The organism is Vibrio sp. 10N.222.55.C7 (assembly GCF_041473335.1).
Classification (GTDB): Bacteria; Pseudomonadota; Gammaproteobacteria; order Enterobacterales; family Vibrionaceae; genus Vibrio; species Vibrio crassostreae_C.
The window spans coordinates 57,672-114,622 of sequence record NZ_JBFRSC010000051.1 but is presented as its reverse complement, the minus strand read 5'-3'; the positions used below and the strand labels follow the sequence as shown (position 1 = coordinate 114,622).

The window sequence follows — 56,951 nt, the reverse complement described above, 5'->3', positions numbered from 1 at the left end:
GTCATTATTCTTCCTTAAAGTTATTTACGTGTGGTGATTTTTAAATGTCTGCTTCGTTATGCGTACTTGCTAATGATCGTTAAAAGATCATCGACACTGTTAGCACTGTAATCGGGCTTGGTTTGCCAATTTTCAGGTTTCGATCGGCTATAACCTGCTGCAACGGCAATCACTTTTGCGTTTTTACCCAGCGCGGCTTCAATATTGCGAGCAAACTGTGTGTCCGCTTCATGGTCACCGATGTACATCAAACAAAGCTCGTTAGTCGGATCGGCGCCAAATATGTTCTCGACACATTTCACACCACCAAATGGATGGGGTTTTTGGTTACCGTTCGAGACATCGTCATAGCCCACGACCGATTTAAACAAATCACCAATGCCATAACTGTCGAGCACACCACGAATATTCAATTGAGAGTTTTGAGAGCAGATCCCATGTGGAAGATGAGCAAACTGATTAACCACGGTTTCCATTCCTTCAAACAAGGCAACGGCTGTTTGGTTTTTCTCTTGATGCTCTGCCCACATTCCACCAGCGATCAACATTTCATCGTGTGATAAACCGTAATAATCGACATATAAGGCTTGCCAGTTTTTAGCCCCGTGGTTGGCTTCATGATAAAGCGCTTCGCTGAGCAAATATTTAGGTAAGTTATCACCTGACAAGTGTGGCGCGACTAAAGAGATAATGTCTTTTGTGATTGCGATATTCTTTGGAACGGAATTGACTATGGTTCCATCGTAATCCCACAGGATGGCATCTAACTTCATACACTATCTCTTTGTTTCGATTAGTAATTTGAATTTATCATTCATAAGCCTATTTAGGGCAATTTTATTGTCTTGAATTTCGAAATTTGTCGAATAGAAGCAAAGCTAGAGAACAAACCGTTACTAGCAAACAAAAACCAAACAGTGTTTGCTCACATCACTGCTTTATCAATTGCAATATATGCGTATAATCCCCGCTCCATTGCGCTATCGCCGTTAAAAATAGCGCCATTCAACATTTTTAATGAGTACCCAATGTCGAAACTATTTTTCAAAGGCCGTATCGAAACAAGACAGAACCACGTTCTTGCTGGCTACAACGTAAACCGCGATGTGAAAGCGGGTACTGAAGAATCTCCAATCGCAGTAATGGTTCAAACTGAAACGCGCAAAGCAGAAGTTGAAGCACTAGCCGCTGAAAATACTATCTTCGTTACTGTTACAGTCGACGCAGACAAAGAAGAGAACACCATCGAGCTTGATACTCTACTGAACAAGCCAAAAACGATGACGTTTGAAAAGACCCCTAACCGTAACGATCCGTGTTCTTGCGGCAGCGGTAAAAAATACAAGAAGTGTTGTGCATAAGCGCTTTGACTTGAAGAATTTAAAAACGGACCGGTAGCAATATCGGTCCGTTTTTTTATACGCTAAGCAAGCTTATTCAGCGTAAGACAAATTATTAGGCGTCAGACAAACTGAAGCCACTAAATTTGGCGAAATTAGGCGTCGCCTTACTGCCACTGAACGTATAAAGCATCACACCCTGTTCACTGCCTACTAACGAATCAAACGTGATCACTTCCTGCCATTGTTGTTTTTCTAACGGGCGGAAATGAGCGCTGACTTTTCCGCCTTGTTTGACGAGCTTTACCGACACACTAGATTCACTAAACAACAGACGTTCCTTGATCTGTGGCTGACCATTTTGTTCTACAACGAACACCAATGAACGCTCGCCCATGAACATCTCTTTGCTCACTTTAATGTAGTTGTCGTTATCCCAGTAAATACCTAACCCAGCTTGTTCAAATGCGAGGTTTGGATCTAATTGAACCGTCACTTCTGTGCTGTAATCCGAGCTAGATACTGGATGAACGAAGATATTATCAACATCAGCTGAACCCGCACCAAAGATATTGCCCTCTTGCACTTGCATCGTCAGCACGCCGTTTTCCAAAGACCGATGTTCCGGATTTTCATTTCTGATTTGCCAGTTAACGAGGTTATTCATGTTATTAGTCCTTGCTGCTAGATCATGCGTTGACGGAGTTGGTAAAACACATTGTCGAGTTCATCGGGATTTTGCTTTTGAATGCGATTAAGCTCTCTTTGTACAGAATCGTACATAAGTTGGTTATCCATGTCTTTCAATGCGGCGTAGTAATGAATGCGACGTCCCAAGATAAAGTTATTCTGGTCATTCTCACTCATCATATTGAAACGGTCTATTGTCGCTAAGAACTTCGCTTTATCCTGTGGCAGCTGTCCGTTCAGTTCCATCAACAAATTAATACCGTGATAGTTACCATAGTTGCCCGTCACGCGGTTTAGTTTACTGATCAATTGATATTGTTCTTCAAGCATTTCACGTTCGCTAAGTGGCGTGAACTCTCCATTCTGCACCAGTTCATCCAATTCGGTTCCAGGCTTCACAGCAAGCGACAGAATGCGTATTTCATCTGGGTTGATTTGGTTAAGTAAGGCCGCCGTTTCTTCAACATGCTGCGCCGAATATTCTTTACCACCCAAGCCAAGGATAATGAAGGTCATCATCTTCATACCCGCTTGCTTCGCGTATTCGGTCGATTTCAAAATAGATTTCGGAGTAATGCCTTTTTTCATCAATTTGAGAACATCAATAGAACCCGATTCCATACCGCAATAAAGCATGTTGAGCCCTGCATCACAGATGGCTTTCATCTCTTCAGGCGACTTCTTAGTCATGCTTTGCGCTCGTCCATAAGAGCTGATCTGCTTTAACTCTGGGAAGGCTTGTTTGAGTGTATTCAACACATCCAGCAAGTCTTCGGTATCCATAGTGAATGAATCACCGTCTTGCAGAAAACAGGTCTCAAATTTACGGTTCTTATAGAATGCTTTCGCAGCCCAAATGTCTTTCTTAATCTCTTCAACGGGACGAATTGCAAACTCCATCCCCTCAAACAGCGTACAGAATTTACATTTGTTCCAAGGACAACCTTGGGTGGTGCGAATCAATAAGCTATCCGCTTCTGAAGGTGGACGAATATGCCCTTGTTGGAACTGATACTGTGTCATTTGAATGCCCAATAATTAACTATTCGCATAGGCTACTAGAAGTTCATTCAATGAAAAACACGGTGCAATTTGAATTATTATCAAATGAAAACGGATAATTAAAGAAGAAGAATGTTGAAGTATTAAGTAGGTTAAAGGCTAATCAAGGTTGTCCGGTGTACGTAAATTGGTTCCACACTTTGTACATTTATAGTCACCGTTTCCGCCACTTGAAGCTAGCGACGATAAAATCATTCCAAGCAACCCTGGCTTCTTTTCATGTTGTGGCGCTTTTTCGGCTTGGTTACTGAACATAGTGTACTTGTGCAGTGTCAGTTCCTTACAGTTACTACAGAACGCTCTCGTCTTCTCACTTCCATACATAATATCTATCTCCTTAACTCAAAGCACAAACTAAACATATGGCAAATATGCCACACGTAGAGTTAAATCTAAATATTTTCATGAAGTTATGAATAAGTAAGAGCGTTTTAAAGAAAAGTAAACTCTCGACTGTTAAGTGAAGTGTTGGTGAACAAAGTTATTCAATTCAGTCACGCTTCTGATGATGTAAACCTCTTTCTCTTTAGCGCGCAATTCTAACTGCGCTCTAAAGTCGTCATTCCAAAATTTAGGACAGTTGTAGTGTCTTATAGCTTTGTATCGTGCCTTTTATCACTGAGCTTCCAGCAGGCCAGCCTTCAGGTTTAACAAATAAACCTTTGAGCATTCTCTTGGTTACAAACCAGTAGCTAGTTGAATAAGGAATGTCGATATAAACCAAGGTATCAGCTGCATCTAAACGTGTGTTGAACGAGCCTAGAGGGCCAAAACCATCGATGATCCAGCTTTCTGACTTAAGTATGCTCTCATGAGCCTCCTCAAATACTTCACGTTCAACAAACTCTCCGTTGGCCTTGTAAACAATAGAGTCCAACTGGTGAAGCTCTATCCCTGTAGCTAGTGCTAACGCCTTGCTGACTGTGGACTTTCCACTCCCAGGCTTACCAAAAACCGCGATCTTTTTCATATGACTTCCTCTATTCAGATAAAACCCATAAGACAGCGACAAAAAACCCACCTTACGGGTGGGTTCGATAAACAAAGCGCATCAACAATCCCACCATTCTTATGGAATGATGATAATTCGTTGGTTAGATGGCGCTAAATTCAGTTTCATAAAACTACTTTTATATATTGTTGCTTAGTTGTCAATGCAGCCAAACGTTGATTGGGAAGCTATATCCTCGTCAAGTCGCACCCATTAATAGTCTTAATGAGTGCTAATTGGTCTTGGTTATTTCGCTTTCTTTTTCGCCACTGTCGCTTCTGATAGCTTGCTTAGTACACCCGATACTTTCTTAACGACCTCGTCACAGCCATTGATCGCGTGACGCTCTACCAAGTAATTAGGATCGTTGTAAGACAACCATACTTTCTTATTTGAATCTTCAGTGACTAACACCTTCTGCGGTAAATCTATCGCGACTTCTTGAGCACATTGCATTAATGGTGTCCCTACTTTCGGGTTACCAAAGATGATGACTTCCGTTGGTCTCAATTCAAGATCGACCTTACTCGCGTTTTTCTGATGGTCAATTCGCGCAAACAATGTCAAACCTTTGCTTATAGCGAGTTCTTCAAAGCGGTCAGCGGTCTCTTTCACTGAGTAATTACTTTGGTATTTAATCAAACCATCAGAAGCCGCAGCTAAAAATGATGCAGAGAGTAAAATGGCGCATAGTGGTAGTAATTTTTTCATCGTCACCTCAGAGATTTAACCTAATCAAACTTACATTCATAGCGCCACTTCTAAAATCAGCGACGTAACCCATGTCAGTATAGACGCGATTCGATTCTCAGTTTGCAGAGAGGATCACTTTTCTAATGCGTCTTATTATCATCAGTTTAGGTGGGGATTTTTTCAAAAGTTAAACACACGATCAGTGCCACGATTTGGTTCCACATTTCTCACATTGGTATTCGTAATCACTGTCGACATAAAAACCGGGAACATTATGGTCACCTCTAAACAATAACGTCACCAGGTACTCCATCAACACGCCTAACTTCCATTGTTTCTTTTCAGATTCAGCGTCCGCTTTAGATTCAGCATCGGAAGCGCTAACAGCAAGGTGCGGGGTAAGTGCGTCGCACTGCTCACAGTGATAAGGGTGTTTAATATACTTATTATCAAGCATTTATATAAGCCAACTGGTATTTATAAATTTGATACATACTAACAACTTATCACTCGGTTCTCGAACTTATTGTTGTCCACTAGAGTTTTATTAGAAAGAAATGAGACACAAGGTAAGTGCCATGCATCTTGAATCAGTTACCATCGAGATCTCCCTCATTGAAAAGCTAAAGCTATTCTTACGCTAAGGTATGAAATTAGCTTTTACTTTAATAACCCTTTGTCTGCAGCGCCTTCAAGTTGTACTTCTAGTTCTTTCCATAGAGCACGACTGCCTTTAGAAATACGCTCGCCATTGAAGGTCAGTACTTTGTCTTTAGATACGTTGTGCTTCTTCCAGCTGTGACCACCACCATGGATGTTATGAAGCAAAGGCGGCACTCTATCGATCGCCTTACCAAATCTGGCTTCTGGTGACTCACCTGCTTCGAACTCAAGCCATAAATCCAAATACTCGCTTCTTGAATGGCTCGGTAATGATTTCAGCAAGCGCTCAACGCAGTTTCTCTCTTTGAGCTTGTTTTCTTCGGTTTCACTGGCATAAATGATGGTGTCTCCGGCATCGATTTCCCCAAGATCATGAATCAGCAGCATCTTCATTACTCGCGTAATATCGATTTCTTCATTGGCATAGTCTTTCAACATGAGTGCGCTCAAACAGACGTGCCAACTGTGCTCAGCGGAGTTTTCATATCGATCCAATCCAACCGGTTTTGTCTGTCGATGAACATCCTTTAATTGTTCAATCTCGACCATGAATTGCAGAATGCCTTTGATTTCTTCCACGATGAGCTTCCTTAACTTAAGTTGATGATTTAGCGGTGCGGAGGGTTAACCTAACGAAAGAGAAGCGTTACTCCCAATGAACCGACATTTTGTAATACGCAACACCCGATGGTTGTGGGCTAAGCTTATCTACCTGTTAGCCATAGGGTGTTCAGGATTTAACTGAAGCAGATCCCACAAGTTACCGTAAAGATCTTCAAACACAGCAACGGTGCCGTAGCCTTGCTCTTTAGGCTCTCGGACAAAGTTAATGCCCAAAGACGTCATACGTTCGTAATCACGCCAGAAGTCATCGGTGTTTAAGAATAGGAATACGCGTCCACCAGCTTGGTTGCCGATGAAATCGAGTTGCTCTGGCTTGGAAGCTCTAGCAAGTAACAGGCTCACACCGGTTGAATTTGGTGGAGCAACAACAACCCAGCGCTTATCTTCTTCTGGCAGATACGTGTCTTCGATGAGATAAAACTTAAGCTTGTTTACATAGAAATCAAGCGCTTCATCGTAGTCTTTTACCACGAGTGCAATGTGGACAATATTCTGTTTCATAACATACCTTGTTGGGGTTTTTACTGCAGGGAATGATGCCATGAAGCAGGTAAAGACACTAGGTGTCGCATCATAAATCGTAGTATCTCGTCCTTCACAATCTAAAAGGTATACATCATTTATAACTGCCAGAATCCGAGCTCGACGCCACCTTGAATGACAATGGCACACATCCCGTGACGTGGTAACTCCATTGGCGGCACCGCAACTTCGGCGCCTAGTTTCTCGGCTGCAGTTACTGCAGACTGAATATCCTCAACCAACGTGTAATGACGAACAGTTGGTTCTTCAGTTTCACGAAGCGGTGCTCGAATGCCAATTACCCCGCCATTAGATAGCTTTGCAGTGCGCGCCCCACCAAGGTTCACATCTGCACCACTGAATTTCACGTTGTAGAGCTGAGCGTATGTTGCACAAACGACATCGACCTCTGGGGTAACCACTTCAAGATATTGAACCTTCATCAAATTTCCTTCTCGTGTTCTTTAAGACTCTCAACCTGCATACAGCTGTGCAGGTGTTTCTCATCAATAATTAATCGGTTCCATATTACTAAGCAATTCGACCGCGCATGATAAATTGCGGGCCTGCTGCGCCACCTAAATACTGTTGATTGATATCTTCGAAGCCGCCTTTCTTATAACAGTTGAATGCTGCCGGATTTTTGCAATTCACAGTTAAGTAAATCGACTCATACGCTGAGTAATTCGCTTTTAAATACGGAAACAAAGCCTTCACCGTGCCTGTTCCTAAACCTTTACCTTGCTGGTTTTTATCAAGCACAAAAGCTCTCAAGCCAATGCTTCCTTCAGGGCAGAATTCGTAGTGCTCTGCGTAAGCGATATCCAGCTTAAAGAAACCCACAACTTCGTTATCAGACTTAATCACGTGCAAGTGCTTCGTTTCACTGCCGTCTAATAAAAACTCTGCAGCTGTACCAGCGAACTTAACCTGTTCATCGGCGAGTTGGATGGCCTGAACTAACGCCACATGTGAATCTTCAAGCCTTTCGATAGTTATCATTGTTGTTCCTTCTGTATAGCACCCACGAAGAACCGACTAGAGCTCATCGCTAGTATCTCGAGAACCGTATTTTGGGAAATGCAACCTTAGTACTCAGTTAATACGTTTAGTCCATCCAATAATTTCGAGTAAAGACCAGCATTTGGTATCCAACTAAAAGGTCATGACTTAATGAATATCTTGGCAGAGCCTAAAGAGATAACCGTCAGGAGTTTGAACGATGAACTGCTTCTGAGTCGCGATCGAATCCCCACATTGATAAGACTTCGACTCTAACGCTAAGTAAATAGAATCAGCGGCGCTTTCGTTAACTCTCTGATAAAGTCGCTCGATGTCGATAACATCCCATTGGAAGTTAACACCACGCCCTAACGGAAACTCTAGGTCACCTGAAAGCCATTTTCGACTTTTGCCCGCAATCCCTTCAAGCATCACATCAACACCATCAAGCGTTAGATAAGCAAACTCCTCATCTGGGCGTTCGTATTTAACTTCAAACCCTAACACATCGACAAAGAAGGATTTGCTCACATTAATATCGAAACAATAAAGCTCTGGAACTACTCGTAATGTCATGATTTACCATTCTCATTATTTTATTGCTGATTAATCATCTTCTTTTAATGCAAGGGCGCTATTGTGATGTTTTCTTTATTGGCTGACACACTAACAATACGTAAACCAATACAAAACTAAGCACAATGGCACCTAAAGTGCTAAACCCAGCATAATTCATTGATATCGAAAACGAGAAAGGCGCGACAAAAAAGAGTGAATAGTAATAAACAGTAAAGGGCTTCAATACTTGAGCGCATTGTTTACATGGCATGTATTTGGAAGGATCCAGCTTGGATTTCTCTTTAATAGAAACCGACGCCCCACAATTTGGACACTTGAACATCGAACATCTCCTTAATTCCGTTTGATTATTCCCTTTATTCACACAGCAACAGACTCACAATTTGTATTACTGCGCTAGCTTCCCAAGGATGACTGGATCGCTCAACAGATTCGTCAGAGGAAGAAACAATGGCTCTGGTAAATCATCGAGCTTAAACCATTTCCATTGCTTACATTTATCAGGCTCTGTCACCTGTGGTTTGCCGCTAGCATCAGAAGCCACAACAAACAGCGTTATATAGTGCTTGTTCTCTTTCTCAAAAATATCATTGGTAAAAGAGAGCTTTTCAAATCCACTAACAACGAGGCCAGTCTCTTCGAGTGTTTCGCGTTTGGCACACTCTTCAATGCTCTCACCCCACTCAAGGTGTCCGCCCGGCGTTGCCCACGTATGAGCTCCGTGAGAACCAATTCGCTCTCCAAGTAACACTCGCCCTTCACGTAGAATAACCGCAGCGATACCTACTCTTACTTCCTGACTCACTTAAAACTCCTTAATTCTTACCAAAAGACAAACGAACAGCTAAGTGACTAACAATGCCGAGATTACGCTCAAACTTACCACTAGCGCCAAGCCGAGTTAAATACCAAATGTTGAGAATGATCTCGTAAAGCTCTGTCGATCACACCCAAGGAAACACTTTTACTTGCTGCCATCTAGCCTTATAACCAGCGGTCATTTTGTTGTAGTTCGCTTCTGTCATTGCTCGCTTATTCGGTTTAATCAGCATATCAAACGCGTCCTCTACACCGTATGGTGCAAACAACTTGATATCGCCTGAATCATCCAGAGTAAACCCGATAGCAAGCGCAGAAAGCCAAGACTTGATACCTTGTTCAACACGATCGTATGGTTGAATCAAGCAACCGAACTTCTTAGCGTAACGCTCATGGATGGTCGCTTGGTTCTTTACATCCACGTCGACACGATGACTTAACCGCGAACGAATGCGGTTTTTGAATTCGTCCTCAGTGAGGGCTGATGCATTATTGAAATAGACAATATCTAAGTCTTTAACTTGGTCTAGAAGCGGTTTGTTTTCGATATCATTCCAGATTATTTGAGTGATGGCGCCGCCTGCAATATAGAAGTTTGGCAAACCCACCTCACGACATACGTTGGCTGTTTCGATTAGCTCAGGAACTTGTTGAATGAGGTTCTTTAGTTTTTGTTTATTCATCATTCCCTTTTTATCTAATCACGAATCGTACATTGCCCAACTGAAATAAGGTCTTTGACCATCCATTCGCTCAACCTTTGCACCCAACCTTTTGTAGAAATCATGCGCTTTCTTATTGTGCGGACTTGCCGTCCATGAGATGTGAGAGGCGGATGATGACTTCGCTTGTTAACAGACAAGAATGCCACGCATTACAAATCAACTTGCTGCACCAATTAAGTTTTTTGTTTCGCAGACGTTATTGCTTGGGCTATTTTAGCCCTATGACTCGTTTCCCACTCAGCGAGTGTTAATGAAGCTTCGTCACTTGCTTTCTTTGAAGCCATTAGAAACACTTCATCTTTTCTTGATTTAGGAATAACGACAATACCCTCTACATCAGCAACAATGATATCTCCCGTATACACCTTTGCTCCCCCGCAAGTGATTGGAGCACCCAATTCAGAATAGACCTCTTTCTTTCCCGGTACTGGATGAACACCTTTCGCAAAAACTGGAAACTTCATATCTGAAATTTCAGTCAAATCTCGAATGACACCATCAATAATAAAGCCTTTGATACCTCGACTCTTCGCGACTGCGCATACATTACCGCCGGCTACAGCATATTCGCTATCAACGCCATCTACTACAATGATCGAACCTTCTGGTGCTTCGTATATGGCTGAATGAAGCATTAAATTATCACCAGACGTTAACTGGACAGTAAACGCTTCTCCACAAATTCGCGGCATTCCCTGCCAAAGAGGACCAATACTAAAGTCAATAAAGTGATCGTTACTTAGTATATTTCCGTACTCGGTTGTCGCTAATTTAGAAAAATCTGTCTTCATATTTACTCTCCACTTTCAAAGTGGGCAAATACTTCTGCGCCAGTCATATTGTGCGTTTCATTTTTAAATTCGTAGTAATCGGGCTTTTCATCGATGAATATCTGATGAGTTAACTTGTAGTCATCCCCAGACATCAATAAACCGACAGGAAGGTGGTACTGATTATTTGGCACCAAAAAGTAAAACAAGTGAGTACCACATTTACCGCAGAACCCTCTCTCAGCCCAATCGGATGACTTATATCTCACTACATTTGATTCACCTGATATTTTGACGGAATCAGAGCAATCAATGACTAACATCGGACCGCCAGACCAATTTCTACACATACTACAATGACAAGCCCCCAATTCATTACTGGCGTACTCTACTTCCAACTCAACTGAGCCACATAGGCACTTTCCTTTACCTTTCATGAATCCTCCAATCTTTGCAGTGTTTGTAAATGAATAGCGGATAACGCTTTTTATACCGATGACTTAATAAGAAAGGCTATTTTTAGTTCCCCTTTCCCGACAGATACGCAGCATACTTTTTAGAGATCCATTTATGAATATGAAGCCCTGTTTTACGAACAAGATACCAATCTATCGCAACTAGAATCACCAAACCGATTACAGTTCCCATTACAAAACCTCCATGCTCATTGAAATGTCACTCTAGCAAATGGGTAAGAAAAGCACCGTGAACCTAAACAAACTATTAAGACTCGATATGGATAGTTACTTTAACTCTGGAAGAATTGGATGGAGATGATGCCCGCTTAAGTGGTCAGGAACGTAATATAATCTTAAACACTTAAACCAACGCACAGTGAAAATGCCATGCATTGTGAATCTTATTAAGCTTATTAAGCTTATTGTTATGTTCGTACTCAATGAAATTGAAGAACTAAACAAGTAATAAATGCAGGTAGACCGGCTATAAAGAAAACCAAACCTGTCTGGTAGTTCATGCGATAGTGATCGTGCTGATCTTTTTCGAAATCATGCCCTTCTACCATTTTGTAGACCTTATCTGTTCTAGGATCATCTAACCGAGTTGTCTTACTATGGATGCCTCCTTCCCACATTAGTTTCGCTATAATCCATATAACGATGACAACAAAGAACAAGAAGTCGATCAACTGAGTAGTCGCGAAGAAGGGAACAAACTGGGCTAGAGCTATAACCACAAGTGCAGCTGATAGGTTAATGAGAACCACTTTTTTGAATAAATCGAGCAAAACTCCCTCCTTGAGCATATCGCCTTGCTAAGGCATGAGTAACGCAATACAAAAGCGCCCGCATCCCGCCTTGAACACTTAGCGCAACACATATTAAAAATGCCACGCATTGGGAGTCTTTGTTAAGCGATTTGTTAGTACAAAGTATAACGATGAGTTTAGCTCCAGCCATGAGGCATGCTTTCATTATCTCTGTACTCTGAACCACAAACAGTACACTTGAAGTAACTGATGTTTGATTTAGAGCTGTTTTGGTTGAGTAATACGCTAAACACAAAATGAAGAATTTTGTGCTTTGGGCTATTCTTTACGGTTTTTTGTGCCTCAATTTCCGAACTATTTAGTCTTCGATGTATTGTCTTTTGATTACATTGACTGCAGTGTAGCTCTATTCCATTATCAGACATATAAACCTTCCTTGTATGAAAATCTTAATCTATGCGCTGCCAGACAGAAAAATTCTGCACTTAAATCCAGAATAATTCGTTCTAGTGTCTTAGATGCATAAACAATATGCAACTTAGCCATTGCATAACAATGGCTTATGTCACAGCTAATTTCAGCTATGTGGAAAATGTAGAGTTTTTCTGTATAGCATAACGAGATGGGAAGCCATCACGCTACTACGGGGAATACTTACTTTAACTCATCGGGAATGCGACGATCTTTGTGGTAATACTCTCGGTCACGTTCGTTGATTTCGCGTACCACTTTGCATGGGTTGCCGACTGCGACGACATTAGCTGGGATGTCTTTGGTGACGATGCTGCCTGCGCCTATGACTGAGTTTTCACCAATGGTGACACCGGGAAGTACGACGGTGTGTGCGCCAAGCCATACGTTGTTGCCAATACGAACAGGAACATTGAACTGCGCTGCTTTTAGCCTGAGTTCCGGGCTGATGGGATGTGTGCCAGTGGCGATGGTCACGTTCGGCGCAATCATCACGTTGTCGCCGATGAATACGTCTGTGTCGTCGACCAGAGTTAAATTGAAGTTCACGTATACGTTGTTGCCTAGGTGCGTGTGACGCCCCCAGTTCGCATGTAATGGTGGTTCAATGTAGCAGCCCTCACCGACTTCGGCGAACAACTGCTTCATGATCTGCTGTCGTTTATCACCTTCGCTCGGGCGAGTGTGATTAAAATCGTATAGCACTTCTAAGCATTGAGTTTGCTCTGCAACCAAATCAACGTCGTCACAGTAGTAAACGTCTTGGCTGTGCATTTTAGCCTTTATATCCATGTTTGAACCTATTTGATCATTGCCTTATGTCGGCATAAATAAAGAAACAGATGGATAATTTGAAGTTTTCACTGGCCTTAATGCAAGTTGGATGAATTAACGCGGCCTAATGTTTTCAGCCACACGCCACAGCACACCACTTGGGTCAGTGATACAAAACTCAAGCATTCCCCATGGCTGTTCAACAACCTCGGAAACGGTAACTTCAAATTCCGACACTACATTAGAGTTTTGGATGTGTTGATACCAACTTTTTACGTCTTCAACCAGCAAGTGCATCATGTAATTGTGACAGTGCGCAGGTTCATAAAAGTTTTGCAGAAGGAACGCACAACCGCCGTGTCGTAGATAGGCGATATCGTGAAATTCAGACATCAGCTCGAAGCCGATTGACTGGTAAAAACGCTTGGATAAATCGAAGTCTTTCGCGGGTACAAAAGACTTAATTTCTGAGACTTTGAGGTTTTCCATCCTATATCCTTATAGTGTTGATATTCTGGTGCTGACACGCTTAACGCTTTGAGTGATTACAGCGTTTATTCAGAGTCTTGCTGAAATGAGTCAACTTCGGCTTTGGTTAGATAACGCCACTGGCCTGCTTCAACATCCAAACGAACGTCACCAATCTGTTCACGGTGTAGGCCAACAACTCGATTCCCTACTGCAGCAAACATTCGTTTCACTTGATGAAACTTACCTTCTGTAATGGTCAACAGCACTTCTTTACTGGTAATCACTTCGAGCTCTGCCGGACGCGTCGGTTTTTGTTCGCCCTGCAATTGAATGCCCGCTTTAAACTTATCAGCGACATCGTCTTTGATATCTCGTGACAATGTCACGCGATACACCTTCTTACACGACTTGGTTGGCAGCGTAATATTGAATGACCATCGCCCATCATCGGTAATCAAGACTAAGCCTGTGGTGTCGGCATCTAAGCGCCCTGCGATGTGCAGTTCTGATGCTTTGTCTATCTCGATGTAGTTGAACAATGAAGGATAAACTTCGTCGATGTTAGAGCAGATAGTACCCGCAGGCTTGTGCATTAAGAGGTATCGAAATTCACGCAACTTAAGCGGCGTGCCATTTAACAAGATGGTGTTGCTTTCATGAACCTGAGTCGATTCATCGGTCACAGCCTCACTGTTTACGTTCACCTCGCCATTATGGATGCGTTCAATCGCTTCAGGCTTGGTTAGGTCAGTGCTTTTACATAGGTATTTATCAAGACGCATTAATCGTCGGCACCACATTTAGCACAAGGCTTGTAAGTTCGTTCACCTTGCTCGATAACCACATAGTCACCAACGCACTTGTCACATAAAGCGAGCTTTGGGTAAGCCTCTTTTTGTTTCTTTGCGTTGATGTTGCCTTCGGTGGTGTATACGGTTCTCATTTTGATGCCTTTGTTTGAATTACGTGAGAGGCGCAAATTGTATCACTGTTTACAGCTTTGATTGGAGTGGTGGTGCATAGATAAGTTGATTTTAAGTGCCGCTATTCCATGTTCCCTCCCCGTAACGGCTTAACTATGAACAACAAAGTCAACGTGCCACGCCTATCAGTGGTAAAATGATAAAAGCTCACCAACCAATGAAGTCGATAATGAAAGATTGTAATCAATGCGGAAAATGCTGTATCAAATACGGAGATGGCGACCTTGCCGCGACTCAAGAAGAGATCGGTTTGTGGGAGCTGTTCAACCCAGACATCTTTGAATATGTTCGAGGAAGCGAGATTTGGTTTGACCCTGAATCTGGCGAACGTTTAACTCGCTGCCCTTTTCTGGAACTGGTTCCGACGAAAGACACCAAGGCTCAAGCCAAGTACACATGTAGCATTTACTTAGACCGTCCAGAAGATTGCAGACACTACCCGAGCCTGATTAATGAGATGGTACGAGATGAGTGTGAAATGATTGAGGTGGTGGATTTACAAGACACGAAGAAAGCTCAAAGGAAACTCGACCTGTTGATGAAAGACAGCCGCCCTTCAAGCTATTCGTAAGCGATGATCTTTTGAAGATCAATCTTCAGCATTAGCTAATAGCCGCTAAAACCTTAAGCCAAATACTGGTTCGCTTCTAACCAATCAAGCGCAACCAGTGCTGCCAATGAGCATACCGCTCTGTCGTTGCCATCAACAAACTTAAGTTCTTCGATTTCGGCATCTGGAGACAGTTCGCCAGTATAATCAGCAAGATAACAAGTCAATTGCACTGAGACGCCTTCCGCTTTACCATCAGCTTGGCCTGTAAACGTCTCGACGTATTTGATGGAATCAGGCACTAAATCAACTGAGATCTCTTCTTTGATTTCGCGAACCAGTGCTTGCTCATCACTTTCGTCCGCTTCACGCTTACCACCCGGTAGATAGAACAATTCTTTGCCTTTTGATCTCACCATCAACAGCTTGCCGTCTTTGATGAATATCCAAGCCAGCTTATCAATTACCTTATGCATGTCGTTAGACCTTATTTCTGTTTTAGTTCTCGTTCTTACTGAATCTGACCGCGCTACTAGTCACGACCAAACAAAGCCTGCGTATGTTACACGCTGGAATGAATATACTCTATTGAATCAAATAGGAAATATCATAACCAAAACGAAAAATGACAGCGTTCGAGACAATGCTCATCAACTGTCATTGGCGATGTTTACGAACTGCTCTCTAGCTGCCCGCGAATAGTATCAATCGACTAGCCACTTAAGCGCAGAGTCGTGGTCTTCGAATGACTTAATCTCACCAGACACAAACCAACTCCCTACTTTTGAAGCGAATTCTTGCCAGCTTTTATCACCATAAATCGCGATTTTGTCTATCTTCGAATTGAGATCTAATCCCAGTTTGAAATCATCCCAAGCAGCACGTAACTCCCAACCCGTTAAGGTAGAGATATCGACCAGCATCTTGAGTTTAGATGAATCGAGTTCTTCTAGCGTGGTATTCAGAATTGGCATCATTGCTTGATAGTCATCGTGTGTGAGTTTGCCTTTCGCTTTAAACACAACGATGGTTTCACCGCTAACACGTTCAATTCCAACCGATATTCCGTGACGTTCGATACTCATAGCCTAGCCCTCATAGTGGAAACTAGACTTAGCTTAGAGGATTAGACAGCAAAGAGATGAGACGTTGGCGTCAAAACGAACAAGCACTTTATCTGAACTTAATATCAGAGAGTTAATCGCGCTTTTCCAACAGTTCGCTTAGGGATTGAACTTGCACGATACGTGGATGCTGTGACTTAAGATCAACACCTTCCGTGTTCAACCACACCGCTTTCAAACCCGCTTCAAGTGCTGGGTAAATGTCTTTCTCTAGAGTGTCGCCTACCATGGTGATGTCTTGTGGTACAACACCGAGCTTAGAAATAATGGCAGGATAGAACCCCGACTCGAACTTAGAAAAGCCAATGCTCGCCTTACAAAAGTAACCCAAGATATATTGAGACAGGCCAACGCGCTCAAAGGCACGAATGATGTCGTCTTTACTGGAATCACCAGCATTGGTGGCAACGTAGACTTGATGATTTTTGGAGAGTTCAGCCAGTAATGCACGAGCACCACTCACTTCTTGTACGGTTTCCCAGTCACACATCTTCCCTTGTGCGTCTGGGAAATCGACCATCAGCGTATTGCCCCAGTCGAATAAGACTATTTTTGTTAATTCGATTAGCTTTGTCATCTTGCCTCCTGCATACGATGAATTATCTAATGTTCAAGCGAGCCTATAGAAACTTCTCGATAAGGATCTCATCAAAGTACTGGTCGCCAATCTTACCGTGTTTCTTAGCCGTTCCGACAATTTCAAAACCTTGCTTAAGGTATACCGCTAACGCGCGCTCGTTGTCTGCTCTTACATAGGCGAACAGCTTTTCATAACCTTTGGCTTTGGCTGATTTGAATGTGTAGCCAAACAACTGCTTGGCAACGCCCTGCCCACGGCTATTTGCATCAACATAAGTGCCAATAATACCAACGTGGTCAAAGGCCTTAGTGTAACTAGCGAATGGTTCTACATTCTGAAAACCAAGCAACTGGCTTGTCGTCTCGTTGACTGCAACGCTAAATACACCGCGCTCAGGGAACGACTCAATGAATGCCTTTTCTTCATCAACAGTAAAAGTCTGATCCAAGATCGTATAACGCGCTTCGATAATGATTGGATTCAATACATCAATAATACCTTGTGCATCTTGTACCGCGACTTCTCTGATTGTTAAGCTCATACTTCTCTACCTTTTTATTGCTTTCGGCAAATTCTATCGCTATATGCCATCCCTTTGATAGGACAGAATGTTGTCGAAGGCGATATCGAAGTAGAGTTCGTAGCTATTTTGTTCAACATAGCCCAAATGTGGAGTTGCAGTGACGTTTGGTAAGGACAGTAGCGGTTCGGAGTCTGTAGTTACTGGCTCACAATCGAACACATCAATAGCGGCTGTTTTGGTCGGTATCTCGCGTAGTTCATGATACAGGGCCATCGGTTCGACTAACTCGGCACGGCTGATGTTCACAAACAGTGAGTCCGGCTTCATCAAGCTTAGGTCGTGTGCCGTAACACATCCTCTGGTCGCATCATTCAAACGCAAATGCAAAGAAAGCACATCAACTTCTCGGAAGAAGTCTTGTTTAGTTGTTGCTGCTTCAAAACCATCTGCTTGCGCTTGATCGCGTGAAGCTTTGCTACCCCACACTACGACAGGCATCCCAAATACTTGGGCATATTGTGCAATGCATTTGCCGATCTTGCCGTAGCCCCAAATACCTAGCTTTAAGCCCTTCAAAGTTCGACCTAGCCCTAACGAGCCAGAATACTGCCACTGGTTCTGTTTAAGGTTTGAAGCGTAAGTGGGAATGTGGCGCGATGCAGCCATAATCAACGCCCAACATAACTCGGAGGGCGCAACTGGCGAGCCTCGGCCTTCTAAAACGGTGATGCCAAATCGCTCACACATTTGCGGGTCGATATGGTTACTCACTTTACCCGTCTGGCTAATAAGCTTGAGGTTTGGGAGCTGCGATAACAAAGTTTTGGTGATCTCGGTTCTTTCACGAATGAGCACAATGGCTTCAAACGAGACCAACTTAGCGACGAGCTCTTGCTCTGAGTATGTCTGGGTAAATACAGTGACATCGTGTTGTTCGAGTTTGTTGAAGCAATCGAGGTCTTTTACAACGTTCTGGTAGTCATCCAATATCGCTATTTTCACATCACTCTCCTTGTGATTGTTAATCATCTGGCGTTGGTCAAATGAAGGTCAAAGTGCCATGCCTTCCGATTCAACACATCACGCGCTGGGACTTCACTATTTATAAACCACTTTAAAACGCTCCAACATAAGTAACATGTCTTCACTTGGTGAGATTTTGAGCTCTTCACATTCACGTGAGAAGAAATTCCAGTGAGCTTCTTTCCACCATTCGAGTGTTTTGTCACCCTCGCCTTCGGCAGCAGCAAACTCCGCCGTCACTTCGTTATATTTGCACTGTGAGACTGAAGTGATCTCTACAATGCAAACTGGCTTGCCATCCCAGTCAGTGACGACTTGCAAGTGACCAACTACTGGTCTCGTCTCGCCTTCATGGCTGTACCAATATTCAAGGCTGCAAGACGCTTGTTTTTCACCCTTGAGAATTAACTGGGCGCAGAGGTTGGCGTTGTATTCATCAGCACAGTAATAGTCGGCACTGAAAGAGGTGTATTGCGAAGCAACGTCTGCTGGTAATGTGTTGAGGTAGCTATCAAGATAAGCTTTGCTTCTTTCTTCCATGATCTTTCCAAATTCAATATCAGGTTGAGCCGATAAACACTTATAGATTAAGCATCTGGCTGCATTGGGAGTAACCTATCAAGTCAGGTTATAGCTGTAAACCGAGTGAATATCAAAATGCGGGCTGAGAAAGAAGAATATAGGTAGGATTTCGAGGCCAGTACAAGGAGATCCAAAAAGTGAAAGAAGAACCAAAAGCACCTTTAGTCGGTGCTTTTGGCTCTTAGTATCTCGTTACTAATAGCTCGTAACTGACGGGGTATTAACGGTTCAAGAAGTCGACCGCTTTGTCTGGGAAGTCAGTAAACACACCATCGACTTTGACTTGGTTGTAGAAGACATCCAACATGCCATCAAAGTTATCAGCATAAGCTGGGATTCTTCCTGGGTCGGCACGGAACGTGTAAGGGTGAACATCTAAGCCCGCGTCTTTTGCTGACTTCATTAACGGTTTAATAATGATGTTATCTTTGGTCGATGCATCGTCCACCAACATTGGCTTCCAAGGGCCTATTCCTTCCGCATAACTCGCCACTTTTTCCATGCCACCACCTTCAAACATCCAGTCATAACTGTACGGCGTTGCTTTGTCGCCCTTGTAAGTCATGGTTTCATTCCAATCTGTATAAGCCATCAACTGAACGAGCTTAAGATCCATTTCCATCGCTGGCATGAGCTCATCGTTAATGCGTTGAAGTTCATTGGCGTCAAAACACTGCAAATACACTTTGTCGTCTTTTGATAGGTAACCATATTGATGCAAGGTTGCAAGCACAGCTTTTGAGATATCTTTGCCTTCGTGACGATGGAACCAAGGTGCTTTAATTTCAGGATAGATGCCCACGTCATAACCTAAGGTCTTATTTAGGCCTTGGATCAGCTCGATTTCTTCTGCAAAGGTAGCGACACGGAAATCAGACTGCCACATTGGGAAGCGCGTTGGGTACCCTGCCACTCTGTTGCCTTGTTCATCTAACTTAAAGCCTTCGGTCACCTTTAATGATTTGATCTCAGCGAGCGTAAAATCAATCGCGTAGTAACGGCCATCTGAACGAGCACGTGTTGGAAAGCGATCCGCGACATCGGTGACGCGGTCTAGATAATGATCATGCAAAACCACCAATTGGTCGTCTTTGGTCATCACGACATCTTGTTCGATGTAGTCGGGTTTCATTGCATAAGCGAGCGCTTTAGCGGGTAATGTGTGTTCAGGTAAATAACCAGAAGCACCGCGATGCGCAATCACTAAAGGATCTGCTAATGCATTTGCAGATAAGCTTAGTGCTAATAAGGTCAGAGACAGTGACGTTGTTTTCATTATTGTTTCCCTTGATAAAACAGAAGCAGGATATACCTGCCTCTGTTGTTATTTATAGATGTGATTCAGTAAATACACTACTGAGCTAACGCTTCTTTCTCTCGTTCGAGATCTTTTTGTTTATGGTGCGCACGCTCACCTAAGAAGGCGTAAAGCAGACAGATGATTGAAGCCACACAAGCGCCGACCAAAATAATGAAGCCGCCATCCCAGCCGTAATGGTCAACCATAAAGCCGAGTATTGCGTTCGCAGCAACCGCGCCACCTAAGTAACCAAACAAACCCGTTAGACCAGCCGCTGTACCCGCTGCTTTCTTAGGCGCAAGTTCCAGTGCATACAAACCGATCAGCATTACAGGACCATAGATAAGGAAACCAATCGCAACCAGTGCCAGCATATCAACCGTTGGGTTACCTGCTGGATTCAGCCAATATACCAACACAGCGACTGTCACTAGAACCATGAACAAGATACCTGCAGGTGCACGTCGGCCTTTGAATAACTTATCTGAAATCCAACCACACAATAAGGTGCCAGGGATACCTGCCCACTCATACAAGAAGTAAGCCCAAGATGATTTATCTACAGAGAAGTCTTTTGCTTCTTTTAAGTAAACTGGAGCCCAATCGAGTACGCCATAGCGGATAAGGTAAACAAACGCGTTAGCAATAGCGATTGACCACAACAGTTTGTTAGAGAAAACGTACTTAAAGAAGATCTCTTTCGCCGTCATTTCTTTCTCATGAGACGTATCGTAGTCGTCTGGGTAATCGTCTTTATGTTCTTCAATCGGTGGTAAGCCGCAAGATTGAGGTGTATCTCTTACAGTAAACCAAACAAAGACAGCAACGAGAGTGGCAAAAAATGCAGGAACATAAAAAGCGGTTCGCCAATCGTCGTTAAAAGCCCACAGCCCCAACAAGAACATTGGGCCAATCAAACCGCCACCCACGTTGTGAGCAACGTTCCATACTGACACTATCTCACCACGTTCTTTTCGTGACCACCAGTGGACCATGGTTCGTCCACAAGCTGGCCAACCCATACCTTGGAACCAACCATTCAAGAACAGCAGGATAAACATCGCAGTGATGCTGCCTGTTGCCCAAGGCATAAAGCCAAAGCAGAACATCACCAGTGCCGACATTAACAAGCCACCGCTGAGGAAGTAACGAGGGTTAGAACGGTCAGAAACACTGCCCATTAAGAACTTAGATAAGCCGTAAGCGATAGATACCGCCGCTAATGCAACCCCTAGTTCTCCACGGCTAAAACCTTGTTCAATTAGATAAGGCATCGCCAAACTAAAGTTTTTACGGACTAAGTAGTACCCCGCATAGCCAACGAAGATGCCAAGAAACAGCTGCCATCGTAGTCGTGTGTAGGTGCTATCGATCTTATCTGATGACAAGCGATCGATATGCGCCATAGGTTTGAATATTCCAAACATAGGAACCTCATAATTATTGGGCGAAGGAAAAATTTAAATGCTCGAACGAAGAAATTTAGCGCTCATTCGAAATCAAGGGAATTGTATGTGCTTCAGGATTAATTTCTGTGATAGAGGTGGTTATTAACAAAAAATAACTTTAAATACAGCATATTAGTTTCATTTAATTAGACTGCGCTTCATATTTTTGTTTGTATCTGTTTAATTAAACATCAGAACTTTCGAGTACGAATAAATCCAAAAAGAGCGAGCGAACATAAATCAACCAACAACAACTTTGTTATTACTGAGAATGCATAGTGAATAACAACAATTTTGGTTGAATCTGTGGAGTTATGAAGGTGGTTTGGGCTATTGGTTAAAGAAGTTCGCTAAAATCAATGCAAACAAAAAGGGTCTAGATTTCTCTAGACCCTTTTAGGTAATAACGCTTGGTGGCTTGATGTTGGCTAATTAAGCAAACATTAGCTAATTACTCGAAGTATTAGCTAGCCACACGACGTGACTATGCGTCGATGTATTAGCTAGCCACACGACATGATTATGCGTCGATGTAAAAAGCTTCTACTGTGCCTTTTAGAGTAATAAGCATTGGCTGACCAAAACGATCTAGCGCTTTTGGAGAAGGGATCTTAACCCAACCTTCGCTGATGCAGTATTCTTCAACATCAGTACGCTCTTTACCATTTAGACGAATGCCGATTGGGTATTCGAAACACTCAGCAACGTGGTGTGGGCTGCGTGGGTTGCCTGCAAGATGATCTGGTAAAGCTGGTCTTGAATTAGTATCGCTCATGTTCATTACCTGTATGTACGTAAATAAAAAAAGTGCGTCATTCTAGTCAATATAGGCTTTGTGCTCAACAACTGCTGCAATAAATCGTCTTGATCGTTTTAATCAACAGCTAGTTGTTTGATTTAAAGGCGATAACGGCATGAGTTTCAACGAAAATTTAACAGGTTTATGCATTATGGATGAAAGGGAGAAATTCATTACTCGAACGGCAGATAAACTAATATCAGGCTTTTATTCCGAGCTTATCGATTAAGCTCAATACTCATCACTTTATGGTTCGGTTCTGATTCGATATTTACGATTGACCAACCTAGCCCTTGGTAGAGACCCATGATATTGGTGTACGCGTAGAGTTGAGTTTGCACTGCAGAAGAAACCTGTCTGACACCACGATTAATCAGTTCACTGGCAATGCCTTGACCGCGCCATTGAGGGTCGACCAACACAGCGTTGATCCACACTACATCACGAACTTGGTGAGGTTCTTGAAAATAGGAATACGCCAAGCCACCAATGACCACATTATCGCGAAGTACTGTTATTACTGGAGGGAGTTGTACGTTTTCTTTATATGTATCTTTAAACTTGAAATCAGACCATTCACTTTGAAATAAGCCCTCTAACTCATGCCAATAAGGTGAGTTTTCATCGCAATTTCTAAAGATTACTTTCTGCATTTTTCCGTCCTTTTAAAGAGAGTAATTCGGCTATCCTAGCCTTGTTTAATCTAAGTGTAGGTAAAGCTACTCTTCTTCGTCGTAATCGTCTGCTGGGTCTTGATTAATTTCTTCGCCGCATCCTAGGCATTCACCTTGCAGATCCGTAGGCATCACAATAATCAAACCACAATGAGGGCAAAGATCGCCTTGTTGAAACATCCTGTATTCCTTCTACTTAATGGCTATTGCTTAGGATATTTTTGCTTACTCGCTTCTAACCAGTCGTGAATCACTTGGCGAGCGGGTTCCGACGGCGGTGCATTTCGCTTTCCGCAGATTTGGTCTATTTCAAAAGGAAATGCTTTGCTCGGGACGCGGCGTAAACCTATAGTTAAACGCTGAGGTTTGAGCATGCGGAACACCACATAACGATCGCTCATGATTCGGTTATGATACACACCAATACAGTGCTTCTGCTCTATGCCTTCGTGTTCAAGATCGTAATAATCCGTGAGCGGATGAATATTGTCATTGCCGAGTAAAGGAACGGGATAAGGAATGTCTTTATCCATTGGGCGATTACCCTCCAAGCGGCGTAATTGGCGCTGTTCCGTCCAGCGGTCATGCAGTTGTTCAAACATCGCAAAAGAATTCTGGCTGGTAATCGCGCGCAGTGGATCATCCATTTCCAAATCTTGCCCTAGCAATATCGCATCTTGGAACATCGCCATCTTCGACGGTGCATTAAGTCTGCCCTCTTCCACCATCGCAATGCCCAATCGACTGCCGGTTAGAAATGGATGAACTTGGTCCAAACGCAGCGCTGTGTAGCCTACTTTTGAGTAATGCTTAAACTTAAGGACTCGTCTTTGCAGCGGTTCGAGAATACGAACAATGTGGTCGAGTTCATCACCAACATTGTAATGAAGCTCTAGCTTGTCGATGAATTTGAGTGTCGCCTTGCTGCCGTCTAAGCCCAACTTGGTAAGGATCTTCTTCTGCCCTAAGCGACTTAGTGCCAGTGCTTTCTTGTTGTCGACACTGTATTTCATGCAGATCAAAGCCAAAATAACAGGCCTTAATTCAAGCAATTGCGCGGCTTCATAAGTATTCGCAGCAAGCCACAACATCTGGTATTGGTATTCTGGAAAGTCGTCGGTGATTTCACGATAACGCGCAGGTAATGAATTTAGCCAACGACCATTCACGTCAAACTGTTCAACAAGGTTGAGGCTCAGCCCAATGCCTCCATCAAGCGGTCGTCTACCATCTTCAAACACATGAAAGCCGACGAGCTTTTGAGACCAGTCTCGGATCTCAATATCGTAGTCGAAACCTAATGTTCGAGTGGGAATGGTTAGTAGTGCTGTCATTGATGCCTCTTCGTTATTGGCGCATTGAACTATCAAGCCTATCTAACAGCATAAGCTAGCGCTTAAACCACTATATCAACCTTTTGTAAATTTCTTACCAATCAAAGCGATATAAATACGATAGTGCTTAGAAGAACATTGAATGATGATTTTACGGAATATGAGATCTCTTCGATATCATTTGCGTCAACAGAAACTATGCTTGTTACATAACTCACAACAAGAGGCTTTAATTATGGATTACCGACATATTCTGGTCGCACTTGAACTGTCTGACGACACCAAGATTCTCATTGATAGAGCGACCTTCTTCGCTGATAAACTGGAGGCTGGCATTTCATTTGTTTATATCGATGGTACGCATGGAGAAATTTATCCAGAGCTCGTTGATATTCAGGGAAATGACGGTGATTTACCCATCAATGAAGATGCCGTTAAGCATTTGAAAGAGTTTGAAGCCTACGCCAAACACCCAATCAAGCACATTTTCGTGGGAACGGGTGATTTGAACGATAAGCTCAAAAATGCCATCGAAGCAAACGGCGTTGACCTATTGCTGTGCGGCCATCACCATGATTTTTGGCATAAGCTCATCTCCCATTCTAAACAGATCATCGATACTTCCCCTATCGATATTCTCGTTGTTCCTATGGAATAGAAGCTCCAGTTCGACACTCAAAAATAACCGGCTTTGCCAACCTTTATCGGTATTATTGGTTGGCTTGATATCCTCTTCAACACACTCATCCTGACCGAAATCTCCTATTTCCCACTTAGAGTAATCATTTGTGATCTTGTCAGCCTATCAACTCGTAAGCGTCTAATAATTAACAAATCACGTCATTTCGATTTGAATTAACGTACTGAAATGTACGACCCAGACCATGCCTTCATCAATCAATGGACAGGCGGTAACGCAGTCACAACAAGCCTCACAAACCAGGACGCATTATGAAATTTAAAACGGTACGACTTGTATTAGGTGACCAACTCAACATTGAGCATTCATGGTTTAGACAGGTTAACGATGACGTTATTTACATCATTGCTGAGCTAAAACAAGAAACAGATTATGTTGCCTCTCACGTTCAAAAAGTGGCCGCGTTTTTCTGTGCGATGGGTTACTTCGCTAACGAACTCAAAGAACAAGGTCATCAAGTACTACACCTTACTCTTGACGACACAACGCAATTTGAAAACCTAGACACACTTCTAAAGCACTATGTACACGAATTCGGCGCAGAGAAATTCGAATATCAAAGGCCAGATGAATATCGCCTTTTAGAGCAGATGAACAAGCTCAAGCTGACCAATGCGACCAAAGGTTGTTGTGATACAGAACACTTCCTCTTTCCATTCGAGGAGATAGAACAACAGTTTCCAAAAGACAAACACATCATGATGGAACACTTCTATCGCCGAATGAGAAAACGTTTCGACATTTTGCTAGAAGACGGAAAGCCCGTTGGCGGAAAATGGAATTACGACGCGAACAATCGAAATAAGCTCAAGAAACAAGACATCGAAAACCTACCTCAGCCGCTGATGTTTACCAATGATATAACCGACATTTTGCAACGTATCGAACGTCACCAAGTACAAACCATTGGTCAAGTCGGTAACCAGTTACTATGGCCGGTGAACCGCGCACAAAGCTTGTCTCTACTCGCTCATTTCTGCCAAGTCTGCTTGCCGTTATTTGGGCAGTTTCAAGATGCGATGACGACAGAGCACGACTCTAAATGGAGCTTGTATCATAGCCGTATATCGTTCTCGCTGAACAGTAAACTGCTGAGCCCTAAAGAAGTGATTGATGCAGCACTGTCGGCCTACCAAGCATCCTGTCTTCGAGACAGCTCACCAGATAAGCCAAGCATCGATATTGCACAGGTCGAAGGATTTGTACGCCAAATACTGGGGTGGCGAGAGTACATACGCGCCGTCTATTGGGCGAATATGCCTGCTTACGCCAACAAAAATCATTACTCAGCAAACAACAAACTGCCCCATTACTTTTGGGACGGACAAACCAAGATGAACTGCATGAAGCATGCGATCGACCAGTCTCTTGAGTTTGCTTACGCGCACCATATCCAAAGGTTAATGATCACTGGCAACTTCTGTTTAATCACAGGCATAGACCCTGACCAAGTAGACAGTTGGTACCTCGGTATTTACGTCGACGCGATTGAGTGGGTTGAAATGCCAAATACGCGAGGTATGGCACTGTTTGCGGATGGCGGGATCGTCGGAACCAAACCATACTCTGCCAGCGGTTCCTATATCAACCGCATGAGTGACTACTGCAAAGGCTGTCACTACAAGATAAAAGAACGCAGCGGCGAGCAATCTTGCCCTTTCAATAGCTTGTATTGGCGCTTTATGGACCAGCACCGCGATGCGTTAAACCGCAACCCACGTATGGGCATGTTATATCGCTCTTGGGACAACATGGATGAGCAATCACAACAAGCGATTCTCGATACTGCTGAACAACGAATCACAAACTTGGAGAACTTATAATGGTGGAGCAACTCAGATTACACATATTGGTGGTCGGTGGGAGCGGCGGTATTGGTTTCGCTGTGGTTAAACACCTATTATCTGAGCTCTCTCGGTTTGATTTTCTTGATGTGCATGTAGACGCGACTTACCACTCTCAACAGCCGGAACTAGAAAACAATCGCTTGACCTGGCACAAAGTCGACGCGACCAATGAAGCTGATATCAAGCGTTTGAGTTCTGAGTTTGAACAACTTGATTGGTTGATCAACTGCGTGGGTATGCTCCACACTCCAGATCTTGGACCGGAGAAAAACTTGTCGTCCATCGACCCTGATTTTTTCCTCAAAAACATCTCTGTGAATACCCTGCCCAGCTTGTTATTAGCAAAACACTTCACGCCGATACTTAAAGCGAGCGACAATCCAAAGTTTGCTGTGGTATCCGCAAAGGTTGGCAGTATTTCAGACAACAGATTAGGCGGTTGGTATAGCTACCGCTCATCGAAAGCAGCCCTAAATATGTTCATCAAAACCATGTCGATCGAATGGCAACGCACCATTAAGAAAGGCACCGTGTTGGCTCTGCACCCGGGCACGACAGACACAGCTCTGTCGAAGCCTTTTCAGACCAATGTCCCTGAAGGTAAGTTGTTTGAGTCAAGCTATGTCGCCCATCAGTTGGTCGATATTATTCGCACTGCCACACCGGATAACAGTGGGCACTTCTACGCTTACGATGGTGAACAGTTAAATTGGTAGTTGATACGAGTGTCCGTCTTTCATTAGTGCTAAAAAAGAAAACCCAACAGAGTTGAAGCTCCATTGGGTTTTTATTTAGAAAGAACGCCTCTGTTTTAAAAGGCGTTTGGTTGATATCTAGCTAAAGATAAAAACTGATCATCACGATTATTCAGCCCAATTGAACTTAGTATCGTCAACACCTTCTTTCTCTTCTTTAGCTCGCTCGCGTCGATGTTGTTCTTCAATTCGCGCAGCGTCTATCTCTTGCATGATGGCTTCGATATCAGCCAAGTCGTCGGTTTCCGTAAACTCACCCGTCAGTTTGCTGTCTGGCTTCAAGTCGCCTTTCTCGTACAGCGCCCACATTTCCTTGGCATACTCGGTTTTTGCCAGTTCAGGAGCAAACTGAGCGTAATAGTCACGGATGTTATTGATGTCACGAGCCAGCATCCACTCAGCGTTGTTGTTAGCCGAAGCGTCAACCGCTTGTGGTAGGTCGATAATTACTGGACCGTACTCATCCACCAATACGTTGAACTCAGACAAGTCACCATGGATCAAACCAACACACAGCATTTTAACTACGTAAGTCATCATCACGGCGTGGTCTTCGATCGCTTGCTCTGCTGACATCACCACATCGTTCAAACGTGGTGCAACGTAACCCTCATCGTCAGTGACCAGCTCCATAAGCAGTACGCCATCAAAGCAACCATAAGGGACAGGCACACGAACACCCGCTTCTGCCAGTTTATATAAGGCATCCACTTCAGCACTTTGCCAAACCTTTTCTTGTTGTTCACGACCAAAGCCAGAGCCTTTTTCCATCGCTCGTGCACGGCGGCTATTCCGGACTTTTCGGCCTTCACGATACGCGGTCGCTTTTTTAAAGCTGCGTTGGCTAATTTCCTTATATACCTTGGCACAACGGATCGTATCGCCGCAGCGCACAATGTACACCGATGCTTCTTTGCCACTCATGAGTTGGCTTATCACCTCGTCGACTAAACCGTCGTCAACTAAAGGCTGTATTCTTTTAGGTATCTTCATGCCGCCTTTATACATCACTTATCTTACAGATAGAAATATTAACTTGAGAAATGAATGACGAAACGATTAAAGGATCATCAAAATTACGACAAAGGAAGGAAATATTGGAGTTAACGGGTTTAGATCATGAGTATTGACCTGATCTATTCAGATTATGGGACTAAGACTTATTACGACGACAACGTTCAGAACAGTAGATCACGTCATCCCAACAGCGCTGCCATTTTTTACGCCATGCGAAAGGCTTTTGGCAAACAGGACATATCTTAGTCGGTAAATGGGGTTTCTTGTGCATGGCCGTTCCCTTCTTGAAGCATCCACTTCCTGCGTTTACTAGAGATTCCCTATTACGCTCGTACCTCGCTTTAGGGAATGACGAAGGTAATGCGAACAAATCTAGATTCCCTATTACGTTCGTACCTCGCTTTAGAGAATGACGAAGGCAATACGAACAAAGCCTAGTTCTCTATGACGTTCGTTCCTGACTTTAAGGAGTGACTGCGTAGTGATTTGTGACTACTCCCGACTCCGTCATCCTCGAGAAGGAGGAACGACTGAGTCGGGGATCTGCTTCATCTAGCTCTGTTTCTATTTCTGCGCAGATAAATTTAGCAAGAACCAAAGTAACAACCTAAGCGACAACCTTGTACTGCTTCTCCATCTCACTCACACCTAAGCCAGAGTGTTTTGTCACTTTAAGCTGAACGGGCACTCGCTCTTTCAGTGCTTCAACGTGGCTAATGACACCGATCATCTTGCCTGATGCATTCAAGTTATCTAACGCGTTAAGGGCAATGTCCAATGTGTCACTATCCAACGTGCCGAAACCTTCATCTAAGAACAGAGAATCAATACTGGTTTTGTAGCTCACAAGATCAGAAAGCGCTAATGCCAACGCCAAGCTCACCAAGAAGCTTTCGCCACCTGATAAAGTCTTTGTATCACGCATCACATCGCCCTGCCATGTGTCGAGCACTTGCAGTTCTAAACCATCGTCGGCTTTACGTTTAAGCTCGTAACGACCATGCAAACGTTGTAGCTGCTTGTTCGCAAGGTACACCAAGTTTTCCAATGTTAAACCTTGGGCAAACTTACGGAACTTGTCGCCGTTCTTAGAGCCAATAAGTGAGTTCAAACGAGAGATATCATCAAACTCGACTTGTTGCTCATCAATTTGCTTAAACAGATCTTGCTGATTACTGCGGTTCTGGCTATCCGTTTCAAGATTGGCAGAAATTGCACCGATCTTGGTCGCATGGCTTTGCTGTGCGTTTTGACACTCAGTAGTCGCTTCTTCAACTTGCTGTTGGTCTTGCTCTTGCCATGCTTTCGCATTTTCGTGATTTAGTAGATCCACTTGTGTCGCTTTGGCGGCGTTCAACCTAGCTTGCGCACTGACAATCGCTTCGTCTAAAGACTTCTTCAGGCTTTGAAGTTGAGTTCTAACCTCTTCATCTAACAACGCTGCTTCAAAATTAGCCTCATCTTCGAACGGGCTAGTTTTCAGCGCTTCTAACCAAGCATTCGACGCTTGTGTGTAGCTCGATTGCTTACTGACTAACTCGTCCGAGAAACCAGTGTGTTTGGTTTGCTCGGTTCGATGTTCAAGTTCGCTGCGGTTAAGCACTAACTGCGCGGCATCAAATGCATTTACTGCTTCAGTGACTCTTTGCTTCATCGCATTGCTGGTGGCTTGAATGTCTTTGTCACCAAACAACTCTGTTCTTTCAGCCGTTACACGAGTGAGTTCTGACACTAAAGACTCACTCTGTTGCGTCAGTGTCGCGAGCTCTTTCTCAACACTGCTTAGCTTGTCGTCTAACGTTTTCAATTCGGCATTTTGAGTAATCAGTTGCTTCTCAATATCGGCCTGTTGCTGTTTGGTTTGCTGCCATGTGCTTGATGCTTGCGATTTCGCAGTAAACCAATCATCGATATGCTCAAGTTCAGGTGCTTCGATAGAAGTTTGAACAATGCTCTCTTTCAAAGCGTTCCATTGCTGGCCTTTCGCTTGAGCTATTTGAGTCACTTGCTCGTTTGCGACTTGGTTTTGCTTATTCAAATCAGCTAAGCGTTGCTCGGCCAACTCGAGATTAGACTGCGCCTTGTCAGCCATAACACTTACAGACAGGCGTTGTTTCTCAGCTTCAGCGTAATGCGCTTTAGCATCACCCAACGCTTTGAGTTGCTGCGCGCTCTGACTTAGTTGAAGTTCACACTGCTGAGCAAAGGTCGCGACTATAGCTTCATTGCCTAAATCGTTAATCGTTAGCACTGCTAGCTCTGGAGCCGTGCCAACGAAATCCGATAAGCTCTGTTGAAGCTTGCCGACAACGCCTTGCCAATTCATTTGAGCCTGCTGAATATCCGCTTGCGCACGTTGAATTTCATCGTTGAGTGCGGCAATCATAGGGGCAAGAGAATCTAACTGCTGACGATGCTCTTGGCCTTCTTTTTTGATAGCCGTTAGCTCTAGGTTTTCCCTATCTTTTTGAACAACCAAATTTGCAATGTCTTGCGACTGTTCAATCGAATGGTCTGTTGAACCACACAGTGGGCATTCAGTTCCTGACTCTAGAGCTGCACGGTATTTTGCTAATTCGCCTTCTTGATCAATCAAACGCGTTAATCGCTCAAGCGAAGTCTCTCTCTCTTTATATCGCTCCACCAACACTTCACGTTCTTTCGAAAGCTTGTCGACCAACTGAGTGTTAGTTTGATGCGTTTGAGTTTTAGCGTGCAGCTGTTGTTGGGCATTTAGGAAACCACGGTTGATCTCAAGTAATGAGTGCGTATTGCGATTCCAGTACTCCAACAGATCTTTTTGCGCATTCAATACTTGTTCGCTGATGTTGCCTTGCAATGCTTCCCACTGTTGCTTTGCACTACTCTCTAGCACAACCAATTCACTTAAAGTTTTGTCTTGCGTTGCTTTAGCTTCTTGCGCAGATTTGATGATCGTTTGCTGTGCATCAACCGCACACAAAGCTTGCTTCGCTGAGTTTAGTTGTTCTGCATGTTGACGCTCTAAAGTACGAACTTGCTCAACTTTGGCTTGCCATTGACCTAGGTATTTTTCCAGATGTTGGTCAGCTTGATGTGTATTTAAATACTCAGTGCTGAGTTGATCTTGTTGCTTCAGTGCATCTGTTTTTTGGACTAAAACGACTTGTTGATTACGCTGCTGCGTATGTTGCTCGTTTAGCGTATTCGCTGCACTAACGGCCGCAGTTTGCTTATCTTTGAGTACGGCAATTTGGTTATCTAACGGGCGAACCTGCTCGATGATCTTCTCTTGATCCTGCTGTTCGGCTTTTACCTGTTCGACAATCGCACTGCTTTGAGTCAGTTTAGTTTGCGCGTCTTGCATTTCTGCATCACGAACGGCAAGTAACTTGGTGCTGTTATCTAGGTGAGCTTGAGTAGTGTTCACCTCTTGTTCGCAACGCTTTAAATCTTTGTGTACTGGACGCAGCTTTTCAGCCGGCTCACTGTTTGCCAAGCGCTCTAGTGACGGTTGGTTACGGTCTAGTTCATCTTGAGCGGTTTTCAGATCGAGCTCACTGGCCGCAATAGTTTGCTCAGCTTTGGTCACGTCTTTCCACCAGCTAAGATGCACTTGCCACTCTTTTAATTGCTCGGCTAAACGCTTCTGCTCTACTTCTAGCGTTTCACGCTCTGCGGTCAGCTCTTTGATTTGCTCTTCAGACAGTAAGCTCACACCTTCAGCTTTCGCTTTAAGTTGATTAAGCGACTCTTCACTCGACTTAAAATGATCGTAGATACGCTCTGAAATCAGGCTATAAACTTCTGTTCCCGTCAGCTCTTCAAGTAGCTCTGCACGGTCGTTAGCATTGGCATTTAAGAACGCCGCAAACTCACCCTGAGACAACATGATGGATTTAGTGAAGCGTGAGAAATCGAGCCCTGTAACCTGCTCCACCAGCTTGGTCTTCTTGGTCAACATGGTCTCTAAGACTTTGTCGGTGTCCGCATCGGCAAACTCGCACGTTGGCGTTTGCAATGCGCCATCGTGTTTTCCACGCGCTCGCTTTTGGTGGAAATTAGATCGGTACGTTTTACCTTGAACTTCAAATTCCAGTTCAGCAAAACACTCACCCGTGCCACGCGTCATTAATTCGTTGTTGCCTTTAGCTATGCTCTTTAAACGCGGTGTGCGGTGGAACAATGCCAAACAAATCGCATCAAGAATGGTGGTTTTACCCGCCCCTGTTGGGCCAGTAATCGCAAACAGACCATTTTCTGCAAACGGTGATTGGGTGAAATCGAGCTTCCAACGCCCTTTCAAAGAGTTCAGGTTTTCAAATTCTAGGCTTAAAATCTTCATACTGGTTACTCTTCTACTTTATTTGGTGTTTGAGCGCTTTCAGACACTTCAACCATCACTTGTTTAAACTTCACCGTCATTCGCTCTAAACGTGCTTTTTCAGAATCGGTTTCAAACTCTTCTAAGGCAATACGCTTCGTAAACACGTCCATCGGGCTCAGTTCAGATAAGGTCTCTGCCGACTCTTGCTCTAATGCTTGATTACGACGCTCTCTTGCTCGGCGCAGTTGAAGTACTTCCACATTCAATCCTTCGGTCAGTGCGCGCATACGTTCTTGTAGATCCGACAAGTAATCTTGCGCTTGCACTTCTATCGATAACCATACGCTTTGGTCGCTATCTAAACCTATGTATTGGTTCAGCTGAGATTCGATCTCGCTCAAGTCGCCTTTGATTTCAGCTAGAGGTTGGAATGTGGGAACAGGCAATTGAGAAATGGTGCGCTCACCTTCAACAAACTCAACAACACACACTTGTTTCTGAGACTTAAGTTCATCAAAACTTAGTGGGATTGGAGAGCCTGAATAACGAATGTATTCACGCTTTGCCACCACTTGTGGGCGATGGATATGACCAAGTGCGATATAGTCTGCGTCTGGGAAGCCATCAGCGGCGAAACCATCAAGGTTGCCGACATAGATATCACGCACAGAATCCGATTGTTGGACACCCATCGCCGTTAAATGACCGGTAGCGATAATCGGCATGTGCTCGCTGTTTACAAACGTCGCGCGCTTAGCAACCGCCGCATCATAAACACTTTGATAATGCTGTTTGATTGCATCGCCGAGTTGCTTCTGACGCTCAACGCCAGTGACACCCGCCTGGCTCATCAACACATCGCGAGGGCGAATAAAAGGAATGGCACAAACCAGCGCTTCTACATCGCCGTTCTTGCCTTTTAGTTCGACAACCTGAGTCGCATGATCTTCATTGGTATTAGGAATCACGTCTGCGCCCATGTATTTGAGCAGCTGTTGTGTCTCTTTAAGCACAGAGACTGAATCGTGATTTCCACCTAATAACACCAATTGGCAACCGATCTTGTTCGAATCGACCACAAACTTGTTATACATCTCACGAGCGTAACTCGGCGGTGTACTGGTATCGAAAATGTCGCCAGCAACAATGATCGCGTCGATGTCGTGCTCTGTAACTTGCTCAAGTAACCATTGTAAAAACCGTTCATGTTCATTCTTGCGGCTTTTATTGTAGAAGTTTTGGCCAAGGTGCCAATCGGACGTGTGAAGAATCTTCATTGCTGCTCACTGGAAGTCTGTAATACCTTTAATCTACCAAAATAGTCGAGATAATTCCCTTTTATAAGCTTGTGAAAACCAACTAATTTCAGGCTTTGGACCAACTCCGCCCATAGCGTGACCAATCGTTATTTTTGACATAAAAAACCGCTCAACGTTAGAGCGGTTTTAGGTGTCCATAGCTTTAGCTTTAAGCTATTTCACAGAGGTCGTCAAAAATTGTACGAAGCGCCCAGAGTTACTGTGCTAAACGCTACATCACGGCTTTCGGGCCGAAGAATTCGATATTTACTGCATCTGCTTGTGAGATTAAACGTAAGGTTAGGCTTTCTACTGGCGTGTATTCAACACCTATACCAAAATGGAAGCCTAATTACGCGCAGCTAGACAATCAAAGATATTGCAATAGATGCCATGATCACGCCAACGACAAATTCCAACACCTTCCACGCTCTCGGGTTCTTAAACATTGGAGCCAAGAAGCGAGCTCCATATCCAAGTGAAAAGAAGAACACGAATGACGCCGATACCGCCCCAGCGCCAAACAACATTTGATCCGGTTGATATTGAGTTGAGATAGACCCCAGCAATACCACAGTATCCAAATACACATGCGGGTTAAGCCAAGTGAACGCCAAACACATCGCAATCGCTTTGGTTAATGAGTCTTTAGTTTCTGCCGTGGCTTCTAAGGCGTGGTTTTCGGTAAATGCTGATCGGAAGCTTAAGAATGAATAGACACCCAAAAAGATAGCGCCACCATAACGGGCGAACTGCTCAATTTGTGGGAACTGCTTAACGATTGCGCCAAAGCCCGTCACGCCAAAGCTAATCAGTAAGGCGTCAGAAATGGCACATACAGCACAAACTGCCAATATGTGTTGGTTCTTAAGCCCTTGCTTTAAAACAAACGCATTTTGAGAGCCAATCGCAAGAATCAGCGAAAGGCCAAGGGAGAAACCTGCAAAGTAAGTCGACATCTAAGGCTAGTCTCTTAACGCAACTCAATACTCATAAACTGGCTGTGCGGGTCTAACACATAATCAGCAAAGGGTTCACAGTATCCGAAGCCAAACTTTTCATACAGGTTACGCGCAGCCTTAAAGTAGTCTTCTGAGCCGGTCTCTAAACTGATTGTTTGATACTGGCGGGCGGTTGCTGTATCCAATACGTGCTGTAAAAGTTGGCTCGCAACACCTGACTTTCGAGCAAACTGTGAGGTTCTCATCGATTTGAGTTCAGCGTGTTGGGTATTTAGCTCTTTAATGGCAACACACCCAAGTAGTTGGCTGTCTTTCCAAGCACTGAAAAAAGTAATCTCTGGTGACTTGAGCCCATCTAGATCCAGTGCATGAACGCTTTCGGCTGGCGAAGTGGCGTACATATCAGCGAGGTGCTCTTCAAGTAATTCAATGACTTCCCCACCCGACAAGTCATCCACCTTAATTTCTATTGAAGCACTGCTTTCCAATGCTGTTCTATTTTCCATTGAACCCTGTGCATTTATTGCTGATGTCATTGTTTCAACTCTCCTTGTTTAGTTCGCTTATTTAGCTTGAGTGATTTGGTTTTTATCAACAGCCCACTTTCCTGAATTGTTTCCTTTTCAAGAACTCGGTTTGAATCAGTAAAATTACTGATTAATCATAAAATTATAAATGTCACACTGGGTTTACCTAGATACCATATTTTTCCTATCTCGTCTCGTGATAAAAGCGTTCCGCAAAGCCCGTATGGTCGCTGCATTGAGGGAGCAACACCTGTTTTAGTTAACGAATAAGTAGTCAGGGCAAAGTGAATAGCGATGACACGCGTACTGATGTTGTTGGCAGCTTAAACATCCCTTTAAACGGTCTCATTTAAAACGACCATAAGTTAGAAAATAAAACGCTTTCATTGATCGAATATTTGATTGCGATTTTCCAATTTCGGTATATGATGCGCCACCCTAATTTTTCAGCTTATACTGCAGGCAAATATGTCCGCCAACGCACTCTATACCGACCTATCCGGTTACTATGATTTAATGTGTGTAGATATTGACTACCAAGCGCAAAGTAACTGCGTACGTAGACTCCATCAAATCTTTGGAAATGAAGGAAAAACACACCTCGACTTAGCTTGTGGCACTGGCCCACACGTTCGTCATTTTATTGATTTCGGTTACCAAAGCGGTGGCCTAGATCTTAACAAGCCGATGTTAGATATCGCAGAAGTTCGCTGCCCGGAAGCCAAGTTCTCAGTACAAAACATGAGTAACTTTGAGGTCACGGAACCACTCGATCTTATCACTTGCTTCCTGTATTCCATCCATTACAACGATGGCCTTGAGAAGCTTAAAGAGTGTATTGAAAGTGTGCATCGTGCGTTAAAGCCAGAAGGTATTTTCTGTTTTAACGTGGTTGATAAAGACAAGATCAGCAACGACCTGTTTGTTAGACACACAACAAACCAAGACAAAGACGATTTCACGTTCCGTTCTGGTTGGTATTACTCTGGTCAGGGTGATAAGCAAGCGCTAAAGCTTAGCATCGAAAAGACGACTGCTGGTGAAACTCAAGTGTGGAATGATGAACACCCAATGGTGGCATTCTCGTTTAAAGAGTTAATCGAGATATTGAAGCCCTACTTCGAGGTTAATATCTTCGAGCACGATTACGACAAGCTGATTCCTTGGGATACTCAGTCCGGTAATGCGCTGATCACATGTGTCAAAATCTAGATTAATAGATAAACGGCAAATTAAACCAAATCTATAGATCAAAAAAGAACCCACACTCGCCATTCTCCTTTTAGAGCATCAGCCAGTGTGGGTTCTTTTGTATCAAGCTATCAGTTACTGAACTCTAAATTAGAAGTCCGCTGTCATACCTACGTAGTAAGTACGTGGCTCTTCAACATAGCCCATGCTCTCTAGCTCTTGTGATACAGCTTCGTCAGTTAAGTTCGTGATACCTGCACGTAGTCGTACTGAAGCATTCACGTTGTAGACAGCACCTAGGTTCAGCGTTGTGTAAGCGTCTTGAGTTAGATCGCTTTCGATCTGACGTTCACCACGGTAACGCGCACTCACGAAAGTACTTAGATCGTAAGTTGGGCTCCAGTTCAGTTTAACTAAACCCGAATGCTTGTAACGCTCAAGTAATTCGTCACCAGTAGACTTATCTTCAGTGTCTAAGAATGTGTAATTACCAGACACACCCCATTCATCAGTAATTTGGAATTGGCCTGTAAGCTCAGCACCTTGAACTACAGCCTCTGATACGTTTGTATAAGTACGCTTACCATTCACATAGCCAGTTGAGCTTGAACTATCAGCGCAACCTTTACCCGATTCAAACACTCCGCCGTTCTCACAATAGGTTTCATCACGATCAATTAGGTCGTTGATTTCATTTCGGAATAAGGCACCTTCAACATTCCAACGAGGTTGGCTATAAATCGCAGCGATCTCATAGTTCAAGCTGGTTTCGGGCTTAAGATCTTCATTACCATGTAAATCACATACGCCTTTACAGCTATTAACTGTGTAGTCTGTCTGATTTTGAGTCAATGTTGGTGCTTTAAATGCTTTACCCACACCACCCTTGATGATCAGGTCATTCGTTGTTTGATGAACCAAGTACACACGTGGGCTGAACTCTTCACCGTACAGTTCATGCTTATCTAAACGACCACCAATGGTTGCCGTTAGTTGATCCGTCATTAACCATTGGTCTTGAACAAATAACGCACCTTGATAAGCTTCAGATGTACCATTGACTAAGTTTTCTTTGTTGGTTAATTCACTCAACTGGTAGTCCATACCAAACGTTACGGTGTGACTATCACCAAGATAAGTGGTCGCCGAAGCTTCAACAATTTGAGTCAGCTCTTCGATGTCACTGCTATAGTTAGTATCTGAGTCCGCAGCATCATTATCTGTCACATTTTCACGTGAATAACGTACTTGCGTGTCACCCCAGCTCCAAAAACCACTATGTGTGATCGCTTGGCTCTGACGTACAACACGTGTGTCAGACTCAATCACAGATGATACGTTTTCCGCAGATGACTCACGTTCATCATCACTGTAGCCAAAATCGAAATCGATGGTTTGGTTATCTGTCGCATTCCATGTCAGGCTTGCAAGTAAGCTTAACGTGTCACGTTCTTCTAGAGCTGTTACATCTGAACGATCGTAACCAAAGCTGTGTGTACCAGAATATGGTTGCCAAGCGTTACGGCTTGTCTGGTTAACAGAAAGGCGAGCAAACAACTCGTCTTCAATCAACGCACCAGATGTCGTGAAGCCCATCGAATACTCTTCCCCTCCATCACCATCAAGTGGAGATGAAGTGTCCATGCTCAGTGTAGAGCTCCAATCGTTTTCTGGAGCCTTAGTGATGATGTTGATTGTACCGCCCATACCATCTGAACCGTAAAGTGCAGACATTGGGCCACGGATTATTTCAACACGTTCGATCGAATCAGCAGGAATCGTTGATAGGTCGAAGTCGTTACCACGGATGATGGCACTTGCAGAGCTTAAACGACGACCGTTCACCATGATAAGAGTGTAATCTGAATCCATACCACGAATAGAGATCATCTGACGGCCAGCACGTGTGCTATCAAAATCAGACTCTACACTCGTTGATTCTGCAACGATGTCCGCCAAGGTAATACCAGGGCTGTCTTCAATGTCTTGCGCGGTGATAACCGACATTGAAGCTGGCGCTTGTTTTAGTGCCATCTCGGTACGAGTTGCCGTAACAACCATTTGCTCATCTGTTGCTTGCGCTTCTTCTTGCGCCAACACGTTAGCTGAAAGTGAGGTACAAATAACAGCGACTGCGATCGAAAGGGGTTTACGAACCAAAAGAGGTTTGCGAATCAAAAGAGATCTCTCAGACATGATATTCATTCTTATATGTGATTGGTAATGATAATGGTTTGCATTAAACAACCAACTACCACTCTTATCAACGAAAGTTTCATACCAAAAATCGATTCTCGTTATTCACCATTCAAATAATGAAAGAGGTCTATATCCAACTCGATAGGTATTCGTAATTTTCATTCACCCTGCAGATGGATTATGTATAAAGCTCTTTGAATATATTGCGAACCCAGCGACACATCGGGTCGTTATGAAAGCGCTTATGCCAGTATAAGTAGACGTCTTCTGATGGGTGGCGCAACGCTTTAGGCACGCGTTTACAAACAAGATCTCTTTGCGTAGCGGCTTGTTGAGCAAAAGGTGTCGGTAAATGAAAGATGATGTCGGTTGCTTCTGCCATATCCGGCGCGACGTTAAAATTGGAAAGCTGAATTGGAATGGACAGCTGGCGCTGCTTATCAATCAAGCCAAGATCTTTAAATCGACTTTCGATCGAGAGCTTCTTATCCCCTTGCAGTGAGATTTGACCAAGTTGGCTATTCAACAAGTCATCAACCGTGATCTCTTTGTCCGCCAAAGGATGTTTTTTACTCATCAGCAAACGGTAATCGCGGCTAATCACGAACATTCGATACAAATTTTGCTCTGAACTTAACGGCTCGTGGGTCGACAACACAAAGTGCGCATCACCGGATAACAGAGGCTCAAAGTGTCGTTTAGGAATCGAGTCGATATCAACAGTCATGTTTGGCGCTTGTTGACGTATCTCCGCAACTACCTTGGGCAGCAAGTGCGCGACATTAGGCACTAAACCAAAGAAGCGAACCGTACTGTCACTGCTTTGCGGTTCGAATACATCGCCATGTACCAGCTTTTCTAAACGTGTCAGTACCGAATTGAGATCTTGCTTAATGGCTTCTGCTTTTGGCGTTAACTCATAGCCATAAGCCGCTCGCACCAATAGATCATCATTGAAAACGGTACGCAGTTTTTGCAGAGATCGGCTCACCGTAGGTTGGCTCATATCCAGCGCCAATGCCGTGTTGGAAACGTGCTTCTCTTCAAGAAGGTGTTTAAGAATAACGAGTAGATTGAGGTCGACTTGAGCAAGATTCATTATGCAAATATTAACAATATATAAAATTCAATGTGCGCATAGTGCTATTTCTTAACATGTAATACAATTGATAATCACTCCTATTTTGATCTAGAGCAATATGCAGAGCAGAGTTTAAGGTTAAGTGGGTTTTAAAGCTCTAAGTCAGAACTGTTTAAACATAAAAAAGAGAGGCACAATGGCCTCTCTTTGATCGTCTACTTTATATTGCTAGCGTTGAGCTATCAGACTACAGCTTTGTCCAAGCATCTTGCCAGTATTGGCTATCTGCTGGAGCGTAAGACGCGCTTGCACACCATGCCGTGTATGGCCAAGGCTTACATTCGTACAAGCCATTATCGCTGCCGACCACAATGTCACCCGCTGCGTAGTTTGTGCCCGCTTCATATGGAGGGTAATCACCTGGAGGAGGTGTTGTTCCGCCACCGTCTTTAACAGCGAACGAATCGTTTACCATCACCATTTCACCGTCAGATGCTTTACCGACTACTTCAAGTGCATATTGCCCTTCCGCTACATCGTATAAGTCGATGGTAATAGCACGGCTGTCCGTTACGTTAACCTTAGTTTGCTCAACCATAGTACCTGCACTGTTGATCACCATAGCGGTAACATCTAATGCTTCATTTGATGTCAGTGTCAGATCTAAACGCACGTTGCCGTTATCTGGCGCATATTGTGATTGAAGTCCTGAAACCGAAAGCTCTAAGTCATCGCCCGGATCTGGGTTACCACCACATGAAGAGTCTGAAACTTTTCTCCAAACGCCCCACTCACCTGTTGTTCCTGGCTCTTCGCCGCGAGTGTACCAACCTGCTCCCCACGTTGAACCGTCATGAGATACTTGATCACCTTCAACATAAACGGTGTCGGCATCCCATGCCGCAGCACAGTTAGAACCATCAGTCACAGACACTTTACGGTCAACGGTTACGGTTTGGTTCGCGCTGTCTGTCACGCTATACACAAGTGTGTAGTTGCCGATTTCATTTACATCGACACTGCCAGTGTGTGTAATAGTGCTTGTCAGGTCGCCATCTTCAGCATCATTCGCCGTCACGCCTGCCATAGCATCAAATGCAGTACCCAACACAACTGTTGTGTCAGATACGCCATTAAATACTGGCTTCTGGCTGTAAACCTCTACCGTTCTCGCTTTAGTGGTTTCGTTGTTATCGCTGTCTTTCACTCGGTAAGTCAAAACGTAAGTGCCAATAACACTGGTTTCAACGTAACCTTCAACATCGATTGATGACGTTAGATCGCCGTCTTCTTTGTCTGTTGCCGTCACGCCATCCATAGGATCAAACGTTGTGCCGTGAAGAACACGCGTATTTTCGACACCTTTAAGAACGGGCTCGCCCTCGACTGGTGGTGGCGTTACCTGACCGTGTACAAACGGGGCGTAGTCTTTAATGAACTGCTCGTTGTATTGTTGGCCGTTTTTGTTGGTGCCCATGTCCCAGTTGATAGACCAAGTCATCACACCACGTAGCGGTTGACCTTGCGCCGTTAGGCTATCAAATGCGTCGTATAAATCTTGTGGCTCTTGTACAAAACCGGTTGCTGCAGCATCGATGCTTGAAGGAATACCAAACACGAGCTTGTCATGTGGGATCTTGTGGAAACCACGCGTTCCGTTGATAAGAGAATCAGAAATGTAGTAGATGAATTCTTCTTTTAACGCATCGTTGTTTTGAGCAATCCAACCCACGCCTTCAACCCAGATACCATCGCCACCTTGGTTGTAAAATTGTGGGTTAATCCAGTCGTAGTAGCCTTCTAGATTATCGATATAAGGAACGTACTTACCGCCTGTCGTTAGATACGGGAACTCAGGCGCCATTGTAATAAGGAAGTTTTTACCTTCTGCGCGGTAGTGATCTTTCACTAGCTTAAGTGCATCCGGAATCACGGTTTGGTTGTTTGCGGCGGTTACGGCTGCTTGTTCAAGGTCAATATCTAGGCCATCGAAGCCGTAACGCTCGGTAAGACGGATAATCTCATCAGCAAAGGCTCTTTCATCACCGGTTTCTAGCTCTACGTGTGCATCAGCACCACCCAAAGCCAACAGTACAGAGCGACCTTGCTTGTTGAGCTCAGAGATTTGGTCAATAAATTGTTCTTCTGAAAGCCCAATGGTTGGGTCCAGTTTAAAAGTTGGGATTCGACCATCAGCCACATCGTAAACCTTCATGAATGACACATTCACGATGTTGTACATTGGGTTCACTTCATCCAACGTCACACATGGCGCATTACCACCTTGGTAGCCGCCACCGTCACACCAGTTATGCCAATAGCCAACCACGACGCCAGAGTCTGGATTCGTCATATCTGAACCATTCGCATAAACAGCGCCAGACATAGCCGCCATGCCGACCGATACTGCTAATTGTAGAGCTTTACGTTTCAACATTAGTCCCACTTCCTTACTTAACAGCTGTGCCAATCACAACCGAACCAATTCATTGTAATCATGAATATTTATAGAGAAGTAATGGAATTTATAGGAAAAGATGACCTTTGATTTAACTTGTGATTTTAAGTCACAGATTGAATATCAGAATCAATATGATTTTGACTTTTCATTCAAATTGAAATGCTAAAAACTGTTATTTTCGGCTGAATGCATTGACCATATAAATATTTAATCAACCTTAATTCACTAAGATAATTAACCAAAAATATAAAAAATCACCGATAGGAAAAAATAAACTTTAAATCGGCAAAAATCATCCCAAATACGCCGTAATTACTGACCTAAGACCAGATACCATTGCGAGTGATATCACTAAAACAGCCTGGATATAGCCATCATACATGTGCTAGCAATACGCACGTATAACGGAATATAGGAGCAAGAATTTGTAGGATTTTGAATGTATACGTCGGGAGTTTTTCAGTTAACCGTCAGTGCCAGATGAATAATATGCATCCAATAGTGAAATAAAATTCACCTTATCAAGTTCATTAAGTTGATTAATTCCAGCCGCTGCTTTTCTTCCTCCGCCAGTCGCAAAACTTGAGCAAATTTCGTCTGCACCCGTTCTATTTGATAATGGCGCACGTAAGCTCACCGTGTAAGACTCGCCGTCTTGGTTTTTCGTTAATACTGCTTGCGCTCGGTTTGGATCTTGATTAACGATTTCATTACCAAATACGCCACTGATGCGCCTTGCCCACGTCTCACCTGGCAGTTCAAACACACGTGCGACTTCACTTTCATAAACAGGAGCAAGGTTTGATAACTGCTGGCGATCATTTTGATAAGCATCTCGTAGTCGATAAAACACAGAGTCTTTATCATCCAAAAGATCAAACGGATTCGGGTATTGATAAAGGGTTTTGTAGAGCTCAGCTGGCGTGAAATGCAAATCACTCAGTGACGAACCGTAACCGTTGTAGTTAACCAAGGTACCTAGCTCTTCTAGAAACTCTTTTTGAGATTGAGCGAATCCATTTTCATCCGCTAGCCGCGCCGCCACCGTTTTTAGATTGTCGCCAAAGGCAGCTGCGATTGCCCAAGCCACATGCGCACCATTCAGCTTCTGGTTAATCAGCAAGCTCGTGCAGCTCTCTGGCGCGGTATCAATCAGAGTATCTAAATGACTAGAAGTTGGGACATCCCCTGTTCGGTGGTGATCGCAATAAAATACATTGATGTTTGCGTCTAGCAGTGAGTGCAATGCAGGCAGGTTTTTCTCCATCGATACATCTAAAACGGTAACGGAAGAAACATCACCTTGCTTACCCGGCTCCATAGTTTGAGTAACAACTTGAGAGACCAACTTAATATCACGCTTAACACCAGTAATGAGCACGCTCTCTCTTGGCTCACTTAATCGCAGCTGTAACAACGCGATTATGCCATCTGCGTCTCCGTTGAATACGTCGTAGTGCATGTTGTTCCTCTTCCTATAGATTTAACCGTTTGCCAGAAACGCGCCAATTCGTTTGTGTGTTCGATAGTCTGTCATTATTTTAGTTATATTTCACAGATACTTAAGTCTATTTTGGAATGCCTTATTCTCATTAGATTGAAAAGATAAACACATTAATAATATTGTATGACTTATATCACAGTAAAAGAATACGAAAAGATTATAAAATAAGCGCCTCCCACTTAATGATAAAGAGACGAATGAACACTACCACCACTCTTGTTTATGACACTTTGAAAAGCCTTGCTGCTCACGCTCCTGAGCAACATGCCGAGATTCGCCAGCGTTTATATGAGCAGTTGAGCCTGCCATTTAACAAGCAGCTCTCGTTATACGCTAATGTGCTTGGTCCTATCAGCTCAGGTAAGTTAGCGGGATGCGACAATATTGATAAAGCGGTTGAACTGGCACTGGATGTGCTGGAAGGCCGAAATAAGTAGTCCCCCCTTTAATACGTAATATAACGGCCCAGATCTTCCCCCAGATCGGGCCGTTTTTTTATTCTCGTCATTTATCTATTTGAATTTCAGGCACAAAAAAGGCGTAGATGATCCACGCCTTTTGTTTTAGTAAGTTCTATGTTGTTTATGAAGTCTTGAACTGCGCGACCGCTTGGTCCATATCGTTCGCTTGCTCTGCTACCTTGTCCACTTCAACTAAGCAATGCTGCGCCGAAGCGTTATTGTCGTTCGAGATAGTGTTCAGCTCAGTAATTGAGTCACTCACTTGCGCCATTACTGCGCCCTGCTCTTCAATCGCTGAAGCAATACGTTCTGAATTACCTTGGATGCTTTCCATGTCGCTCAAGATAAGTTGCAAGCTCGCATCCAGCTCTTCCGAATCTTTCAGCGTTAGTTGACCTTGTTGATTACACTCGCCAATCTCTGCCATCGACGCCTGCATCTGGCTTTGAATTGCACTCACCACTGAAGTTATCTCTGTGGTCGATTGATGCGTTCTGCTTGCTAGTGCGCGTACTTCATCGGCAACTACCGCAAAGCCACGACCTTGTTCACCCGCACGTGCTGCTTCAATTGCTGCGTTCAATGCCAATAGGTTAGTTTGTTCTGCAATGCCTTGGATGATGTTTACTGCATCGCCGATCTGGTCAACATGATGGTTCAGTGAACTGATCGAATCTTGGCTGCTTGAAAGACGTTCAGACAACTGGGTGATGTTGCTGATGGTTTCAACCACCACTTCACGGCCTTTATCGGCATTCACTTTCGCTTGATGTACACCTTCAGCGGCAACCGATGTGCTTTCAGAGATCTCGCCAATGGTGAGTACCATCTCTTGAACTGACGTTGTCATTGTAGATGTGTGATTTGCTTGAACTTCAAACTGTTTGATTACTGACTCTAGCTCATCATGCATGTTCGATGTGCTTTGTGTCAGTTGCAGTGACTTAGATTGAGAGGCAGCGATAAGCCCTTCCAGTTGATCCAACAGTTGGTTGAAGTATTGGCCTAGCGTGCTGAGTTCGTCTTTACCATCTAGGTGAGAGCGAATAGACACGTCGTTTGAGTTAACGATATTACGGATAACCGAAAGCAGTGACTCAATTTTGCCAATGATAGAACGGACGATTAACCAGCTGAACAGAATGATCGACACAAGTAGTGTGACGCAAAGGATGTTGTTGATCAGCGATAGTTTGTCCATCTCTTGCTGCGTTTGTTGGTCTAGCACCGCGGAGAACTCTTTAAATTGAGTTTCGATAGCATGAGAACCCGAGCGAGCTTGCCCAAGCAGACCTTCGTTGTGCTTCAAGCCAATCACTCGCTTCTGTTCAACCACTTGACGTGCAGCATCTATCAAAGCAGTTGAGCTTCCAACATTAGAAGTAATAGAAAGAACACTCGGATCGAACTCACCCTGTTCAATTAAGTCATTGAACAGGTAAAGCTCGATTTTTTGTTCAGCACTGGCTGTCGCGCTGATGTTATCGAGCAAAACATGAAACTCGCCTAGCATGCCTTTGTCGCGTGCTAGCCCATAGACTTCGCTCGCTTTAACTAGGTTAACAAAGCTGGTGTGGTAGGTTTCGATGTCTTCACGTAGGTGTGTGCTGTTGGCTAAGCCTAAATCACTGAGCACTGTATCTAGTTCGGATTCAGACGCTAAGAATTTGTTGTAGTTTACGTCGAACTTGTCGAGGTATTTCATATCGCTACGCAGCAAGAAATCTTTCTCGTTACGGCGAAGGTTGAGCAAGCGCACTTCAAGTTCTTTGGTAATTTGTTTGGCTTCACTCATTTGAGCGGTGGTGTCTGCAAATTGCGATGTGGTAAACAGCAGTGAAATCATGCCGAAGATGGAGAACATCCCCAACGAATAGAGCTTTTTCTTTATGTTCATATACGTGGCTCGTCTTTACTAAATTAACTATGAGTATCCAAATAAATCGCATCAAAGAATGGATATCCAACTTGCGCGACCTGATTATTGTTATGGTTTTTATATCGATAATGAGCGTCTAAAACTGTGGCTTCTAAGTCCACTAGCTATGACGTTCTTAATTGCATTTAAACAGCAAATGAAACAGCCAACTAAACTTAAATTCATCAATAACACAAATTTATTACATGTACATTAGTTGAATGATAAAAGTGAGAGACAGCTATTTGACGGAGCGTAAAGGCTTGAACACCTTGCTATGTAAGGCTTTGAATTAAAAAACTTTGGGCAATTATTGACCTTAGGGTTAGAAATGACACTTTTTTGGCTCATCAGAGGAGCAAGAACGAAGCGCAATATTGGAGGTTTTGACTTGATTTTTAAACGGTGAATCCATCGATTGGTGATTGTACAGTCGATCGTAAATGGTAAAAAAAATGGACCTACTCAATTCGAGTCAGGTCCATTTTTGGATTTATTAATCAATCGCTTTGCAGCTAATAAATTAGGGTGCGAACTTAAAGCTGACTAAAATGCTTTCACCATCTTGGTTAGGCACTTCAATAATACCGCTTTCTCGTCTTCTTCGATGTCTTGCGTCAGCTCATTAACCAAATTCAAGTGAAGCTGGTTATGGTGGACGTGGATCTTCTGACCTTCATCAGTTAATGCCACCACAATTGCACGACGATCCGTTGGGTGTTCATGGCGTTCAATCAATTCAGCTTTAACCAGCTTTTCGATTTGAACAGTAAGTGTACCCGTGGTGATACCTAACTTTTCAGCGAGCTCTTTCATTCTTAACGCGCCATGCATACCAAGTACTTCAATGGTGTGTACTTGAGCCAGGGAATAACCCGTCTCTTTGACAACAGACTGCTCCCACGAAGACATTTTATCGTAGAACTCAGTCAGTATTTGGTTAAGCTGTTCTATATTTCGCATGGTCGTTTGAATGCACTTCAAGAGTAAGATGATTAATCTTATCAAACTTGGCGAGCATTTGTTTATATTCAGAGACGGTTTTATCACTGTTTGATTCAAGAGTAATCGCTGCTGAATAGTGATGCCCACTCACCTTCCACATATGGAAATCGGTGACCGACGCATAAGGCGTTAAGGTTTTGGTCACTGAGTCACGATAATCTTGGTCGATATTCTCATCCAGCAGGATTGGGCTGGTTTGTTTCATAAGGTTCATCGTCCACTTAGCAATCACGAATGCGCCAACCATTCCCATTGCTGCATCTAACCAGTTCCAACCGTAAAACTTACCAAATAGCAGCGCAACAATCGCAAGCAGCGAAGTTAGAGTATCCGCCAACACATGCATGTAGGCTGCGCGTAGGTTGTGATCATGATGGTGTCCGTGATGCTCGCCATGTTTATGACCACGGTCGCTGTCGTGCTCATGGCTATGTGAATGACCGTGATTCTTACTATGATTGTGGCCATGCTCGTGTCCGTGATCATGATGGTGATCGCCAAGTAAAAACATACTCACCACATTCACAGTTAAACCAATACAAGCAACGATGATCGCTTCATTGAACTGAATCGCTTGTGGGTTAAACAAACGATGTACTGATTCCACCAGCATCAACAATGCCACAATCCCCAATGCAATCGCGCTGGTGTAGCCCCCTAACACGCTGACTTTGCCAGTACCGAAAGAGAAACGTTCGCTCTCGGCATGTTTCTTCGCATAACGGTATGCAAATAAGGTGATACCAAACGCTGCGGCGTGCGTCCCCATGTGCCAACCATCGGCAAGCAATGCCATCGAGCCGTAAATAGTACCTGTAACAATTTCGACAACCATGGTAACGACGGTCAATAACAGGACATAGAACGTGCGTTTCTCACCTTGACTGTTATGTGAAGAAAAGTTGTGTTGGTGACGTGTTGGAAAACTCAAAATGGCGTCCTTAGCTTGTGTTTGTGGTTAGATGATCGTTGCAAATAAAAGCCCTTTGATTGACAAGTAATTTGATAATCAAAGTAATAATTTGAAATTTAGTTTGATTATCAAACTTTGTCAACGATGAATTTTGAAACTCTGATTTGCGGGACGAATAGTTGATGGTGAGCGCTAGTTTGTTCCAAAGATTATTGATTCAGTAAAAACGAGGCTTTCCAGGGACAAAAAAGCCCACTCGAGGTGGGCTGATTGAGTCAAACTCAATGATTGTATTTATTTGTTTTGCAATGAAATAATCTCATCATTCACCCAACCTAACAGCTGCTTGGTTGCTTTCGACAAGACTTGGTTCTGCCGAACAATATAACCAAGACTGGTGCTCGAGAAGTTGGTCAATGGTGTCACTTTCGAATGCAGGTGCTGCTTGGTTGATACCGCAAACTCCGGGACAATAGCCACACCAAATCCCGCTTCTGCCCAGTCGATTTGAGCATCGACACTCCCTACTTCCATCACCCTATAATTAGGTAGATTAAGGCTTGGTAAACCTTCATCAATAAAGTCACGCGTTCTCGTATCATGACCTAGTAGAATCAAAGTGAGCTCTGCATCAGAGTCTCGGATATCAAACCCATCGCCAAGCGCACACCAAGAAAGCTCTTGCAGCTTAGTGAAATACAAAGACTCGTTGTGCTGCTCTTTGGCGATAACAAAACCAATATCCGCTTGAGCATTTTTAACTAAATTCGATGCCTGAGATGACGTGGTATTCAAGAGTGTAAGGTCAATACCGGGATACTGCGCTTTGAACTTCTGGAACGGACGAATTAGCAAAAATCGAGAAATGATGTCACTTACGGCAATGGTTAACGTCCCTATTTTAAGGTCGTTAATGGCATTGAGATCGGCCTGACAAATCTGCAGTTCGAGTAGCGTTCTTTGGCTTGTTTCCAATAGCCGTTCACCCGCTTGAGTCAATTGAAAAGGGCTTCTCTCTATCAACTTTATGCGTGTTTGTTGTTCCAGTTGTTTTAGGTGCAAACTCACATTGGGTTGTGTCATGTGCAGTGCATTGGCCGCTTTCCCAAAATGCTTGTACTCCGCAAGCGTCACAAACGTCTTCAACAAATTAATATCGAGCATCATGTCCTCTCTCTCGTGTCACTAATATCATTCCCTAAAAGTAAAGAATGCCCCATCGTCATTCCCTACAGTGAGGAACGAACGTGATAGGGAATCTCGTTTGTAGCTTAAGACTTTAAGGATATATGAAATCCTTATCAAGATAATAAAGATAATTAATTTCTCTTATCCACCTTGTAGGCCTAACATGATTCCTCAATCAGTTAGGAGAAAAATTATGCCATCTATCGTTGTTGTGGGCGCAAACTGGGGTGATGAAGGCAAAGGCCGCATCGTCGATTTTTTAGCAGACCAAGCTTCTGCTAGCATTCGTTTCCAAGGCGGAAACAATGCAGGTCATACTGTGGTAAATGACTTCGGTACATTCAAACTGCACCAACTACCTAGTGGTATTTTTAATCCTAATTGTACGGCGGTTCTTGGCCCTGGCATGGTGATCAGCCCTGCTGCGCTAACTGAAGAGATTGCAGAAGTTCAAGAGGCTGGCATCAAAGTGAAAATGGCGATCTCAGATCGTGCGACACTGTGTCTCCCTTTACATGCTCTTGAAGATACGCTTGAAGAAGAGCGTTTGGGCGATGGCGCTTACGGCTCTACACGTCAAGGCATTGCACCAGCGTACGGCGATCGTGTAATGAAGAAAGGCATTCTTGTCGGTTGGCTGAATCAACCTGAAATTTTAGAGCAGCGTATTCAATTCCTACTTGATTGGAAGATGCCTCAGCTTAAAGCGCTCTACCCTCAATGTGACTTCTCCCAGACTGCTTCTGAAATGACAGAATGGCTACTTGAAGTAACTAAAGCGTGGCGCCCGTTCATCTGCAACGTAACTGAGCCGCTTAAAGCGCTGCAATCACAAGACGCAAACCTACTGTTTGAAGCTCAGTTAGGCGCAGGTCGCGACCTTGTCTACGGTGAATACCCTTGGACAACATCTTCGAATGTAACCGCAGCTTATGCTGGCATTGGTAGCGGTTTACCTGCACTTCGTCCTGAACGTGTTATCGCTGTTGCTAAATCATTCAGCTCGTCTGTTGGTACTGGCACGCTAGTAACTGCAATGGAAGAACAAGACAGCTTCCGCGAAAGCTCTAACGAATACGGCGCAACTACGGGTCGACCACGTGATATGGGTTACTTTGATGCAGTGGCAACTCGCAACGGTGTTGACCTGCAAGCTGCAACGGAAATCGCACTGACTAAGATTGATTGCCTGTCTGGTTTGTCTGAGCTTAAGATCTGTACTGCTTACTCAGGAGAGCACACAGAGAACCCGATTTGGCCACAAACGGCTGAGCTAAAGCCCGTATATGAAGATATGGCTGGCTGGGATGAAGACATCACGGGTTGCCGCACGTTTGAGAGCCTTCCTCAAGCAGCACAAGATTACGTTACTCGTATCGAAGAGTTAATGGGTGTTCCAATCGTGATGGTATCGGTAGGTCCTGAGCGCGAGCAAATGATCATTCGAGCTTAGCTTAGAAGACGACAAGATCTACATCAAAGCCCACATTCAGTGGACTTTTTTGATTGTTCATAAAGAACGAGATAAACCAAGGAATTACAGACACAAAAAAGCCCACACTAGGTGGGCTCTTCCGTATAATGTGGTGCCCGCTACTGGACTCGAACCAGTGACACCTTGCATGTCATGCAAGTACTCTAACCAACTGAGCTAAGCGGGCAATGTTCTAATTTCTTATTACTACCATTGTGACAAACTCAATAGTTATGCAATAAAAACTAAAGAAGGAATGGTGCGTCCGAGTGAACTCGAATCACCGACCCCCGCCATGTCAAGGCGGTACTCTAACCAACTGAGCTACGGACGCATTCCCTTAGAACGCCAACGATGATATCCATGATAAACAGATGGTGCAAGTATTAACTGGCATCTTGCGATTCGTTTGCTCACTTTGCAATCAAAGACATAACAACATGTCGATTTTACACCCAGATTATCGTCAAACCGCTGAAAAACAAAGTTTAGTTAGAAAAAATTCTAATCCTTGATGACAACCAATTAACTAACCTAATGTGTTCAATTTGGGATTTTTGTTGTCTATACCGTTTTTCTTGGCCTTTACAGTAACCATGCAGGTATAGATCAATGCCTATATTTAGTGTCAAAAATTTTGCTTGCCCACTGGGTTACCGTAGTATTTTGATCATTATAAGTGAAAGGCACGCAGAGGCTTTGTAACTCACTGAAATACATCATTCATAAAAATCACCACGATTTTGTAATCGTCGTCATCGAATTACTAGGCCGCAATGACTAAATTCGGATTTTTCATATAAAGTGGCCGGGTTATTACCAACATACATAAATACGATAGCACTCTATAGTCGAAAAACATCAGCTACAATTAATCTCCCTCAAGAGCAACAATCTATAAGCAATTCAAAACCCAACCCCACACATCATAGCTATTTTGAATACATACAGCACAGTAATACATAATGAAATTTGCATAATGGTAAAGCGCGCCTATATTCATAACCTGTAGGAATCAATAATCTAAATTCAATGCTATACGTGAATTTATGGTTTACGATAAATACAAGTGTGAAAAATAGGGAATAAATTATGAAAAAATCACATATCGCCATTGCAGTGGTGAGCATACTATCGACATCTGCCGTATCGGCAGCGACCATTTATGAGACAGATGAAACAGTATTCAATATCGGCGGCCGCGCAGAAGTTCGAGGGAATTTCTCTGATGCGAATAAAAGTGCTGGTAATAGTAGCACCTATAGTGATAGATCACGTGTCCGCTTAAGTGTCGATGGCACACAAAAAGCGTCGGACGATGTTTCCTTTTTTGGGAAATATGAATTCGAACTAACAGAGTCTGAAGATGGCGCATCAGATGATATCGGCATTAACACTCGATTCTTATATACGGGTGTTCAAACCAATCACGGTAACGTCTATTATGGCCACCAAAATAATGCCGTTACCTACTTAACCGATTGGACGGATATGGCTGAAACCTTCAGCGGCTATATCAATGAATACACGGTGTCGACTGCTGATCGAGCAAAAAATGTTTTACGTTATGAACTGACAAGCGACAACATCACCTTTCAAATTGATGGCAATTTCAATTCAGATAGTGAATCAGCACAAAGTGACGGCTTCGGTGCAGTTGTCGCCGGCAGCACTTCGATTGGGTTAGATATTGGCGTCGGTTATGCGTCAAGTGATGAAACCTATGGCGTTGGGACAGATACAGAAACTTCTGATGCCTATATTGGTGCGGTTAAGTACACCAACGATCAGGGGGTTTGGTTCGCCGCACTCTATCAATTTGGTAGTATTTCAGGTCTAGGCGTAAAAGATTCAGACTACGATTCTGCCGATGCTTACTTGGGATACTCGTTTGGTGCCAACACCGTCAACCTGACCTACAGCTACTTTGAAGCTGACGATATTGCAGATTACGACATTAACTTTATCGGTCTAGAATACGCACGTTATATTGGCGATGTGGCCTTCTTTGGTAGTTATAAGTTTAACATGTTAGACGAGGGCGAAGGTGGGCAAGGCGATAACGACGAAGATGAGCTACAGCTCGGTATGCGTTACGCGTTTTAGTCTAAACCAATCCACTTAATATTAGTAAAGCCGAGCATAATCAATGCTCGGCTTTTTAGTTTGTATAACTTATTCGTATCTAAGCGATTGAATGGAGTCCAACCGGATGCATTACTATCGATACCAACTATTCTTCAACATCGAATACAACGTTGTAGTTTTCGGTATAGGTGCAGTTTGGCTGGCGGCTACAAGTGAAGAAGCGTCGGCCTTTGTAATCGCCTTGGCTTGCCAGTTTGATGATCATTGGGCTACCACACTTCTTACAAAATCGCACTTCTTTTGATGGCTCGATTAAATCGATGTGTGCTGCCAGTAACCTCTTCAAACGGCTCACTTGGTAGCTGTGTTTAATAGATGCACCAATCAGAGGTAAACCTGCCGATTTACACACGTGAATTAGTAGCTTTTCGCGATCGACTTTCCCTTTATTGAGCTCTTTGCCGTTATCAAGTTCGATAATAACGCGGGGCTCTAGCGTTCGCGGGTCGCAAACAACAAAGTCGAAGTAACTACGTGAGATCTTGTTGTTGGCGATAAACCAATTCTTCTTATTGTTCGTCTTAGCAGGAACAAGTACGTTCGACATGCTGACTTTAGCAAACACTTCCCCATGGTTGCCCACAGCTGATTTTAGCGCATTATAGAATGTCGCCTGTTGCGCCGACATCAACGCGCCTTTCTTCTGATAAGCGTGGTCTTTGGTGTCATCGTGTTTCACCACATACTTTTGAATAAAGTAAAAGAACACAACCAGAACAATTACAACGATAAAGATATTAGTCATTTTCCAACACAATCAAGTCTGTATAGGGATTAAGAGAGTAGCTAGCGTATGTAGAAAAGCATCACCTGGCAAGCAAAAGAGCGAGAGTTGCCAACCAGAATCACGACCTTTGAGCGCAGTGCCCAACGAGAGGTCGCTCCTTCGCTAGACACACCTCTCTTATTTTGATAATTAAATCATCAATTACACTCTAGATTGATTTAGATCAATTTACCTAGATTTGTGATCAACTAGTCTGAAAAACGTTAGGCAAATGTTAATAAGGAAATTGATATGGAACTTAAACAAGACCCAAGATGTTATACCGACGTATGTGTAGATGGTAAATGGTTCCACTATGACCACTGCGGAACCCAAGCCTACATGTTAAAGGGAGGAGCTTCGGCTGTGATTGAACTCGCTAGCGAACCAGCGACAGAAGGCGAATTGGTTGAAATGCTTCAAGGTGTCGCTAAGTAACTCATTTAGAAAATGTTGATATAGATAAACTCGACATATCGCTAAGTAAACCCCACTTCTCACTCAAATTTTGATATTAGCGATCTCAGAGTGTTCCAGAAGCCATTCTTATCTCACGAAGATCAGAATGGCTTTTTGTTTCCAGATTAGCGATTAACTTTCAGCAATGATGACTTGATTCCTACCCGACTCTTTCGCTTGATATAGTGCATCATCCGCGGCTTTGAGGTACTTCTTGTAAGTATCTTGATTGAGTTGCTCATGAACAATACCAATCGACGCTCCTATCGATGTGGTGAGGTCTAAAGAGCCGGAGTGCGTATCAATGGGTGTTTCAGAAATAGCTAAACGGATAACGTTCAACTGTTGCTCAGGATCAATGGAACCAGACAGCAACAAAACAAACTCTTCCCCACCCCATCTTGCCACTACATCGTTTGTTGATAAGATTTTCTCTAAACGCTTAGCGACTTCCACCAGCACTTGGTCACCAATATCATGGCCATAAGTGTCATTAACTTGTTTGAAGCGGTCTAAATCTAGAATAGCGAGCGTATACCCAAACGACGACAAATGATGTGGCATCGGCTGAGTTAACCGTTGCTCTAAGTAACGCCTATTGTATAAGCCTGTCAGTTCGCATCTTGTTGATTGCTTAAGTAGTTCTTTGTTGGTCTTCTGGATCGAGCGTAACCTTATCAATAGTAACGTGGCGCTTATCATCACCATGATACCCAAAGCGACGACGATTCGATTCCGTAATTGCTGCTTATCTAATGTCAGCTCACCCAACTCTTTTTCTGCGTTAAGCAGTTCGTTTTCTTGAGCTAATGATGCCGTAGCGAAATCTTGCTCGAGTAAAAAGATATCACTCTGGCGCTTATCAAATAGCAGCGCTTTATTACCCTTGTAATAGAGCTTGAAGTAGCGAAGTGCGTTCTCGCTGTCGCCTCTTGAATCATAGTATTCAGCAAGTGTTCTTAAGCCGAGGACCTTCCAGCTGCGAGTCCCCACAACATCGAACATTGCAGACGATCGCTTTAGATCAGCAAAAACAAAATTATCTCGGTTCAAACCAATGTTCGCTAAGGCTCTATTTAGGTAACACTGCCCCAATTGAAGTGTGTATTTGCCCACGCCTGGGTATCTAAGACACAAGTTTGCGACTTGTCGTGCTGACTCAAAGTTCTTTTCCGCCAACAACACATCACTCTCTGCTTTTAATAGGATGATTTTGTATCGTTCACTCACGTTATCGCCATTTAGCTTAGCCGCACTTTGATATGCTTCTCGGCCTTTGACTAAATCACCACTGCGCAGATAAGCAAAAGACTCATTCACATGCAGCACTCCAATGGTAGACGCTTCGAGTAGTCCACTCTTGTAATAGAGTTTTTTGGCTCTTTTAATCAGCTTGAGCGCTTTAGGCCAGTCTTCCAAATAGATATAAAGCAATGCCATGTTTGACACTAACTTGCTGTTGTAGATGTGTTGAGGGTACTTCTTACCAAGGTCTAAACCTTTATGGAAAAAGTATTGAGCTTCAGGAAAGTCATTGCGGATGTTGTTGATGACACCAGCCGTGTTATAGGCCTTAATCAACAACTCTTCATAGTGGAGCGATTCTGCGATATCTATCGCAGCTCTGATTTGGATTTCAGATTCCGCTAGCTCACCCGTACTGATGTATTCGATCGCTAATTCAACGAGAGATTGGGCCTTTAACCAACCCATATGTTCGTGTTGTGCGAGTGCTTTAATCTGCCTGACGTATTCGGAAACCGCTTTGGTATCCAACTTATGTTGCGCGAGGTTCGACAAAATCATCAATTCGTAAGCACGATAGATGGCTTTATCTTGGTCTGGGAACTTGGCTTGGAGAGCCTCAAGTTGTAGGGAAGCTAAATTAGGGTCACCACGAGATACATCGAGAATATCGATCAACGCAGATCCATATTGAGAGAGTGATAACTCTTTCTCTGGACTATAAACACTCGGGTTTTCAGGGCGAATATGCTTTAAATCGTCGTCATAAGTTGGATAGAGCAAATACAGCCCCAGCACAATACTCATCAGCACCACGAAAAGGAATGAACCTAACACATTGTTTCTATTCATTTATCAGGGCCATTATTGATTGAATTCCAATTTTATTGACGTTTTTTAAGAGCGGTCAAACATTATACCCGACAGATATACAGATTAAAATCCTGCGCACTGGTGGATCTGAATTGGGTTTTTCTCATTAATTAGAATAATCAGGCAACTTTCTTGATTTAACTCAGACAATCATCTGCCTCATTGGCGTTATAGTGATTTTCCTGTTCCTACCTCCGCGGCTTCTTTTTGAACAAGCGGAAGCATAATGAGAATTAACAATGACCCAAATTAATGAACAACGTCTTGTAGAACATTTCTGCGATCTAGTGAAAATTGATAGTGAATCTC

General features: G+C 43.6%; 61 protein-coding genes, 2 tRNA genes and 3 pseudogenes (2 of these 66 cut by a window edge). 11 read left to right on the top strand and 55 right to left on the bottom strand.

The window, feature by feature from the left end:
- On the bottom strand, nt 1-5 hold the 5' portion of the coding sequence (locus tag AB4482_RS18025; protein WP_372181370.1) for a nuclear transport factor 2 family protein. It extends 379 nt beyond the left edge of the window; the window shows 5 of its 384 coding nt (coding positions 1-5); it begins with the start codon at nt 3-5; the stop codon falls past the left edge of the window.
- A 51-nt stretch (nt 6-56) separates the two neighbouring features.
- Entirely contained in the window at nt 57-773 is a 717-nt protein-coding gene (locus AB4482_RS18020; RefSeq protein WP_372181369.1) for an HAD family hydrolase, read from the bottom strand.
- A 255-nt stretch (nt 774-1,028) separates the two neighbouring features.
- Here AB4482_RS18020 and AB4482_RS18015 point away from each other — a divergent pair, with 255 nt between their 5' ends.
- Nucleotides 1,029-1,361, top strand: a complete 333-nt coding sequence (locus tag AB4482_RS18015) for a PBPRA1643 family SWIM/SEC-C metal-binding motif protein (protein WP_372181367.1) — start codon at nt 1,029-1,031, stop codon at nt 1,359-1,361.
- 94 nt (nt 1,362-1,455) lie between these two features.
- On the opposite strand, the gene AB4482_RS18010 is transcribed toward AB4482_RS18015, so the two are convergent.
- The 22 genes and pseudogenes from AB4482_RS18010 to AB4482_RS17905 form a co-directional block, all read right to left on the bottom strand.
- Nucleotides 1,456-2,007, bottom strand: coding sequence for a DUF1349 domain-containing protein (locus AB4482_RS18010; RefSeq protein WP_017061809.1), 552 nt, complete (start codon nt 2,005-2,007; stop codon nt 1,456-1,458).
- Between the two features lie 17 nt (nt 2,008-2,024).
- Nucleotides 2,025-3,053 carry a radical SAM protein gene (locus AB4482_RS18005; RefSeq protein ID WP_017061808.1) on the bottom strand — a complete coding sequence of 343 codons (1,029 nt, stop codon included), beginning with the start codon at nt 3,051-3,053 and terminating at the stop codon, nt 2,025-2,027.
- 138 nt (nt 3,054-3,191) lie between these two features.
- Nucleotides 3,192-3,416, bottom strand: a complete 225-nt coding sequence (locus AB4482_RS18000) for a hypothetical protein (protein WP_017061807.1) — start codon at nt 3,414-3,416, stop codon at nt 3,192-3,194.
- 132 nt (nt 3,417-3,548) lie between these two features.
- A pseudogene (locus AB4482_RS17995) lies at nt 3,549-4,062 on the bottom strand (adenylate kinase).
- Between the two features lie 267 nt (nt 4,063-4,329).
- Nucleotides 4,330-4,794: a DUF302 domain-containing protein gene (locus AB4482_RS17990; RefSeq protein WP_017061805.1), complete on the bottom strand. Its 465-nt coding sequence runs from the start codon at nt 4,792-4,794 to the stop codon at nt 4,330-4,332.
- A gap of 181 nt (nt 4,795-4,975) precedes the next feature.
- The gene (locus tag AB4482_RS17985) at nt 4,976-5,233 is read right to left on the bottom strand and encodes a hypothetical protein (protein WP_017066541.1); all 258 of its coding nucleotides are present in this window, start codon (nt 5,231-5,233) and stop codon (nt 4,976-4,978) included.
- A 203-nt stretch (nt 5,234-5,436) separates the two neighbouring features.
- A complete protein-coding gene (locus tag AB4482_RS17980; RefSeq protein ID WP_017070700.1) occupies nt 5,437-6,018 on the bottom strand; it encodes an HD domain-containing protein in 582 nt (193 codons plus the stop codon).
- Nucleotides 6,019-6,147: 129 nt separating this feature from the next.
- The gene (locus tag AB4482_RS17975) at nt 6,148-6,564 is read right to left on the bottom strand and encodes a VOC family protein (protein ID WP_372181366.1); all 417 of its coding nucleotides are present in this window, start codon (nt 6,562-6,564) and stop codon (nt 6,148-6,150) included.
- 119 nt (nt 6,565-6,683) lie between these two features.
- Entirely contained in the window at nt 6,684-7,028 is a 345-nt protein-coding gene (locus tag AB4482_RS17970) for a VOC family protein (protein WP_017061800.1), read from the bottom strand.
- Between the two features lie 88 nt (nt 7,029-7,116).
- Nucleotides 7,117-7,587 carry a GNAT family N-acetyltransferase gene (locus AB4482_RS17965; RefSeq protein ID WP_372181364.1) on the bottom strand — a complete coding sequence of 157 codons (471 nt, stop codon included), beginning with the start codon at nt 7,585-7,587 and terminating at the stop codon, nt 7,117-7,119.
- Between the two features lie 168 nt (nt 7,588-7,755).
- Nucleotides 7,756-8,163 (bottom strand): VOC family protein, encoded by a 408-nt coding sequence (locus AB4482_RS17960; protein WP_102398033.1) that lies wholly within the window; start codon nt 8,161-8,163, stop codon nt 7,756-7,758.
- A gap of 391 nt (nt 8,164-8,554) precedes the next feature.
- Nucleotides 8,555-8,971: an NUDIX hydrolase gene (locus AB4482_RS17955; RefSeq protein WP_102398031.1), complete on the bottom strand. Its 417-nt coding sequence runs from the start codon at nt 8,969-8,971 to the stop codon at nt 8,555-8,557.
- A 139-nt stretch (nt 8,972-9,110) separates the two neighbouring features.
- Nucleotides 9,111-9,668: a nucleotidyltransferase family protein gene (locus AB4482_RS17950; protein WP_102333296.1), complete on the bottom strand. Its 558-nt coding sequence runs from the start codon at nt 9,666-9,668 to the stop codon at nt 9,111-9,113.
- A gap of 18 nt (nt 9,669-9,686) precedes the next feature.
- Nucleotides 9,687-9,836, bottom strand: a pseudogene (locus AB4482_RS17945) (GNAT family N-acetyltransferase); the annotation flags it as partial.
- A 47-nt stretch (nt 9,837-9,883) separates the two neighbouring features.
- A complete protein-coding gene (locus AB4482_RS17940; RefSeq protein WP_372115773.1) occupies nt 9,884-10,501 on the bottom strand; it encodes an RraA family protein in 618 nt (205 codons plus the stop codon).
- 2 nt (nt 10,502-10,503) lie between these two features.
- Nucleotides 10,504-10,917 (bottom strand): GFA family protein, encoded by a 414-nt coding sequence (locus AB4482_RS17935; RefSeq protein ID WP_050712025.1) that lies wholly within the window; start codon nt 10,915-10,917, stop codon nt 10,504-10,506.
- A gap of 82 nt (nt 10,918-10,999) precedes the next feature.
- Nucleotides 11,000-11,128, bottom strand: a complete 129-nt coding sequence (locus AB4482_RS17930; protein ID WP_371721947.1) for a hypothetical protein — start codon at nt 11,126-11,128, stop codon at nt 11,000-11,002.
- Between the two features lie 247 nt (nt 11,129-11,375).
- Nucleotides 11,376-11,726: a hypothetical protein gene (locus tag AB4482_RS17925; protein WP_059019687.1), complete on the bottom strand. Its 351-nt coding sequence runs from the start codon at nt 11,724-11,726 to the stop codon at nt 11,376-11,378.
- A gap of 636 nt (nt 11,727-12,362) precedes the next feature.
- Entirely contained in the window at nt 12,363-12,971 is a 609-nt protein-coding gene (locus AB4482_RS17920) for a sugar O-acetyltransferase (protein ID WP_032545924.1), read from the bottom strand.
- A gap of 96 nt (nt 12,972-13,067) precedes the next feature.
- Nucleotides 13,068-13,442 carry a VOC family protein gene (locus AB4482_RS17915; RefSeq protein WP_009846837.1) on the bottom strand — a complete coding sequence of 125 codons (375 nt, stop codon included), beginning with the start codon at nt 13,440-13,442 and terminating at the stop codon, nt 13,068-13,070.
- A gap of 65 nt (nt 13,443-13,507) precedes the next feature.
- Complete coding sequence (locus AB4482_RS17910; RefSeq protein WP_017059213.1) at nt 13,508-14,206, bottom strand: pseudouridine synthase; 699 nt, start codon at nt 14,204-14,206, stop codon at nt 13,508-13,510.
- Entirely contained in the window at nt 14,206-14,367 is a 162-nt protein-coding gene (locus tag AB4482_RS17905; protein WP_017059212.1) for a hypothetical protein, read from the bottom strand. Before AB4482_RS17905 ends, AB4482_RS17910 begins: the two co-directional genes overlap by 1 nt.
- A 209-nt stretch (nt 14,368-14,576) precedes the next feature.
- Between AB4482_RS17905 and AB4482_RS17900 the strand changes: the two genes are divergently transcribed.
- Nucleotides 14,577-14,978 carry a YkgJ family cysteine cluster protein gene (locus AB4482_RS17900; RefSeq protein ID WP_372181361.1) on the top strand — a complete coding sequence of 134 codons (402 nt, stop codon included), beginning with the start codon at nt 14,577-14,579 and terminating at the stop codon, nt 14,976-14,978.
- Nucleotides 14,979-15,031: 53 nt separating this feature from the next.
- Here AB4482_RS17900 and AB4482_RS17895 read toward each other — a convergent pair whose 3' ends face one another.
- From AB4482_RS17895 to AB4482_RS17840, 12 genes are all read right to left on the bottom strand, one after another.
- Nucleotides 15,032-15,433: an NUDIX domain-containing protein gene (locus AB4482_RS17895; RefSeq protein WP_372181360.1), complete on the bottom strand. Its 402-nt coding sequence runs from the start codon at nt 15,431-15,433 to the stop codon at nt 15,032-15,034.
- Nucleotides 15,434-15,661: 228 nt separating this feature from the next.
- Complete coding sequence (locus tag AB4482_RS17890; RefSeq protein ID WP_372181359.1) at nt 15,662-16,042, bottom strand: STAS/SEC14 domain-containing protein; 381 nt, start codon at nt 16,040-16,042, stop codon at nt 15,662-15,664.
- 112 nt (nt 16,043-16,154) lie between these two features.
- Nucleotides 16,155-16,658: an HAD family hydrolase gene (locus tag AB4482_RS17885; protein WP_372181358.1), complete on the bottom strand. Its 504-nt coding sequence runs from the start codon at nt 16,656-16,658 to the stop codon at nt 16,155-16,157.
- A 43-nt stretch (nt 16,659-16,701) separates the two neighbouring features.
- Entirely contained in the window at nt 16,702-17,202 is a 501-nt protein-coding gene (locus tag AB4482_RS17880; RefSeq protein ID WP_372181356.1) for an N-acetyltransferase family protein, read from the bottom strand.
- Nucleotides 17,203-17,241: 39 nt separating this feature from the next.
- Nucleotides 17,242-18,186, bottom strand: a complete 945-nt coding sequence (locus tag AB4482_RS17875) for a D-2-hydroxyacid dehydrogenase family protein (protein ID WP_372181354.1) — start codon at nt 18,184-18,186, stop codon at nt 17,242-17,244.
- A gap of 96 nt (nt 18,187-18,282) precedes the next feature.
- On the bottom strand, nt 18,283-18,747 hold the full coding sequence (locus AB4482_RS17870) for an ASCH domain-containing protein (RefSeq protein WP_372181353.1): 465 nt from the start codon (nt 18,745-18,747) through the stop codon (nt 18,283-18,285).
- A gap of 262 nt (nt 18,748-19,009) precedes the next feature.
- Nucleotides 19,010-20,065, bottom strand: a complete 1,056-nt coding sequence (gene glpQ, locus AB4482_RS17865) for a glycerophosphodiester phosphodiesterase (RefSeq protein ID WP_372181352.1) — start codon at nt 20,063-20,065, stop codon at nt 19,010-19,012.
- A gap of 77 nt (nt 20,066-20,142) precedes the next feature.
- A complete protein-coding gene (gene glpT / locus AB4482_RS17860; RefSeq protein ID WP_029235560.1) occupies nt 20,143-21,516 on the bottom strand; it encodes a glycerol-3-phosphate transporter in 1,374 nt (457 codons plus the stop codon).
- A gap of 541 nt (nt 21,517-22,057) precedes the next feature.
- On the bottom strand, nt 22,058-22,312 hold the full coding sequence (locus tag AB4482_RS17855) for a DUF3297 family protein (protein ID WP_017059204.1): 255 nt from the start codon (nt 22,310-22,312) through the stop codon (nt 22,058-22,060).
- 242 nt (nt 22,313-22,554) lie between these two features.
- Nucleotides 22,555-22,989 (bottom strand): GNAT family N-acetyltransferase, encoded by a 435-nt coding sequence (locus AB4482_RS17850; RefSeq protein WP_372181351.1) that lies wholly within the window; start codon nt 22,987-22,989, stop codon nt 22,555-22,557.
- A gap of 66 nt (nt 22,990-23,055) precedes the next feature.
- Entirely contained in the window at nt 23,056-23,190 is a 135-nt protein-coding gene (locus tag AB4482_RS17845) for a hypothetical protein (RefSeq protein WP_017059202.1), read from the bottom strand.
- A 23-nt stretch (nt 23,191-23,213) separates the two neighbouring features.
- Nucleotides 23,214-24,344: a PcfJ domain-containing protein gene (locus AB4482_RS17840; RefSeq protein ID WP_372181350.1), complete on the bottom strand. Its 1,131-nt coding sequence runs from the start codon at nt 24,342-24,344 to the stop codon at nt 23,214-23,216.
- A gap of 235 nt (nt 24,345-24,579) precedes the next feature.
- On the opposite strand from AB4482_RS17840, the gene AB4482_RS17835 reads away from it, so the two are divergent.
- From AB4482_RS17835 to AB4482_RS17825, 3 genes are all read left to right on the top strand, one after another.
- Nucleotides 24,580-25,002 carry a universal stress protein gene (locus tag AB4482_RS17835; protein ID WP_017063967.1) on the top strand — a complete coding sequence of 141 codons (423 nt, stop codon included), beginning with the start codon at nt 24,580-24,582 and terminating at the stop codon, nt 25,000-25,002.
- 293 nt (nt 25,003-25,295) lie between these two features.
- Entirely contained in the window at nt 25,296-26,867 is a 1,572-nt protein-coding gene (locus AB4482_RS17830; protein ID WP_372181349.1) for a cryptochrome/photolyase family protein, read from the top strand.
- Nucleotides 26,867-27,607, top strand: a complete 741-nt coding sequence (locus AB4482_RS17825; protein ID WP_372132361.1) for an SDR family oxidoreductase — start codon at nt 26,867-26,869, stop codon at nt 27,605-27,607. The genes AB4482_RS17830 and AB4482_RS17825 overlap by 1 nt, the downstream gene beginning before the upstream one ends.
- A 147-nt stretch (nt 27,608-27,754) precedes the next feature.
- On the opposite strand, the gene AB4482_RS17820 is transcribed toward AB4482_RS17825, so the two are convergent.
- From AB4482_RS17820 to AB4482_RS17790, 7 genes and pseudogenes are all read right to left on the bottom strand, one after another.
- On the bottom strand, nt 27,755-28,639 hold the full coding sequence (locus AB4482_RS17820) for a PA4780 family RIO1-like protein kinase (protein WP_372181348.1): 885 nt from the start codon (nt 28,637-28,639) through the stop codon (nt 27,755-27,757).
- Nucleotides 28,640-28,799: 160 nt separating this feature from the next.
- Entirely contained in the window at nt 28,800-28,934 is a 135-nt protein-coding gene (locus tag AB4482_RS17815) for a DUF2256 domain-containing protein (protein WP_081324519.1), read from the bottom strand.
- 336 nt (nt 28,935-29,270) lie between these two features.
- Nucleotides 29,271-32,987: an AAA family ATPase gene (locus tag AB4482_RS17810; protein ID WP_372181347.1), complete on the bottom strand. Its 3,717-nt coding sequence runs from the start codon at nt 32,985-32,987 to the stop codon at nt 29,271-29,273.
- 5 nt (nt 32,988-32,992) lie between these two features.
- Nucleotides 32,993-34,246 (bottom strand): exonuclease subunit SbcD, encoded by a 1,254-nt coding sequence (sbcD, locus tag AB4482_RS17805; RefSeq protein ID WP_372164986.1) that lies wholly within the window; start codon nt 34,244-34,246, stop codon nt 32,993-32,995.
- A gap of 212 nt (nt 34,247-34,458) precedes the next feature.
- Nucleotides 34,459-34,616, bottom strand: a pseudogene (locus tag AB4482_RS17800) (porin family protein); the annotation flags it as partial.
- A 13-nt stretch (nt 34,617-34,629) separates the two neighbouring features.
- Nucleotides 34,630-35,226 (bottom strand): LysE/ArgO family amino acid transporter, encoded by a 597-nt coding sequence (locus AB4482_RS17795; protein WP_372181345.1) that lies wholly within the window; start codon nt 35,224-35,226, stop codon nt 34,630-34,632.
- Nucleotides 35,227-35,240: 14 nt separating this feature from the next.
- Complete coding sequence (locus AB4482_RS17790; protein ID WP_017059192.1) at nt 35,241-35,765, bottom strand: GNAT family N-acetyltransferase; 525 nt, start codon at nt 35,763-35,765, stop codon at nt 35,241-35,243.
- A gap of 459 nt (nt 35,766-36,224) precedes the next feature.
- On the opposite strand from AB4482_RS17790, the gene AB4482_RS17785 reads away from it, so the two are divergent.
- Nucleotides 36,225-36,968: a class I SAM-dependent methyltransferase gene (locus AB4482_RS17785; protein ID WP_029235856.1), complete on the top strand. Its 744-nt coding sequence runs from the start codon at nt 36,225-36,227 to the stop codon at nt 36,966-36,968.
- A 129-nt stretch (nt 36,969-37,097) separates the two neighbouring features.
- Here the strand turns inward: AB4482_RS17785 and AB4482_RS17780 are convergent, their stop codons facing one another.
- The 4 genes from AB4482_RS17780 to AB4482_RS17765 form a co-directional block, all read right to left on the bottom strand.
- Nucleotides 37,098-39,143, bottom strand: a complete 2,046-nt coding sequence (locus AB4482_RS17780; RefSeq protein ID WP_372122215.1) for a TonB-dependent receptor domain-containing protein — start codon at nt 39,141-39,143, stop codon at nt 37,098-37,100.
- 181 nt (nt 39,144-39,324) lie between these two features.
- Nucleotides 39,325-40,245 carry a LysR family transcriptional regulator gene (locus tag AB4482_RS17775; RefSeq protein WP_017059189.1) on the bottom strand — a complete coding sequence of 307 codons (921 nt, stop codon included), beginning with the start codon at nt 40,243-40,245 and terminating at the stop codon, nt 39,325-39,327.
- Nucleotides 40,246-40,474: 229 nt separating this feature from the next.
- Nucleotides 40,475-42,664 carry an immunoglobulin-like domain-containing protein gene (locus tag AB4482_RS17770; protein ID WP_372181344.1) on the bottom strand — a complete coding sequence of 730 codons (2,190 nt, stop codon included), beginning with the start codon at nt 42,662-42,664 and terminating at the stop codon, nt 40,475-40,477.
- Between the two features lie 487 nt (nt 42,665-43,151).
- Entirely contained in the window at nt 43,152-44,150 is a 999-nt protein-coding gene (locus AB4482_RS17765) for an acetyltransferase (protein ID WP_102321015.1), read from the bottom strand.
- 239 nt (nt 44,151-44,389) lie between these two features.
- On the opposite strand from AB4482_RS17765, the gene AB4482_RS17760 reads away from it, so the two are divergent.
- Nucleotides 44,390-44,629, top strand: a complete 240-nt coding sequence (locus AB4482_RS17760) for a PAS factor family protein (RefSeq protein ID WP_004733935.1) — start codon at nt 44,390-44,392, stop codon at nt 44,627-44,629.
- 145 nt (nt 44,630-44,774) lie between these two features.
- Here the strand turns inward: AB4482_RS17760 and AB4482_RS17755 are convergent, their stop codons facing one another.
- The 4 genes from AB4482_RS17755 to AB4482_RS17740 form a co-directional block, all read right to left on the bottom strand.
- Nucleotides 44,775-46,499, bottom strand: a complete 1,725-nt coding sequence (locus AB4482_RS17755) for a methyl-accepting chemotaxis protein (RefSeq protein ID WP_372132419.1) — start codon at nt 46,497-46,499, stop codon at nt 44,775-44,777.
- A 618-nt stretch (nt 46,500-47,117) separates the two neighbouring features.
- The gene (locus AB4482_RS17750) at nt 47,118-47,534 is read right to left on the bottom strand and encodes a MarR family winged helix-turn-helix transcriptional regulator (protein ID WP_017059185.1); all 417 of its coding nucleotides are present in this window, start codon (nt 47,532-47,534) and stop codon (nt 47,118-47,120) included.
- On the bottom strand, nt 47,512-48,507 hold the full coding sequence (dmeF, locus tag AB4482_RS17745) for a CDF family Co(II)/Ni(II) efflux transporter DmeF (protein WP_372074061.1): 996 nt from the start codon (nt 48,505-48,507) through the stop codon (nt 47,512-47,514). The genes AB4482_RS17750 and dmeF overlap by 23 nt, the downstream gene beginning before the upstream one ends.
- A 276-nt stretch (nt 48,508-48,783) precedes the next feature.
- Nucleotides 48,784-49,656, bottom strand: coding sequence for a LysR family transcriptional regulator (locus AB4482_RS17740; RefSeq protein WP_017059183.1), 873 nt, complete (start codon nt 49,654-49,656; stop codon nt 48,784-48,786).
- A gap of 214 nt (nt 49,657-49,870) precedes the next feature.
- Between AB4482_RS17740 and AB4482_RS17735 the strand changes: the two genes are divergently transcribed.
- The gene (locus AB4482_RS17735; protein WP_017059182.1) at nt 49,871-51,130 is read left to right on the top strand and encodes an adenylosuccinate synthase; all 1,260 of its coding nucleotides are present in this window, start codon (nt 49,871-49,873) and stop codon (nt 51,128-51,130) included.
- A 131-nt stretch (nt 51,131-51,261) separates the two neighbouring features.
- On the opposite strand, the gene AB4482_RS17730 is transcribed toward AB4482_RS17735, so the two are convergent.
- Together AB4482_RS17730 and AB4482_RS17725 are read right to left on the bottom strand one after the other, a co-directional pair.
- Nucleotides 51,262-51,338: transfer RNA gene (locus AB4482_RS17730), tRNA-Val, on the bottom strand.
- A 70-nt stretch (nt 51,339-51,408) separates the two neighbouring features.
- Nucleotides 51,409-51,485, bottom strand: a tRNA-Val gene (locus AB4482_RS17725).
- 758 nt (nt 51,486-52,243) lie between these two features.
- Here AB4482_RS17725 and AB4482_RS17720 point away from each other — a divergent pair.
- Nucleotides 52,244-53,257, top strand: coding sequence for a porin (locus tag AB4482_RS17720; RefSeq protein WP_136979967.1), 1,014 nt, complete (start codon nt 52,244-52,246; stop codon nt 53,255-53,257).
- Nucleotides 53,258-53,384: 127 nt separating this feature from the next.
- On the opposite strand, the gene AB4482_RS17715 is transcribed toward AB4482_RS17720, so the two are convergent.
- Nucleotides 53,385-54,044: a DUF2726 domain-containing protein gene (locus tag AB4482_RS17715; RefSeq protein ID WP_017065541.1), complete on the bottom strand. Its 660-nt coding sequence runs from the start codon at nt 54,042-54,044 to the stop codon at nt 53,385-53,387.
- Between the two features lie 273 nt (nt 54,045-54,317).
- Between AB4482_RS17715 and AB4482_RS17710 the strand changes: the two genes are divergently transcribed.
- A complete protein-coding gene (locus AB4482_RS17710; protein WP_017059179.1) occupies nt 54,318-54,503 on the top strand; it encodes a hypothetical protein in 186 nt (61 codons plus the stop codon).
- Between the two features lie 153 nt (nt 54,504-54,656).
- Here the strand turns inward: AB4482_RS17710 and AB4482_RS17705 are convergent, their stop codons facing one another.
- Nucleotides 54,657-56,621, bottom strand: a complete 1,965-nt coding sequence (locus AB4482_RS17705; RefSeq protein WP_372181343.1) for a diguanylate cyclase domain-containing protein — start codon at nt 56,619-56,621, stop codon at nt 54,657-54,659.
- 260 nt (nt 56,622-56,881) lie between these two features.
- On the opposite strand from AB4482_RS17705, the gene AB4482_RS17700 reads away from it, so the two are divergent.
- Nucleotides 56,882-56,951, top strand: partial view of a M20/M25/M40 family metallo-hydrolase gene (locus tag AB4482_RS17700; RefSeq protein ID WP_017059177.1) — the start only. The gene runs 1,037 nt beyond the window's last position; 70 of the gene's 1,107 nt are visible here — the first part of the coding sequence; its start codon is at nt 56,882-56,884; its stop codon lies beyond the right edge, outside the window.

Excerpts from the sequence above, each read along its gene's own strand:
- AB4482_RS17775 (WP_017059189.1), bottom strand. The coding sequence starts at position 40,245 with ATGAATCTTGCTCAAGTCGACCTCAATCTACTCGTTATTCTTAAACAC.
- AB4482_RS17740 (WP_017059183.1), bottom strand. The coding sequence starts at position 49,656 with ATGATGCTCGATATTAATTTGTTGAAGACGTTTGTGACGCTTGCGGAG.
- AB4482_RS17755 (WP_372132419.1), bottom strand. The coding sequence starts at position 46,499 with ATGATTTCACTGCTGTTTACCACATCGCAATTTGCAGACACCACCGCT.
- AB4482_RS17715 (WP_017065541.1), bottom strand. The coding sequence starts at position 54,044 with ATGACTAATATCTTTATCGTTGTAATTGTTCTGGTTGTGTTCTTTTAC.
- AB4482_RS17960 (WP_102398033.1), bottom strand. The coding sequence starts at position 8,163 with ATGACATTACGAGTAGTTCCAGAGCTTTATTGTTTCGATATTAATGTG.
- AB4482_RS17825 (WP_372132361.1), top strand. The coding sequence starts at position 26,867 with ATGGTGGAGCAACTCAGATTACACATATTGGTGGTCGGTGGGAGCGGC.
- AB4482_RS17765 (WP_102321015.1), bottom strand. The coding sequence starts at position 44,150 with ATGCACTACGACGTATTCAACGGAGACGCAGATGGCATAATCGCGTTG.
- AB4482_RS18005 (WP_017061808.1), bottom strand. The coding sequence starts at position 3,053 with ATGACACAGTATCAGTTCCAACAAGGGCATATTCGTCCACCTTCAGAA.
- AB4482_RS17965 (WP_372181364.1), bottom strand. The coding sequence starts at position 7,587 with ATGATAACTATCGAAAGGCTTGAAGATTCACATGTGGCGTTAGTTCAG.
- AB4482_RS17855 (WP_017059204.1), bottom strand. The coding sequence starts at position 22,312 with ATGAGCGATACTAATTCAAGACCAGCTTTACCAGATCATCTTGCAGGC.
- AB4482_RS17815 (WP_081324519.1), bottom strand. The coding sequence starts at position 28,934 with ATGCACAAGAAACCCCATTTACCGACTAAGATATGTCCTGTTTGCCAA.
- AB4482_RS17795 (WP_372181345.1), bottom strand. The coding sequence starts at position 35,226 with ATGTCGACTTACTTTGCAGGTTTCTCCCTTGGCCTTTCGCTGATTCTT.
- AB4482_RS17835 (WP_017063967.1), top strand. The coding sequence starts at position 24,580 with ATGGATTACCGACATATTCTGGTCGCACTTGAACTGTCTGACGACACC.
- AB4482_RS17915 (WP_009846837.1), bottom strand. The coding sequence starts at position 13,442 with ATGGAAAACCTCAAAGTCTCAGAAATTAAGTCTTTTGTACCCGCGAAA.
- AB4482_RS17950 (WP_102333296.1), bottom strand. The coding sequence starts at position 9,668 with ATGAATAAACAAAAACTAAAGAACCTCATTCAACAAGTTCCTGAGCTA.
- glpT (WP_029235560.1), bottom strand. The coding sequence starts at position 21,516 with ATGTTTGGAATATTCAAACCTATGGCGCATATCGATCGCTTGTCATCA.
- AB4482_RS17900 (WP_372181361.1), top strand. The coding sequence starts at position 14,577 with ATGAAAGATTGTAATCAATGCGGAAAATGCTGTATCAAATACGGAGAT.
- AB4482_RS17820 (WP_372181348.1), bottom strand. The coding sequence starts at position 28,639 with ATGAAGATACCTAAAAGAATACAGCCTTTAGTTGACGACGGTTTAGTC.
- AB4482_RS17845 (WP_017059202.1), bottom strand. The coding sequence starts at position 23,190 with ATGTTTCAACAAGGCGATCTTTGCCCTCATTGTGGTTTGATTATTGTG.
- AB4482_RS17810 (WP_372181347.1), bottom strand. The coding sequence starts at position 32,987 with ATGAAGATTTTAAGCCTAGAATTTGAAAACCTGAACTCTTTGAAAGGG.
- AB4482_RS17930 (WP_371721947.1), bottom strand. The coding sequence starts at position 11,128 with ATGGGAACTGTAATCGGTTTGGTGATTCTAGTTGCGATAGATTGGTAT.
- AB4482_RS17910 (WP_017059213.1), bottom strand. The coding sequence starts at position 14,206 with ATGCGTCTTGATAAATACCTATGTAAAAGCACTGACCTAACCAAGCCT.
- AB4482_RS17840 (WP_372181350.1), bottom strand. The coding sequence starts at position 24,344 with ATGACAGCACTACTAACCATTCCCACTCGAACATTAGGTTTCGACTAC.
- AB4482_RS17770 (WP_372181344.1), bottom strand. The coding sequence starts at position 42,664 with ATGTTGAAACGTAAAGCTCTACAATTAGCAGTATCGGTCGGCATGGCG.
- glpQ (WP_372181352.1), bottom strand. The coding sequence starts at position 20,065 with ATGAAAACAACGTCACTGTCTCTGACCTTATTAGCACTAAGCTTATCT.
- AB4482_RS17990 (WP_017061805.1), bottom strand. The coding sequence starts at position 4,794 with ATGAAAAAATTACTACCACTATGCGCCATTTTACTCTCTGCATCATTT.
- AB4482_RS17785 (WP_029235856.1), top strand. The coding sequence starts at position 36,225 with ATGTCCGCCAACGCACTCTATACCGACCTATCCGGTTACTATGATTTA.
- AB4482_RS18020 (WP_372181369.1), bottom strand. The coding sequence starts at position 773 with ATGAAGTTAGATGCCATCCTGTGGGATTACGATGGAACCATAGTCAAT.
- AB4482_RS17780 (WP_372122215.1), bottom strand. The coding sequence starts at position 39,143 with ATGTCTGAGAGATCTCTTTTGATTCGCAAACCTCTTTTGGTTCGTAAA.
- AB4482_RS17935 (WP_050712025.1), bottom strand. The coding sequence starts at position 10,917 with ATGAAAGGTAAAGGAAAGTGCCTATGTGGCTCAGTTGAGTTGGAAGTA.
- AB4482_RS17705 (WP_372181343.1), bottom strand. The coding sequence starts at position 56,621 with ATGAATAGAAACAATGTGTTAGGTTCATTCCTTTTCGTGGTGCTGATG.
- AB4482_RS17710 (WP_017059179.1), top strand. The coding sequence starts at position 54,318 with ATGGAACTTAAACAAGACCCAAGATGTTATACCGACGTATGTGTAGAT.
- AB4482_RS17735 (WP_017059182.1), top strand. The coding sequence starts at position 49,871 with ATGCCATCTATCGTTGTTGTGGGCGCAAACTGGGGTGATGAAGGCAAA.
- AB4482_RS17880 (WP_372181356.1), bottom strand. The coding sequence starts at position 17,202 with ATGAGCTTAACAATCAGAGAAGTCGCGGTACAAGATGCACAAGGTATT.
- AB4482_RS18015 (WP_372181367.1), top strand. The coding sequence starts at position 1,029 with ATGTCGAAACTATTTTTCAAAGGCCGTATCGAAACAAGACAGAACCAC.
- AB4482_RS18010 (WP_017061809.1), bottom strand. The coding sequence starts at position 2,007 with ATGAATAACCTCGTTAACTGGCAAATCAGAAATGAAAATCCGGAACAT.
- AB4482_RS17975 (WP_372181366.1), bottom strand. The coding sequence starts at position 6,564 with ATGAAACAGAATATTGTCCACATTGCACTCGTGGTAAAAGACTACGAT.
- AB4482_RS17940 (WP_372115773.1), bottom strand. The coding sequence starts at position 10,501 with ATGAAGACAGATTTTTCTAAATTAGCGACAACCGAGTACGGAAATATA.
- AB4482_RS17890 (WP_372181359.1), bottom strand. The coding sequence starts at position 16,042 with ATGAGTATCGAACGTCACGGAATATCGGTTGGAATTGAACGTGTTAGC.
- AB4482_RS17895 (WP_372181360.1), bottom strand. The coding sequence starts at position 15,433 with ATGCATAAGGTAATTGATAAGCTGGCTTGGATATTCATCAAAGACGGC.
- sbcD (WP_372164986.1), bottom strand. The coding sequence starts at position 34,246 with ATGAAGATTCTTCACACGTCCGATTGGCACCTTGGCCAAAACTTCTAC.
- AB4482_RS17885 (WP_372181358.1), bottom strand. The coding sequence starts at position 16,658 with ATGACAAAGCTAATCGAATTAACAAAAATAGTCTTATTCGACTGGGGC.
- AB4482_RS17970 (WP_017061800.1), bottom strand. The coding sequence starts at position 7,028 with ATGAAGGTTCAATATCTTGAAGTGGTTACCCCAGAGGTCGATGTCGTT.
- AB4482_RS17905 (WP_017059212.1), bottom strand. The coding sequence starts at position 14,367 with ATGAGAACCGTATACACCACCGAAGGCAACATCAACGCAAAGAAACAA.
- AB4482_RS17850 (WP_372181351.1), bottom strand. The coding sequence starts at position 22,989 with ATGCAGAAAGTAATCTTTAGAAATTGCGATGAAAACTCACCTTATTGG.
- AB4482_RS18000 (WP_017061807.1), bottom strand. The coding sequence starts at position 3,416 with ATGTATGGAAGTGAGAAGACGAGAGCGTTCTGTAGTAACTGTAAGGAA.
- AB4482_RS17985 (WP_017066541.1), bottom strand. The coding sequence starts at position 5,233 with ATGCTTGATAATAAGTATATTAAACACCCTTATCACTGTGAGCAGTGC.
- AB4482_RS17830 (WP_372181349.1), top strand. The coding sequence starts at position 25,296 with ATGAAATTTAAAACGGTACGACTTGTATTAGGTGACCAACTCAACATT.
- AB4482_RS17760 (WP_004733935.1), top strand. The coding sequence starts at position 44,390 with ATGAACACTACCACCACTCTTGTTTATGACACTTTGAAAAGCCTTGCT.
- AB4482_RS17920 (WP_032545924.1), bottom strand. The coding sequence starts at position 12,971 with ATGGATATAAAGGCTAAAATGCACAGCCAAGACGTTTACTACTGTGAC.
- AB4482_RS17790 (WP_017059192.1), bottom strand. The coding sequence starts at position 35,765 with ATGACATCAGCAATAAATGCACAGGGTTCAATGGAAAATAGAACAGCA.
- AB4482_RS17870 (WP_372181353.1), bottom strand. The coding sequence starts at position 18,747 with ATGGAAGAAAGAAGCAAAGCTTATCTTGATAGCTACCTCAACACATTA.
- AB4482_RS17720 (WP_136979967.1), top strand. The coding sequence starts at position 52,244 with ATGAAAAAATCACATATCGCCATTGCAGTGGTGAGCATACTATCGACA.
- AB4482_RS17750 (WP_017059185.1), bottom strand. The coding sequence starts at position 47,534 with ATGCGAAATATAGAACAGCTTAACCAAATACTGACTGAGTTCTACGAT.